Source organism: Brachybacterium nesterenkovii (assembly GCF_900163655.1).
Taxonomy (GTDB): Bacteria; Actinomycetota; Actinomycetes; order Actinomycetales; family Dermabacteraceae; genus Brachybacterium; species Brachybacterium nesterenkovii.
Map to the genome: position 1 here is coordinate 1 of NZ_FWFG01000052.1, position 43,140 is coordinate 43,140.

A 43,140-nucleotide genomic window follows, 5' to 3' on the forward strand; every position below is an offset into this window, starting at 1 on the left:
CTTCCTCTTTGTCGTCTTCGTCGGCTGTGTATGTTGTGCATAAGAGACAGGGCGAGGCAGGAGCGGGGAGGGCGCGCGGATCGAAGGCACGGTCCTGGTCGGCGTGCTCGGGTGCGGCGGGCACGGGTGCGGCGGTCTCTGCTGCGGCGGGCACGGGTGCGGCAGGCTCGGGTGCGGCGGGCTCTGCTGCGGTGATCTGGCCGGCGGGACGGGGCGCCGCGGCGCCAGCGGACCGGGCGAGCGGCACGCGGGCGCTCACGCGGAAGCCGCCCGCCGGCAGCGGACCGGCCAGGAGCGTCCCGCCAAGCAGCCCGATGCGCTCGCGCATGCCGGTGAGCCCGTGCCCCTGCCCGTCGGAGGAGGGGTCGATGCCCTGGCCGTCGTCGAGGATCTCCACCAGGATCCCGGCGTCGTCGCGCTGCACGCGCACGGCGGCGCTCGCATGCTCGCCCGCGTGCTTGAGCACATTGGTCAGCGCTTCCTGGACCAGGCGGAACAGCGAGAGCCCGGTCGCCTGCGGGAGGCCGCCGAGGTCCCCGGTGACGTGGGCATCGACGCGCAGGCCCGTCGCCCGGACGCGGTCGAGCAGCTCGGGCAGGGCGGTGAGGTCGGGCTGGGGGCCGAAGCTGGACTCCTCGTCGTGGCGCAGGACGCCCAGCAGGGAGCGCATGTCCGCGAGCGCGCTGCGGCCCGTCGTGCCGATCGTCTCGAGGACGGCCACGGCCTTGGCCGGGTCCTGGGAGGCGATGAAGCGGCCGCCGTCGGCCTGGGCGATGATCACCGACAGGGAGTGCGCGACGACGTCGTGCATCTCGCGGGCGATGCGCGCCCGCTCGTCGGCGACGGCGAGGGCGGCGCGCTGCTCGCGCTCGTGCTCGGCCTGCTCCGCGCGCTCGCGGGCCAGGCGCACCTGGTCGATGCGGGCGTGCTGGTACTTCCCGATCGCCCACGTGCCCATCACGACCATGACCCCGACGAAGAAGGTCACGCTGCCGGACGTCACGAACGCGGCGATCCGGCTCGGGACGTCCCCGACGCCGGTCTGCGCCAGAGCGCCGACCGCGAGGGCCTGCAGGAGGGCCCCGAACAGTGCGGCGCCGAGGGCTGTGCGGGCGACGGCGACCCTGGCGTGGGCCACGGTGCAGTACAGCGCGTAGAAGATCATCGCGTCGCCGAGGATGACCTGCTGACCGACGGCGAAGTGGAGCACGGCCAGGATGCCGACGATGAGTGCGCACAGCCCCGGGCGGACGCGTCCGAGGGAACCGGCGGCGATCATCGGGAGCGAGAAGAACCACCACGGCTCGAAGGTCCACGTGAGCAGCCCGGGGACGAGGAGGAAGAACGTCGCGGCGCCGAAGATGACCGTGTCGACGACGCCCGGATGCTCGAGGACCCAGCGGAAGGGGTCGAACCGCGGGCGCGGGGGAGCGGGGGCGGCGGTCGACATACGACGAGGGTACGGCGAGCGGAGGGGCAGGGGGATCAGCCCCGGGCGGACGGACAGGCCGACCGGGTCCGTCGCGGGTCGCGGGCGACCTGATGCGCTCAGGGCGTGGGCTCAGGGCGTGGGCTCACGTCGTGGACTCATGACGTGCGCCCGGACATCGGCTCGGCCGGACGCGAGCTCACGACGAGCGTTCAGCTCCGTGCCGTCAGGGCGCGCGCTCAGGCGGTGACGGGGATCGCGGGGCCGATCGGTGCGATGAGCTCGGGCCCCTGCTGGCGCACATCGCCGACAGCGGGATCGACCGGACGCATCTCCAGCAGCGTCGGGTCCAGCAGGTGATCGTCGTCGAGGATCCAGGCCTGGGCGGCTGCGGCATCGTCCATGTCGGTCGACAGCCAGGCGTCGACGTGCTCGCGGTCGAGCATCACCGGGGCGCGGTCATGGAGATCGGCGAGCGTGCCGGTGGCCTCGCGCGTGATGATCGTGGCTGTGAGCAGCCAGCGCCCGTCCTCGCTCGTGCCGGGGAGCGGGACGGACGGGGGAACGCGGCTGGCATCAGTGCCGTCGAGGCGCCACCAGGACACGAGCGCGGCCATGAGCAGCGGCGCCCCATCGCGCCGGGCGACGAGGAACGGCTGCTTTGAGCGCCTGCCGCGGCTGTCGCGCCGCCACTCGTAGTACCCGTCCATCGGCACGATCGCGCGGTATCGCCCCAGGCTCCCGCGGAACGACGGCTTCTCCCGCAGGGTCTCGCGCCGGGCGTTGAAGGTGCGCGCGGAGAAGGAGAGGTCCTTCGCGAACGGCGGCAGCAGGCCCCAGCGTGCGGTGCGCGCCGCACGCAGCACCTCCCCGGAGTCGCGGTCGAGGGACTCGGTGACCACGACGATCGGCGCGGTGGGCGGCACGTTGAAGCGCGCCCGCATGTGCGGATCGGTCAGGTCGACGGCGCCGAGGTCGTCGAGCAGCGGGTCGATCTCCTGGTAGAACGCGAAGCGTCCGCACATGCCGGTCACCGGCCCTCTCTGCACGAGCGCGGCCCGCCCCGGCGGGGGCGGACCGCGCAGCATCTCATGCGATCTGTCGTCGGGCGATCACTCGACGGGGTCGGCGGGGCCGCGCGAGCGCATCGGATGGGAGCCGCCGCTCTCGCGGTCGGCGGCACCGGTGAGGCGCCCGTCGTCGCTCACGTAGGCGTCGCGGTCGCGGTGGAGGTTCTCGAGGCGGATGTCGCGGCCCTCGTCGACCACGTCCTCGTACTTCTTCTCCTTCTTCTCCGCGCCGTGGGCGCCGCGCAGCGGGAGGTTCAGCGAGGCCTCGGCGGGACGGCCGGCGGCGAGCTCCTTGGCGCGCTCGAACTCGGCGTCGACCTCAGCACCCAGGATCAGCACGATGTTCAGGACCCACAGGGCGAACAGCACGGCCATGATGCCGCCGATCGCGCCGTAGCTCGAGTAGCCGGCGACGGTCGACATGTAGATCGACAGGGCCACGGCCGCGAGGATCGTGCCCAGGATCGCGACGACGGCGCCGGGGGAGAGCAGGCGGAAGGGGCGCTTGATGTTCGGGGTGGCCCAGTAGAGGAGGGCGACGATGAGGATCGCGATCACGAGGATCACGGGCCACTTGACCCAGGCCCAGACCTGCAGGAAGGCGCCGGAGAGGAAGTCGAGCACGCCGGTGGCGCCCACGGACTGCGCGAGCGGTCCGACGACGGAGTCGACCAGGGTGCGGTTCAGCAGCAGCGAGACCATGATCAGCAGCAGGCCGATGATCGAGGCCGCGGTCACGGCGAGCATTCCGAGGTTGAAGCGGATCGGGCCGCGGCCCTCGGGCACCTCGTAGATGACGTTGGAGACGCGCGCGAAGGCCTTGACGTACGCCGAGGCCGACCACAGCGCGGTCGCGATGCCGATGATCAGGGCGATGGTCCCGCCGGTGGCCGAGCCCATGAGGCTCTCGACGGTCGAGCTCACGGCCGAGTCGATGCCCTGCGCGCCCTGCCCGATGCCGGAGCTCGTGATCGCTTCCGTCAGCAGCTGGGCGATCTGATCCTTCATGTCCGACAGCAGCAGCGTGGCCAGGGAGAACAGGGCCAGCAGCGTGGGAGCGATCGACAGCACCATGAAGTAGGTGAGCATGGCGGCCTGGTCGGTGCCGGCGTCGCGGCCGAACTCCGTCAGGACGCGCTTGGCCAGGTACTTCCAGCCGGTCCCGCCGATGGAGGCGGTGTCCTTCTCGGTCGCGTCGTCCACGGTGGTGCGGGCCATCGATGCCTCCTGGAGCGGGGAGCGGGGAAGAGGGGAGGTGCGGTCCCGATTGTGGCACGACGTCCGGATCGGATCGTGAACGGCGGCGACGGGACCGACCGTGCGGTCAGAGCAGGCGGGCCCTGGTCCCCGCAGGCGAGCGCCCGGCCGAGGCTGTCGACCGGGCGCTCGCGTGCTCAGCGCGTGCTGAGGGTGCGGAGGGCGCTGAGGGTCAGGAGGGGCGCACGTCCTCGGCGGCGGACTTCGCGGAGTCCGTCACCTCGTCCTTGCGCTCCATGCCCTCGGACCTGACCGTCTCGGCGCTCTCGGCGGCCGACTGCTTCACGGTCTCCACGGCCTCCTGCGCAGGCTCCTTGAGCGCGGCGGCGACGGACCGCGCCTGATCCTTGGCCGCGTCGAGGGCCGGCTGCGCCGTCTCCTCGAGACGGGCAGCGACCTGCTTCTCCCTGCTCGTCGCCGGCAGCAGCGAGGAGGCCAGGAGCCCGGCCCCGAGGGCGATGAGCCCGGCGGCCAGCGGGTTGCCCTGCGTCGAGCGCGAGACGCGGCGCGGCATGTCCTGGGCGGTGCCGACGGCGCTCAGGGCCTTGTCCTGGAGGGTGCCTGCGGCATCCTGCACCGTCCCCTTGGCGTCGGCCGCGGCCTCCCGGCCCGACGTGCGGAGGTCCTGGGCAGTGCCCGCCGCGCGGGTCTGCGCGTCGTCGGCCGTGCCCATCACGCGCTCGCGGACGGTGCTCGCGGCATCGCCCACGCGGTCGCGGACCTTCTGCTTCTGGCGCTCGACGTTCTTGGCGGGGGAGACCTTGTCGGCGACGGCGTCGACGTCCTCGGACAGGTTCAGGCGCGTGCGCTCGATCTCGGCGCGGATCTCTTCGGGATTCTGGGTCATCGTGCTTCCTTCGACGGGGTGACGGCTTCGGGGATGCGCTGGATGGAGTCGACCGTGCGCGGGGCGCCGTCGACCTCCTCCAGGTTCTTCTTGCCGAGCAGGGCCAGGACGCCCGCGATGATCGCCCACACGACGGCGACGATTACGCCGGACCAGGCGTAGCCGACGGCGGTGCCGCCGATGCCGGCCCACAGGGCGATGGACAGGAACAGCAGGACGAAGTGCCCGGCGATGCCGGCGCCGCCGAGCATCCCGGCGCCGGTCCCGGCCTTCTTCGCGCTCTGGGCGAGCTCGGCCTTGGCGAGGTCGACCTCCTGGTGGATCAGCGTCGAGAGGTTCTCGAACAGCTGGCCCATGAGGGTGCCGAGCGATGCGGTCTCGGCACGCTGCTCCGCCTCGGTGGGCGGGGGAGTGGAGGATCCGTGGGCGTGGGTCACCGCTGCGCCCCCTGGGTGTGCGCGGTGCCGGTGGTCGTGGTGCCCTGAGAACTCGAGGTTCCCTGTACAGTCGGGGCGCCCTGGCCGGTCGGCATCGGCGGCGCCGGCGGGACGGGCGGCAGACCCGGGGTGGTGCCGGTGTGGCTGACGCCCGGGGCGCCGGCGGACGGAGCTCCCGCGGCGGACGGGGCGGCCGGGCGCGCGGGCGCCTGTGCGGCGTCCGTGGAGGGGCCGTCGTCCGAGGAGCCCAGGCTGGTGCGGTTCTCGGCGGTCGAGCGCGTGAGGCGCCCGGCGACCAGGCCGATGCCGGCGGCCAGCCCCAGGAAGGCGAGGGGGCGGCGACGGGCGAAGGACTTCACATCCTCGAGGAGGTCCGCGGGCTCCTTGTCCTCGAACCAGTCGGCGACGGCGCCGGCACGGGCGGTGGCCTGTCCGGCGAGCTCGGTGGCCAGTCCCGGCTCGACCTGCTCGCCGCGGGAGAGGCGCTCGAGGTCGTCGCTCAGGGAGCGCAGGGCAGCGCTGAAGCGGGACACCTGCTCCGACGCCTGGGTGCCGAGCGTGCCGCGGGCCTCGCGGACGAGGCTGAGCCCCTGCTCGACGGCATCGTCCTTCACGCTGAGCGCCTCGTCCTTGGCGGTGCCCGCGACGGATGCGGCGGCGGACTGCGCGTCGCCCGCGACGTCCTGGGCCGCGGACTTCGCGCGGTCGGTGGTGCTGGAGTCGGTCATGATGCTCCTTCGTCGGTCGGTGGTGGTCGGTCGCCTCGGAGCCGTGCGCGGCGGGGATGGTGCCGCGTCGACAGCGGAGTGCCACAGGAGTGCCACAGCGGAGTGCCTCCGCGGGTCCGCCGCGCCCCTCGGGACGACCGATGCTCGCGGCAGACAGTAGGCACCGCCGCCGAGGAGCGGCAGGGGATCGGGAGGGTGCTTGACAGCCCGGATCCGACGTGACGTGCTTCATGTCCGCAGGTCATCGGGCAGCTTCGAGCCAGGTCAGCGCTGTGTCGCCAGCTGTGCCGCCCGAACGGTCGGTCGTCCCCACCACCGTTGTCCACAAACCGGTTCAGCCCTGATGCGTCGATTTCCTGATCCGCCTAGAGTGTCGGCAACCGGGGACGAGCCCGGGCCCGGGAGATGAGGGGGACGCGCGTGGACGCTCTGTCCGTCATCGAGGCCGAGTCCCGGGAGCTGATCCGGCGACGCGGTCTCGATACGCGCGCCGAGCAGCTCGACGGGCTCGTCCGCGAGGTGATCGAGGACTACGACCGGCGCGCGGCCACCGGTGCCGTGCCGATGCTGCGTGACCCCGACTCCGCCGTCGCGACGATCGCCGCCCGCATCGGCGGCTTCGGGCCCCTCCAAGTGTTCCTCGATGATCCGGAGATCGAGGAGATCTGGGTCAACTCGCCGAGCGAGATCTTCACCGCGCGCAACGGCCGCAGCGAGCTGACACCGCTCGTCCTCGACAACGCGCAGGTCCGCAGCATCGTCGAGCGGATGCTCGTCTCCTCCGGGCGGCGCCTGGACCTCTCGAGCCCCTTCGTCGACGCGCTGCTGCCCGACGGCAGCCGTCTGCACGTGGTCATCCCGAGCGTCACCCGGCGCCACTGGTCGGTGAACATCCGCAAGTTCGTCGCCCGGGCGCACTCGATGGGGGACCTGGCGGCGCTGGGGTCGCTGCCCGCCGGGGCCGCCGCCTTCCTCGAGGCCGCCGTGGCGTCGGGGCTCAACGTGATCGTCAGCGGCAGCACCGGGGCGGGCAAGACGACCGCCCTGAACTGCCTCGCGAGCGCGATCGGCCCCCGGGAAAGGATCGTGACCATCGAAGAGGTCTTCGAGCTCGACCTGCGTCACCGCGACGTGGTCGGGATGCAGACCCGCCAGGCGAACCTCGAGGGCACCGGCGAGATCACCATGCGACGACTGGTCCGCGAGTCGCTGCGGATGCGGCCCAGCCGGATCATCGTCGGCGAGGTCCGCGAGGCCGAGTCCCTCGACATGCTGATCGCGCTGAACTCCGGCCTGCCGGGCATGGCGAGCCTGCACGCGAACTCGGCGCGGGACGCCGTGGTCAAGCTGTGCACGCTGCCGCTGCTCGCGGGGGAGAACGTCTCGGCGGCCTTCGTCGTGCCGACGGTGGCCTCGTGCATCGACCTCGTCGTGCACCTGGACATCCTGCCCGGCGGGGCGCGCCGTGTCCGCGAGATCGTGGCGCTCCCCGGCAGGGTCGAGGAGGGCGTCGTCGAGATCGCCGATCTCTTCCATCTCGAGGGCGAGCGCCTGGTCCGCGGCGACGGCTTCCCGCCGCACCCGGAGCGCTTCGCCCGCGCCGGCTGCGATCTGACGCGTCTGCTCGGGCGGGCGGCATGAGGGCGGGGGCGCTGCTGGGGCTCGTGCTCGGCATCGGGCTGCTGGCGATCTGGGTCTCGATGTGGGAGGTGGACGGGGCCCCGAGGCGTCGGGTCTCCTCGAGCGGCCCGATCCTGCGGATCCGTGATGATCTCGTCCAGGTGGGCCTGGGCTCCGTCCCCGCGGGGGCGGTGCCGGTGGTCTGCGCAGGGGTCGGACTGCTGACTGCGCTGCTGGTCCAGTCCGTCTCGGGCGCGTCGGTCGTCGCGCTCGCCCTCGGCGGGATCCTCGCCGTGCTCCCTCTGGCGGCTCTGCGGGCGGCCGCGCATCGTCGTCGGGTCGAGCTGCGGGAGGTCTGGCCGGAGACGGTCGACCACATCGCCTCGGCGGTCCGAGCCGGGCTCTCCCTGCCCGAGGCGCTGGTCCAGGTCGGCCAGCGCGGTCCGGAGGCGCTGCGCGCGCCCTTCGTCGAGTTCGCCCGCGACTACCAGGCCAGCGGGGATTTCGGGTCCGGCCTCGACCGCCTCAAGGCGCGTCTCGCCGATCCCGTGGGGGACCGCATTGTCGAGGCCCTCCGCATCACCCGTGACGTCGGCGGGACCGACCTGGGGCTGCTGCTGCGCACCCTGTCGGCATTCCTGCGGGAGGACGCGCGCACGCGCTCCGAGCTCGAGGCGCGCCAGTCGTGGACGGTCAACGCCTCGCGCCTGGCTCTTGCGGCGCCGTGGATCGTGCTGGCGCTCATGTCGACCCGGCCGCAGGCGGCACAGGCCTACGACTCGCCGACCGGTCTGGCCGTGATCCTCGGCGGCGCGGTCGTGTCCGTGATCGCCTATCGGGTGATGTTGCGCATCGCCCGCCTCCCGCAGGACGAGCGGGTGCTGCGATGACCCTCGAGCACCCCCTCCTGATCGGCGCCGCCCTGGGACTCGTCCTGGGACTGGGGCTCGCCATGCTGCTGCTCGACAACCCGTGGACGCGCCGCCCCGATCTCGCCGCGCGCGTCGACCCCTACCTGCGGCGCGGCCAGACCAGCCGCCTGCTCGGCGTCCCCGCCCCGGAGGACGGGGCGCGATCCCGAGCGCGTGCGCTCGCTCGCGTGCTCGCCGGACCGCTGGCGGACAGGACCGTCGGCCTCCTCGAGCGCCTGACCGGCGGGCACGCCCAGCTGGAGCGACGGCTGCGCCTGGCCGGGCGGCGGGCCGGCGTCGAGGCGTTCCGCGTCGAGCAGGTGGTCTGGGGGATCGGCGGCGGGGCCGTCGGACTGCTCTCCGCGCTCGGCGCCGTGGCCCTGCGCGGCGCCTCGCCGCTGGTGGGCCTGGCCATGGTCGTCCTCGGGGTGCTGGGCGGCGTGCTCGCCCGGGACTGGGTCCTCACGCAGATGATCGCGCGCCGTGCCGCGCGGATGGCGCGGGAGTTCCCGACGGTCGCGGACCTCCTGGCTCTGGCGGTCGCCGCCGGGGAGGGCCCCGTCGCGGCGATGGAGCGCGTCGCGCGCACGAGCAGCGGAGCGCTGCCTGCGGAGTTCGCCGCGACGGTCGCCGAGATCCGTGCGGGCGCGACGGTCGACCAGGCACTCATTTCCCTCGGCGACCGGACGCCGCTGGACGCCCTGGGCAGGTTCGGCGAGGGCATGGCCGTCGCGATCGAGCGCGGCACCCCGCTCGCCGACGTGCTCCGCGCCCAGGCGCAGGACGCCCGTGAGGCGTCCAGGAGAGACCTCATGGAGATCGCCGGGCGCAGGGAGATCCTGATGATGATGCCCGTGGTGTTCCTCGTGCTGCCCCTGGTCATCGTCTTCGCGGCCTTCCCCGGCCTCGCCGTGCTGGAGATCTCGCTGTGAGGCCCGGGAGCCGACCGTGTTCGCACGATGCTGCGGGAGCTTGTCGGTGCGCCTGCCGACGCGCCATGTGCACGCGCCTCTTCCCGTCTTCCCCCTGCCACCTGTCAACCCCTCGGATCCCCGTCCCCCATCCACCAGGAGACCCGTCATGACCGTCCACCGCACCACGCTGCACCGCATCCCAGCGCCCGCCGCCCGCCGTCCGCTCCCCGTCGCGGGACGCCATCTGCGTCCCGCCGACCCGCTGCGCTCCCGCTTCGCATCCGACCGCGGCGATGTGCCCGGCTGGGTGATGATCACGCTGATGACCGCGGCGATCGTGGTGGCTCTCTGGGCCGTCGCGTCGGATCAGATCGTCGCCGTGTTCGAGAACGCGATGGCGCCCTTCCTCCAGGGACTCTGATGCGGATCCCGCGCCGACTGCGCTCCGAGAGGGGCTCGGCGGTCGTGGAGTTCCCGCTGATCGCGGCGCTGATCGTCCTCATCGGCCTGGCCACGATCCAGGCGGCGATCATCGTCCACGTGCGCAACACCCTCGTGGACGCCGCCGTGCAGGGCGCCCACCATGCGGCGCTGCTGGGCAACGACACCGATGACGGAGCCGACCGGGCCGCCCTCCTCGTGCGCGAGCGCTTCGGCGACGCCTATGAGGTCCGCACGGACGCCGTCCAGGACGCGTCCGGCCGGATCACGGTCCGCGTCGTCGCCACCATGCCTCTCGTGGGCCTGCTGGGGCCATCCGGAACCCTCGAGGTCGATGGGCATGCGGTCTCCGAGGAGGCGCTGTGAGAGCGCGGGCTGTGAGTGCGCGCGCTGTGAGTGAGCGGGAGGTGCGGGCGCACGCTGTGCGGGCGCGGAGCGAGAGCGGAGGCCCCGCGAGCGGCGACAGCGCGGGGGCGAGTCCGCCCCGTGCGAGAAGCGTGCTCCCGATGGCCCGCCTGCGGGATGAGCGCGGCAACGCGATCGTCGAGTTCGTCGCGCTCGCCGTGATCCTGCTGATCCCCTGCCTGTACCTCGTGCTGTCCCTCGGGAGCGTCCAGGGCGCCGTGTTCGCGGCGGACGTCATCGCGCGGGACGCCGCACGGATCCATGCGACCGAGCCCGACCCCGCCCGGGCCGACGCCCGGGCGCGGCAGATGACCGCGGACGTGCTGGCCGATCACCGCATCGACGCTGATCCCGACGCCGTCGTCACCATCCGCTGCAGCCATGACCCGTGCGCCGCCCCGGGTGAGGACGTGCGCGCCGAGGTCCGTCTTCCCGTTCCGATCCCCGGCCTCGGGCCGATGCTCGGCGGTGACGGCCCCGTGCGCGTCGGGGCCAGCCATATGGCGCGCGTCGACCAGTACCGCGACGTGAGCGCAGGCGCCGCAGCAGGGGAGGGGCGATGACACGACGAGGGGGAGTCACCCCTGCGCGACCTGCCCATGCCGTGCACGGGGCGCGGAGCACTGGCGCCCGCGCGCGCCTCCGCGATGACACGGGGACGATGACGATCCTCACGACCGGGATCCTCGTGGTGATCCTCATGGTGATCGGCGTCGGGGTCGCGATCACCGGCGTGCACCTCGAGCGCAACGAGCTGCAGGCGATGGCCGACGGCTCCGCGCTCGCCGCCTCGCAGGCCTTCGACGAGGCCCAGCTGTACGCCCCGGGAGCCTCCGCGGCCACGACCCCCGCCGTCACCCGCGACCGGGCCCGTCGCGCCGCGGCCGACTACCTCCAGGCGTACCCCTCGGGTTCCACGCGCCTGCGGGACGCGCGGATCGACCGGCTCGACGTCGCCGAGGACGGCACCGTCACCGTGGTGCTCGTCGCCCGCGTCGACCCGCCGCTCGTGGACTGGTTCACCCGTCGTACCGGCACGGCCGTCACGATCCGCGCCTCCGGGGACGCGCGCTCGCGGTGACATCCGGCGCGGCGCGGAGCGCCGCGTCGCCGCTTCTGGAGCCGGATGCGCCTCGAGCGATCGCCACCGCGGGAACGGATGCGGTCCTCGCACTGAGCGCCGTGCGCACGCCCTCCCGTAGACTCCCCTCCCGTGGCTGCCATCGACTTCTCCGAAGAGATCCCTCACCTCCGCGCGACCCTTACGTCGATCGAGAAGGTGACGGACCTCGACGCCCTGCATGCGAAGATCGCCGATCTCGAGAAGCAGGCCAGCGCCCCGGACCTGTGGGACGACGTCGACAACGCCCAGAAGGTGTCATCGGCCCTGTCCCACGCGCAGGCGGAGCTGCGCCGCGTCGACGAGCTCGGCTCGCGCATCGACGATCTCGAGGTGATGGTCGAGCTCGCCGCCGAGGAGGACGACGCCGAGACCCTCGAGGAGGCCGAGAAGGAGTTCGCCTCCATCCGCAAGGCCCTCGACGAGCTCGAGGTCCGCACGCTGCTGTCGGGCGAGTACGACGAGCGCAATGCGGTCGTCACGATCCGCGCGGGCGCCGGCGGCGTCGACGCCGCGGACTTCGCCGAGATGCTGCTGCGCATGTACATGCGCTGGGCCGAGCGCCACGGCTACCCGACCAAGGTCATGGACACCGCGTACGCCGAGGAGGCGGGCCTCAAGGCGGTCACCTTCGAGGTCTCCGCGCCCTACGCCTACGGCACGCTGAGCGTCGAGGGCGGCACCCACCGCCTGGTGCGCATCAGCCCCTTCGACAACCAGGGCCGGCGTCAGACGTCGTTCGCGGCCGTCGAGGTGATCCCGCTCATCGAGTCCACGGACTCCATCGAGATCCCCGAGAACGAGCTCAAGATCGACGTGTTCCGCTCCTCGGGCCCCGGCGGCCAGAGCGTCAACACGACCGACTCGGCCGTCCGCATGACCCACATCCCCACCGGCACCGTCGTGTCGATGCAGGACGAGAAGTCGCAGATCCAGAACCGCGCCGCGGCGCTGCGCGTCATGCAGTCGCGCCTGCTGCTGCTCAAGCGCGCCGAGGAGGCCGCCGAGCGCAAGGAGCTCGCGGGCGACGTCAAGGCCAGCTGGGGAGACCAGATGCGCTCCTACGTGCTCAACCCGTACCAGATGGTCAAGGACCTGCGCACGGAGTACACCGAGGGCAATCCGTCGTCGGTGTTCGACGGCGAGATCGACGGCTTCATCGAGGCGGGCATCCGCTGGCGCGTGGGACAGCAGCGCGAGGCCGCCGCCGAGGCCCAGGCGAACAGCTGACCGCGAACAGCTGGCCGCGCACGCCTTGACCGCGAGCAGCGGCGGTGCAACGGTGACTGCGAGCAGCTGAGGCTCAGCGGCTGGCAGGACACGGTCACCGCGCACGGCTGACCGCGAGCAGTCGACTGCGGTGCCAGCCCGTCGGCAGCGCCGACGATCCGGGTGCCGCAGTATCGCGGGAACAGGCACCGCGCGGCTTGACCAAGGCTTGACCGGACGCGCCCGGACTCCTCCCTCACGGCCCCGCGCTCGCATGCCACTCTGGGACCGCACCATCCCGCCCGACCGGTCAGGACCTCCGTGATCCGATTCGACGACGTCACCAAGACGTACCAGCGAGGCACCCGACCCGCGCTCCTCGACCTCGACCTCGAGATCGAGCGCGGGGATTTCGTGTTCCTCGTCGGCCCGTCGGGATCGGGGAAGTCGACCCTCATGCGGCTCGTGCTCAAGGAGACGAGCCCGACCTCGGGCCGCGTCTATGTCGCGGGCAAGGACCTCTCCCGCATCCCCTCGTGGAAGGTCCCCGTGCACCGCCGGGAGATCGGCATGGTGTTCCAGGACTTCCGGCTGCTGCCCAGCAAGACGGCCTACCAGAACATCGAGTTCGCCCTCGCCGTGATCGGGACCCCGCGCCGCCAGGTGCGCCGGCTGGTCCCGGAGATGCTCGAGATGGTGGGACTGGCCGACAAGGGACGCCGGCTCCCGCATGAGCTGTCGGGCGGCGAGCAGCAGCGTGTCGCGATCGCGCGCGCCTACGTCAATCGGCCCTCGATCCTCCTGGCGGACGAGCCCACGGGCAACCTCGACCCGGGCACGGCGCAGGGGATCCTCGAGCTGCTCGCCGAGATCAACGCGCAGGGGACCACCGTGCTCATGGCCACCCACGACCAGCGCGCGGTCGATCGCATGGCGCGCCGCGTGATCGAGCTGGCCGACGGCCGCGTGGTCCGCGACGAGGCGCGCGGCACCTACATCGCGACCGGCGCGATCCCCGTCGTGGAGTCCTCGGCGTCGGACAGCCCCGCCGAGGCGGCATCGGCGACGGAGGGCGCGGCGGGCATCACGACGGAGCTCTCGACAGGGGCCATCTCGAAGCCCTCGGGGGTCCCCGCCCCGAGCGTGCCGCAGGACGCGATCGGAACAGCGGAGACGCGCGCGGACGCGGACCGCCATGATGACGCGGAGGCGCTGGACCCCGCTAGCGCGTGGGCGCGGATCACCGCGTCCGGCTCGAGCGCGGCGACGCCCCAGGATGTCGAGGACGAGACGCTGCTGGACGAGGACTCCGATCCCGCCGGCGGCTTCGACGCGGCGTTCGGGATGACGTACGAGGAGTTCCTGGCGGCCCAGACCGCGGATCAGCCCGGCGCGGATCAGCCTGGCGCGGATCAGCCTGGCGCGGATCAGCCCGGCGCGGACCAACCCGGCGCGGATCAGCCTGGTGCGGATCAGCCCGGCGCGGATCAGCCTGGTGCTGCGCCGTCGGACGTGGAGCACCCGGATGCCGCGGGATCGCGGGCCGAGGCGGGGGCGGCAGAGCTCGGCGATGACGCGCCTGCGGCCGCTGCGCCCGGCGCGGGGCGGAGCGCGCTCCCCGACGTCCCCGAAGAGCGTGCGCGATGAGGGCCCGGTACATCCTGGCGGAGATCGTCCAGGGGCTGTGGCGCAACATCACGATGGTCATCTCCGTCGTGATCGTCACGGCCGTCTCGCTCACGTTCGTGGGCGCCGGGATGCTCATGCAGAAGGAGATCATCGAGCTCAAGCGCACCCTGGTGCAGGAGTCGCAGGTGACGATCTTCCTGTGCTCGCCGCACTCCACGGCCGCGTCCTGCGCCGGCGGAGCCGCGACCGACGCCCAGATCCAGGAGACGCGGGAGGCGCTCAAGAGCAGGACCCTGAGCCCCTACATCGACACCGTCTCCGAGCGCGATCAGGCCGAGGCACTCGCGATCTACCAGGAGCAGTTCGCCGACCAGTCCTTCGCCGCGGACCTGACGGCCGAGGACATGCCGGTGTCCTTCCACATCACCCTGAAGGACGCGGAGCGGTCGGACGCCGTGGTCCAGTTCTTCGAGGGGCGCGACGGCGTGGACGAGGTCAAGGACCTGCTCAGCGTGTACGCCCCGGTGATCGACGTCCTGAACCAGTCCACGGTGTTCGCGGCGGGCCTGGCCCTGCTCATGCTCGTGGCCGCGGTGCTGCTCGTGTTCACGACCATCCGCATGTCGGTCGCCAACCGACGCCGCGAGATCGCGATCATGCGCCTCGTGGGCGCCTCGAACCTGTTCATCCGCGTCCCCTTCCTCATGGAGGGGGCGGTCGCCGCCGTCATCGGAGCGCTCGCCGCCACCGGCATGCTGTGGATCGGCCTGCGCTACCTCGTCGAGGACTGGCTCGCCGGGGAGCTCGGCACCCAGATCGTCCAGGTCGGCGTCGCGGACCTGTGGTGGGTGGGTCCTGCGCTGGTGGCCCTCGGCGCCGTCCTCGCGATCGGCGCCTCGATCGTCTCCCTCCACCGCCACCTGAGGATCTGAGCAATGCTGCCCGTTCTGACGCTCCCCGCCGGCGCCACCCTGCGTCGCCGTGCGCTCCTGGCCGTGCTCGCGCTGCTGCTGGCGATGGCCTCGTGCCTGCTGACCGCGCCGACCCCCGCCGCGCACGCGGACGACAAGGACGACAAGATCCAGCGCAAGCAGGAGGTCGATCGCCAGCTCGACGACATCCGCGGCGACCTGTACGACGTGAACCAGGACCTCGGCGACACGTACCTCGCGCTCGCGCAAACCGAGCTGGAGATCCCGGGCGCGCAGCAGGACCTCGAGGACGCCCAGCGCGAAGCCGACGACGCCCGCAGGGCCGATGAGGACATGGGGCGCCGCCTGACCGATGCGCAGACCGAGCTCGACCGCCTCGAGGGCGAGGTCCAGACCGGTCAGGACGAGGTCGACCGCTCCGATGAGGACATGAAGCGCCTCTCGCTCGCCGCCTACAAGGGTGACGGGATCCCGAGCGCCGCATCCGTCTACCTCGGCTCGGCCGACCCGCAGGACGCCGTGGACCGGTCGATGAACTACACGCTGACGCTCGAGACCCAGGGGACCGCGCTGCAGGGCCTGCGGACCGACCAGGCGCTCACGACCAACTCCGCCGACCGCATCGGCGCGGTGCGACAGGAGGTCGCGGACCTCAAGGCGCAGGCGGAGGAGACGCTCCAGGCGAAGATCGACGCGGAGGGACGCGCGCAGCAGGCCAAGGACGACCTCGACGCCCTCTACCAGCAGCAGACGCAGCAGAAGGCCGATCTGGAGGCGAAGAAGACCCAGTACGAGGGCCAGGAGACCGACCTGTCGACCGATAGCGACGGACTGGATCAGGACATCGACGAGCTGACGCGCCAGGAGCAGGAGGCGGCGGCCCGGGGGAAGCCGGAGACGACCGTTCCCGACAACGGCGGGGCTCCCGGGGTGAGCGCCCGCGGGTTCATGCGGCCCGTCGGGGGGACGATGAACTCGACGTTCGGCTGGCGCTTCCACCCCGTGTACCACAAGCGGATGCAGCACAAGGGGGACGACTTCCCGGTCGCCTGCGGGACCCCGGTCCGCGCCGCCCAGGACGGGAAGGTGATCGCGACGACCTCGAACGGGCGCGCCGGGAACAAGCTGATCATCAGCCACGGTGTGCTCGACGGGAAGGTCATCACGACCTCGTACCACCACCTGTCGTCGTTCAAGGTCAGCGTGGGCCAGACCGTGCATCGGGGCGACATCGTGGCGGCGTCGGGGACCACGGGCGCGTCGACGGGGTGCCACCTGCACTTCGAGGTCCACGAGAACGGGACCGCGGTCGACCCGAAGCTGTACGTCTGAGGCGCTGCCGTCGCGGGGCGGGCGCTCCGTCGCGCTCGCGGGTGCCGTCGCGGGGCGGGCGCTCCGTCGCGCTCGCGGGTGCCGGCCGGGGCGGGGGGCGTCGACCGGCGGGAGGCAGGGCTGGTCAGGCAGGCGAGGCCGAGCGCGAGCACGTCATGTCCATGCGGTGCATCCATGAGCACCTGGCTGATCGATCGGTGCGCCGGGCGCGAAATGCGGTCGCCGCCGTCGGCCTCGCACCGTAGAGTGGAGCGTCCGCGCGGATGCGCCGCACGGGCACGGGAGACGAGCACGCCGACCAGGAGAGGAGACGCGATGTCCGCCGCGAACAAGGGCGCGAAGAAGGCCAAGCAGGCCGAGGGCGACGGCCCGGCCAAGAAGCTCATCGCGTCCAACAAGAAGGCGCGCCACGACTACCACATCGACGACACCTATGAGGCGGGCATCGTCCTGACCGGCACCGAGGTGAAGTCCCTGCGGGACCGCGGCGCCTCGCTGGTCGACGGGTACTGCTATCTCGAGGGCGGTGAGATGTGGATGGAGGCGGTCCACATCGCCCCCTATGTCAAGGGCACCTGGACCAACCACGCCGCCCGCCGCAAGCGCAAGCTGCTGCTGCACAAGGCGGAGATCGCCAAGCTCGCCGGGAAGACCCGCGAGAAGGGCTACACGCTGGTGCCGCTCGAGATGTACTTCCTGGGCTCGCACGCGAAGGTCGTCGTCGCGCTCGCTCGCGGCAAGAAGGAGTACGACAAGCGCCAGACCCTGCGGGAGCAGCAGGACATGCGCGAGGCCCAGCGGGCCATGCGCCGGCGCGAGCTGGTCTGACGCAGGCGGCACTGACGCGGACTGCACTGACGCGAGCAGGGGCTGCTGGAACCGTGTCGTTGTCGTTGTCGTTGTCGCTGATGCAGGTGCCGTCGCCGCATGGGTTATTCGTGGGTCACTGACACAGGTGCGGACACACCCTTCGTCACTCGTGCCTCACTGACGCAGGCGCTCCGTCACGACGCGGAGGAGGGCGAGCTCGACCGCAGATCCGGTGGGATCGATCCTGCCGGGCCACCGTCGCCGTTCGGCGTCCGGATCGGGGCCTGTTCTCGATGGTGGCGTCGAAGCCGGGAGCTGAGACGAACGGCCGACGGCGCCCGCTCCCGGTCCCGGCTGCCGTGGCGTCGAGAGCGCCCCGGAGGAAGCGCCCGGTGGCGTCTGCGCCCCATTGCCTTCTGCCTCTATCGCCGTGCGTGTCGCCGTCTCGGTCAGATCGTGGTCGACCGGATCGTGGTCGGACGGATCGTGCTCAACCCGGCGGCGTCGGCGCAGGACCGCGGGATCGGCAGGCGGCGGGGCCACCGTCGCGGTCCGTCCGGTCCGGCTCGTCCACTGCACGGCATGCGCGCCGTCACCGTCGGCCACGACTCGGACGTCGGCGAACAGACGCTCCTTGGCGTTGCAACCCGCGCACAGGCCCTGGCCGTTGTCGAGAGTCGTGCACCCGCCCTCGGAGACCGCGCGGATGTGGTCGGTCTGGCGCACCGGGGCGTCGCAGTAGGGAGCGGCGCACACGTCCCCGTCCCGCCAGCGCGCGAAGCGCGCGAGCGCCTTCGGGAACGCCCGTCCGACCGACTCGACGGCCACCAGCTCTCCGCTGGTCGGGTGCGTGTACAGCCGCCGCAGCACCGCCCGCAGGGCCGGGCCGTCGGCGCCGAGCACCTCGCCCTGGCCGTCGACGGGCTCGTGCAGCCAGCGGGCGAGCTCGCAGTGGATCAGGCGGGGCGGGACCGTGCCGTAGCCCTCGAGCACAGCGGCATCCCCGTGGTCGGGAGCGAACAGCGAGCGCTCGGTGATGATCACGCCGATGTCGAGCGTCACGGGGTCCAGGCCCGGGCCGCGGCCGATCACGGCATCGGCCAGGACGTCGGCCATGATCGCCTGGTGCCCGCGCTGATCGCCCTGCGCGCGCAGACGCTCGGCCTCGAGGGACAGCCGCTTGCGCATCAGGGACGCGTCGATCGCGGGCAGAACGGCCGTGACCGCCGCCATACCGTGCGCACGCGGTGTCATCGTGACTGTCCGATCCCGTCGGGCGCGGTCGTGCCGGGTGCTGGCCCCGGCGGGATCCATGGCGTGCACGAGCGCGCCGACCTCCCGCTCGAGGCGTCTGCATCCGGCGTGCTCGAGGTCGGGGAGACGCTCGGCGAGCAGCGCATCGACCTGCCCTCGTTGCTCGTCCGACGGAATCGGCCCCACCGAGCGGCCCACCGCGTGCGCCTGCTCGGGGGAGAGCGCGCCCGCGGCCAGGGCGGTGAGCGTGCGGGGCATCGCGTGGACGAGGCGGCGCGAGGACGCGACCAGGCCGGCGGCGCGGGCGGGGGAGAGGCGGGACGCCATGGAGACCTCACGCTGGGCGCTGCGTGAGGAGGTCGCATCGTCGTCCGCCGGGTGCTCCGCGCGGACGGCGCGCTCGATGGCCTCCTGGGCGCGCGCCTCGACGGCCGCCGCCGCGCAGTGCAGGCGGCGCATGGTCTCCAGGATCTCCGCGAGGTCGGCGGCGTCGAGCTCGCCGGTGCGGAAGCCGTCGTCGCCCTGGGTGCCGATCCGGGCGAGCTCGCCGATCGCCGCCTCGAGGTCGAGCGCGGGAGACCCGTCGGAGTCGGTGATGCGCACGGTTCGATCCTCATCGACGTGCAGACGGGCTGCGGTGCGCGAACGATCGCCGGAGCCGGTGCCGTGCACCCGTCCGGTCGCTCGTCCATCCCATCGCGTCGTCATGCTCCGATCCTCCCGCAGGGGTGCGACGAACGAAGGACTCGCGTCCCGCGCATCGTGAGATTCATGGTCCACCTGCGGCGATACGGATGCGTATGCTCCGATGGGAGCTCTCGTGCTGGATGCCGGACAGTGACGACGGAGAGACGGAGCGAAGGACCGGCCAGGGCCGGAGCTGGGTGCCAGGACCGGCGTGGAGGCCGGATGAAGGACCGGCCCTAGCGGGAGCGGGATACCGCTAAGGGAGCGGGACGTGCGACTTCGCCCACGGCGGACGGAAATCCCCTTGGGCACGCGGCCGGGGCCGCGGTAGACTCGTCGGCACGTGGACGGGCTCCGGCCCGCCGGCGGCTCGATCGGGCGGTTCGCGAGAACCGGACGGGAGGGTCGTCGGAGAACGCTGTTTGACAACAGAACATCGAGTGCGATGACGGCCCTTCGCGGTCGTCCGGCGCGGCATTTCGGTGCGGCGCCACCACATAGTGCAGTTCTGTTCCTCCACGCTCGGGGCCGATCGGTTTCGACGGTAGTTGTCCAGCGAGGGGAAGCGGGCCGAGGATCCCAGGTCATCTCGTCAACGCTCCTGGGAAACCAATAAGTGCCGAAACCAAGCGCACTGACTTCGCTCTCGCCGCCTGATAGCCGCGACAGCAGTCTGGAACCCCGGGTTCGCTCCTGACCCGGATCGTTCCATCAGCTAAGGAGCCACTGCTGCCCTCCCTCGTCATCGGGGAGGGATGAACACCTCAGAGTGACTGAGTCCGTCGACGAACGTGTCCGTGCGAGCGTCGGGACTGAGAAAACGCCTTCACGGACTGCGCCCGGAGAAGCCCTCGCTCCGCACTATCGGACGCGGGTTCGATTCCCGCCGGCTCCACGACGCATTCTCGAATGCGCGCACTCGATCGACGAAGGCCCCCTGATCTGCGCAGACGCGCTGGGCAGGGGGCCTTCGTCGTCGTTCTGAGCACTTCTTGAGCACCTCCCGGTCCAGATCCCTGCCCTGGCGGCCCAGCTCCGCCCGACCCGCGCGAGAACGCCGAAGCGATTGGCAGCTCCTGCCCCGGCGGCCTCCGCTTCGCTTCGGCGGGAAGGCCCGCCGTGCCCTGGCGGGAAGGCCCCGCCGTGCGCCGTTCAGCGGTGCCCTTCTCGCCCCGGCAGACAGGGTCTGTCACACCCCCGCGGAGTACGGGCAATGATCGGACGACGACAACGCTGGGCGGCGCGACAGCCGACCCCGACCCGAGTGCCGGAGGGCTGCATGACATACGACGATGCCCGGCTCGCAGCCATCTACGACATCGATAACCCCGACGGCCCGGATCACGACTTCTTCCGCAGCCTCGCGGACGAGACGGCGGCGACGCGGATCGTCGATCTCGGCTGCGGGACCGGGATCCTCACAGTCACCTTGACCCGCGACGACCGCCAGGTGACGGGCATCGATCCGGCAGGCGCCATGCTCGATCTCGCATCGAGGCGCCCCGGTGGGGACGAGGTCCGGTGGATCCGCGGAACGTCCGAGAGCATCGCTCAGGGCAGTGCAGATCTCGTTCTGATGACCGGAAACGTCGCCATGCACATCCTGGGGGACGCGTGGTACGAGACGCTGGACGACATCGCCGCGGGCCTGCGCTCGGGAGGGGTCCTCGCCTTCGAGAGCCGGAATCCCGAGGCCAAAGCGTGGGAGCAGTGGGGCGCCGGCGAGAGTGATCGCCAAACTCCCGTCGGTGCGCTGCGTGAATCCGTGGACGTCGACGCGCCGGATGAGCATGGTGTCGTGGTGATGCACTGCCACAACGAGTTCCTCGACGAGAGCTGCATCCTCGATATCGACCAGTCACTGCAGTTTCGAAGCCGTGCTGAGATCGTCGAGGATCTGGGCCGTGCAGGTCTTCAGGTCGATGGTGTCTATCGGAACTGGGACCGCGATGTCTTCACAGGCGGCTCTGGTCAGCCGCTGATGGTCTTCGTGGCACGTCGCCCGTGAGTTCCAGCGGCAGGTCTGCGGCCGACCACGTCCACCGGTCGTTCGACGACGTCATGACCGACGACACCTGATCACAGCGGGGCTCTGTCCGACGATCGCAGCCGGGCGCACCGCAGCCGGGCTCTCCCCCAGGGGGCCGAGGTGCCGGTGCCATCCGACAGTGCGCCGAGGCGGGTTACGCTCTCGGCGTTGCAGCGAGTCAGGCGACTGCCTCGAAGGACAGACGCAGGCCGAGCGCCTCGCTCACCTTCAACACCGTCGTCCAGGTCGGGTTGCCCTGGTCGGACAGGGCCTTGTACAGACCATCGCGGCTCATGCCGACGCGGCGGGCGAGCTCGCTCATATTTCCCGAGCGTGCGATGACGCCGAGAGCTCGGGGCACGGCTGTCGGATCGTCGTGGGATTCCTCGAGAGCGATCCGCAGGTAGCCGGCGACATCATCGATGTCGCCGAGGTAATTCGCAGCATCGAAGCGTGCGTAAGTCTCAGTCATTCTGTTCCTCCCCTTCCTTCCATTCGGCTGCCAGTGCGCGTGCTCGAGCGATGTCGTCCGTCTGGCTGGACTTGTCTCCGCCGCATAGCAGCAGCACCAACCGGTCGCCACGGCGTGCCAGGTAGATCCGATATCCGGGGCCGAAGGCGAGCCGCAGTTCGAAGATGTCGCTGCCCACGCACTTCATGTCGCCGATGTTTCCGGCTGCGAGCCGATCGAGGCGGGCCAGGATTCGCAGTCTGGCTTGCGTGTCCTTGAGCTTGCGCAGCCAACGGTCGAAGTCCTGCGTGGTGAGCACCTCGATCATGTGTCGATTCTAGTCGACACACGATCGGTGGGAGCAATATCCCGGGAAGAAGTCGACTCATGCGTCGTGCCCCGCCGCGCGCCGATCAGCAGCGCGCGTCCCGCCCGTCCGACGAGGTCTGCCTCACCTCGACCCGGTTCGTCGGGACGTGCCATCGGCCACAGCGCGTCCGTGTCTGCGCAGGCAGCGGCCCTGTGCGATGCAGATGACGGCCGATCGGCGGTGATCGGCGAGTCCTCCCCGATTAGCGTGGCGGCGTGACCTCACATGACGCGATCACCGTTCCCCCCGTCGCTCCGCCCCGGGCCGATCGGGCCATCGGTGCTGACGAGGTGGAGCGCCTGCGATCCCTGCTGGTGCCGGAGCCGGGCGTCGATCTGAGCCCCGTCGCGTGGGCCCCCGCGCCGCTCCCGCTCGGCGAGGGCTGGGACAACACGATCTGGGATGTCGGCTCGATGCCCGACGGCACCCCGCTGGCCCTGCGCGTCGCGCGCCGCGAGGTGGCCGTCGAGCTGCTCGACCACGAGGTGCTGGTGCTGCGCCACCTGGCCGCGTCAGCGCAGACGCTGCCGATGCGCCTGCAGTCCGTGCTGGCCACCGCCGACGCCGCGGTGATGGTTACCTGGGCTTTCGGGCACTCCGCCGCGGACGGCACCGACGACGAGCGGAGCGGCTGCGCCGAGGTCCTCGCGCGCATGCTCGCCCGGATGCACGCACCAGCGCAGGCGGGCCTGGCCCGCAACCCGGTCCGCGGATGCCCGCTCGCCGATCGCGATGCGGCGCTGCGTGCGGATCTGCTCGTCGCCGAGATCGATGACGAGGCCGCCGAGCGCGCGCTCGCCGTCTGGGACCAGGGCCTCGCGGCTCCCGTCTGGGACGGTCCCGAGCTGCTGCTGCACGGTGACCCGCACCCGGCCAACGTGATCGTCGCCGACGACGCCGGGGCGCCCTGGCTCATCGACTTCGGCGACACCACGCCCGGCGACCCCGCGAGCGATCTCGGGGCCCTCGCCCTGTTTCGCCCCGATGCGCTGGATCCCTCCGGTGCGGTCCTCGCCGCGTATCGCGCGGACGCCGCGTGGGACGGGGCCGCCGACGACGGGACCTGGGACGCCCTCATCGCTCGCGCCCGCGCCTGGTCCGTGCGCATGGCGGTCTCGCTGCTGACCGCCTACGGCCGCGGCGAGGGCCTGGGCCGCTGCGCGGCGGAGGTCCTGCGCCGCCTCTGAGCGCCCCGATCGCGGGGCGTCACGCAGGGTCCGCGCGGATCCGGATGTGGAGGGTGCGAGCGCCCTGAGCACCCCGATCGCGAGGACGTCAGACCGTGAGCGGGATGTCGACCGACGACGGATCATCGGTGGCGCCCGGGAACGGCGTGACCTGCAGGCTCGGTGCGCCGCCCTTCGTCATGAGCCGGAAGGAGCCGACCGCGTCCCGGGGGATGCCGTGCTCCTGCTCGGCGAGGCCCAGCGCGGTGTCGAGCGTCGAGCCCGACACCCGCTCCAGGGAGACGGGTCCCTCCGAGAGGGAGGAGGACTGCTCGCACAGGCCGTGCTCGAGGATCTCGTGCGGCGCGCCCGGTGCGCTGTCGCGACGCGTGCTGCGGACGACGCACGCGGAGCCGTCCGGCCGCGTCTGCGGGGCGGAGAGCAGGGTCGCCGAGATGCCCTCGCCGTCGGCGGCCGCGGTGAACTCGATCTCCGTGGCCTCCGCGCCGTGGATCGCGCGCGCTTCGGACAGCACCGTGTCGATCGCGGCGACGTCCCAGGTCTCGAGCCGCGGCACCTCGTCGCCGTCGATGAAGGCCTGCTCGAACGAGGGGTCGAAGGGCCCGCAGCCCGCGCTCTGGAGGATCGCACCGCCGATGGTCGCGGTCGAGCGGCCCACCGCGCCGTCCGGGCAGTCCAACGCATCCATCCGCGACTGGAGCGCGGCGGCATCGAGATCCTGGTCCGCGGCGTCGCCGTGGACGGCCCACGACAGCGGCTCGGGGAGGTCCTGGACGACGACGTCGCGCCGGCCCTCGCGGGAGGCGACCACGGGCCCATCGGCGGTCACGAGCGTCAGGGCCACGAGGTTGCGGTCGACGGCGATGGCCCCGACGCTCTCGTGCGGCACCTCGGCGAGGATCCCCTCCACGGTCGCGGCGAGGTCGGGCTTCGTCCCGAGCCCGAGCCCGAGCCCGGGCATGCAGCCGGTCAGCGGGAGCGCGAGGGCGATGGCGGCGCCGCATGCCGCGGCGCGCAGGAGCACAGGGGACCGGAGCGAGTCCGGATCGGGCGTCATGCGGCGATCATCCCACCGCCGCACCACCGCGCCACCACACCGCCGCAGCTGCGCGTCAGGCATTGTCGCCGACAGCCTCCCGCGCCGCGACGAACGCCGCCACCGCGGCCTCGATGTCCTCCGTCGAGTGCGCCGCCGACAGCTGCACGCGGATCCGGGCCTTCCCCTGGGGGACGACGGGGTAGCTGAACGCCGTGACGTACACGCCCTGCTCGAGCATCGCATCGGCCATGCGCCCGGCCAGGGCGGCGTCGCCGAGCATGACGGGCACGATCGCGTGCTCGCCCTCCAGCAGCTCGAAGCCCTCCTCCGTCATGCGGCGGCGGAACAGCTCCGCATTGGCGAAGAGCGTCGAGCGCAGCTCGCCCGAGTCGGAGACGAGCTCGAGGGCCGTCAGCGTGGCCGCGACGATCGACGGCGCGAGCGAGTTGGAGAACAGGTACGGGCGCGCCTTCTGGCGCAGCATGTCCACGATCTCCCGGCGCCCGGACACGTAGCCGCCGCTGGCCCCGCCCAGCGCCTTGCCGAAGGTGCCGGTGTAGATGTCGACCCGGTCGGACACGCCGAAGTGCTCGGGCGTCCCGGCACCGGTCGCGCCCATGAAGCCGACCGCGTGGGAGTCGTCGACCAGCACCAGCGCGCCGTACTCGTCGGCCAGATCGCAGATGCCGGGCAGGGGAGCGAGGTAGCCGTCCATCGAGAACACGCCGTCGGTGACGATGATCGTGCGGCGCGCGCCCCTGCCGTCGTTGAGCTCGCGCGTCGCCTCGAGCTGGGCGCGGAGGTCCTCGAGGTCGGCGTTGGCGTAGCGGAACCGCGCCGCCTTGGACAGGCGGATGCCGTCGATGAGGGAGGCGTGGTTCAGGGCGTCGGAGATGATCGCGTCCTCGCGCCCGAACAGCGACTCGAACACGCCGCCGTTGGCGTCGAAGCAGGAGGAGAACAGGATCGTGGCCTCGGTGCCGAGGAAGCGGGAGAGGGCGGACTCCAGCTGCAGGTGCAGGTCCTGGGTGCCGCAGATGAAGCGGACCGAGGCCATGCCGAAGCCGCGCTCGTCCAGCGCCTGCTTGGCGGTCGCGATGATCCGCTCGTCATCGGCCAGGCCCAGGTAGTTGTTGGCGCAGAAGTTCAGCACCTCGGAACCGGGGCGACCCGCGACGGCGGCCTCGATGCGGGAGGACTGCGGCGTCGAGATGGTGCGCTCGCGCTTGTAGGTGCCGGCCTGCTCGATCTGCGTGAGCTCGGCGGCGAGCTGGTCCTTGATGTCGGTGTACACGGGGCCTCCTGGGGGCGGGGTCGGGCATGCGGGCGGGGTCGGGCAGGCGGGCGCGGTCGGGCGATGCTAGCGGGGTCGGGTGGGGCCAGAATCGTCGGGTCGGGGAACGGCTGGTGTCGGACAGGTGCTCGCCGCTGCGAGCGAGTCGGGTCTGCACGATAGGCGGCGATCGGTCGGGCCCGTCGCTGTGCTCAGTCGAAGCGGGTCCAGTCCAGCAGGACCTTGCCGCCGCTGCCGGAGCGGGCGATCTCGTAGGCTCGCTGCCACTGCGTCGCGGGCAGCACGTCGGTGACGGTCGCGAGGATCCGGTCGCGCAGCGCGGGGCTGGTTTGCGTCATGGCGCTCATCGCGAACCACGTCTCGTACATCTCGCGCCCGTAGATGCCCTGCAGGGTGATCATGCGGGTGATGACGGCGGTCCAGTCGATCTCGAAGCTCCGCGGCGGCAGACCCAGCAGGGCGATGCGCCCGCCGTGGTTCATGTTCTCGATCATCTCCTGCAGCGCGCTGGCCTGGCCGGAGATCTCCAGGCCGATGTCGAAGCCCTCGGTCATGCCCAGCTCGGCCTGGGCGTCGCGCACGCGCGAGGCGGACACGTCGATCGCGAGGTCGACGCCGGCGGCCCGGGCCATCGCGAGGCGGTGCTCGGCCACGTCCGTGATCGCCACGTGCCGCGCCCCGGCGAAGCGCGCGACCGCGGCGCACATGAGGCCGATGGGGCCGGCCCCCGTGATGAGCACGTCCTCGCCCAGCACCGGGAACTTCAGCGTCGTGTGGACGGCGTTGCCGAAGGGGTCGAAGAGGGCGCCGAGCTCGGGGGAGATCACGGCCTCGCCGCCGTCGTGCTCGTGGACCCACACGTTGAAGTGCGGGACGACCACCTCCTCGGCGAAGGCGCCGTCGCGCTGCACGCCGACGGAGCGCACGCGCTTGCACATCTGGCGTCGCCCGGCGCGGCAGTTGCGGCAGGTCCCGCAGACCACATGGCCCTCGCCGGAGACGTGATCGCCCACGCGGACGTCGTCGACCGCAGAGCCGACCTCCGTCACCTCCCCGTAGAACTCGTGCCCCGGCGTGAAGGGCACCGTGTCGCACATGGCCTGCGCGGAGGCGTCCCACGCGAGGATGTGCAGGTCGGTGCCGCAGATCCCGGCGCGCAGCACCCGGATCCGCACGTCCTGGGGCCCGCACTCGGGCTCGGGCAGCTCGACCATCTCCAGTCCCGGTCCGGCCGTCGTCTTGCGCAGCGCGCGCATGATCCACCTCTCCTGATCGGCGAGTCGTCTCGGTGTCGATGCATGTCCACGATGCGGACACAAATCGATCCTAGGGGGCACGGCGACGTGTCGGGGCGCGATCAGCACGACTCCGAGGCGCGATCCGGCCAGACCCCGCGGACCAGCCCGTGCGGTCCCGCGCGCGCAGGGCGGAGTGCGGCCGAGGCCGTGCACCGGGGGAGCGGTCGACACCGCGCCTATCGGGACCGTCACAGCCGGGCGCGTCCCCGTGTGCGCCGAGCGCGAATCGAGAGGCGTCGAGAGTCGACGGCGACCTACAGTGGAGCACCATGAGCCGTCGTCAGGAGTCCGCGCCCCGCAGCCCGGAGAAGCAGGACCCCGCGACCGCCTCCGCGCCCCTGACGATCACCTATCCCGCGGACCTCCCCGTCTCCCAGCGCCGCGACGACATCATGGCGGCGATCCTCGACAACCAGGTGGTCGTCGTCGCGGGCGCCACCGGCTCGGGCAAGACCACGCAGCTGCCCAAGATGCTCCTCGAGCTCGGGTACGGCCGCCCCGGTCGCCTCATCGGCCATACGCAGCCGCGCCGCATCGCCGCGCGCTCGGTGGCCCAGCGCATCGCGAGCGAGCTCGGCGAGCGCCTGGGGGAGGGAACCGTCGGCTATCAGGTCCGCTTCACCAAGGAGACCAGCCGCGGCACCCGCCTGAAGCTCATGACCGACGGCATCCTGCTGGCGGAGATCCAGCGCGATCGCCTGCTGCGCCGCTACGACGCGATCATCATCGACGAGGCCCACGAGCGCTCCCTGAACATCGACGTGATCCTCGGCTACCTCAAGCGGATCCTGCCCGAGCGGCCCGACCTCAAGGTCATCATCACCTCGGCGACCATCGACCCGGAGCGCTTCGCCGCGCACTTCGCCTCCCGTGCCGCGGACGGCAGCGAGGAGCCCGCCCCGATCATCGAGGTCTCGGGACGCACCTACGACGTGGAGATCCGCTACCGGCCCCTCGTCCTCGAGCCCGGCCTCGACGCAGACGCCGACGAGGACGACGAGCTCGAGGATATCCATTCCGTCGAGCGCGACCTCACCCAGGCGATTATCGACGCCGTCGACGAGCTCGCCGCCGAGCCGGTCCCGAGCGCCCCCGGCGCCCGCGGCGACATCCTCGTGTTCCTGCCCGGGGAGCGGGAGATCCGCGAGATCTCCGATGCGCTGAGCGCGCACCTGTCGCGCGGCCGCGGGGCCGTGCGACCCACGGAGGTGCTGCCCCTGTTCGGCCGGCTGTCCGCCGCCGATCAGCAGCGGATCTTCTCTCCGCCAGCCCAGGGGAGCGCTCGCCGCATCGTCCTGGCCACGAACGTCGCCGAGACCTCCCTGACCGTGCCCGGCGTCTCCTACGTCATCGACTCCGGGCTCGCGCGCATCTCCCGCTACTCCCAGCGCACCCGGGTCCAGCGCCTCCCCATCGAGCCGATCTCCCAGGCCAGCGCGAACCAGCGCTCCGGCCGCTCCGGCCGCACCCATCCGGGCATCGCGATCCGCCTGTTCTCGCAGGAGGACTTCGCGTCGCGCCCGGAGTTCACCGAGCCGGAGATCCTGCGCACGTCGCTCGCCTCCGTCGTCCTGCAGATGACGGCCCTGGGGCTGGGGGACGTCGAGTCCTTCCCCTTCGTGGAGCCGCCTGCGACCCGCGCGATCACCGACGGCGTGCGCCTGCTCGAGGAGCTGCGCGCGATCGAGGCCGATCGCTCCGCGCCCGGCGGACGCCGCCTGACCGACATCGGGCGCCGCCTCGCGCGCTTTCCACTGGACCCGCGGATGGCGCGCATGCTCATCGAGGCCGACCGCCTGGGCGCGCTGCGCGAGGTGCTCGTGATCGTCGCGGGCCTGTCGATCCAGGACCCGCGCGAGCGGCCGCTCGGCCAGGAGCAGGCGGCCAAGGAGAAGCACCGCCGCTTCGACGACGAGACCAGCGATTTCCTCGCCTACCTGAATCTGTGGAACCACCTGCGCGAGCGCCGCCGGGAGCTCTCCGGCTCCGCCTTCCGCAAGGAGGTGCGCGCGGAGTTCCTGCACTACCTGCGCATCCGCGAGTGGGAGGACCTCCACCAGCAGCTGCGGGAGATGGCCAAGGACGCCGACCTCCACGCGAACGACACCCCCGCCGGGCCCGCGGCGATCCACCAGGCGCTGCTGGCGGGGTTGCTGAGCCACGTCGGCCTCTACGACGACCGCTCCCGCGAGTACTCCGGGGCTCGCGGCGCCCGCTTCACCCTGTGGCCCGGGTCCGCGCTCGCCAAGAAGCGCCCCGACTACGTGATGGTCGCCGAGCTCGTCGAGACCTCCCGCCTGTGGGGCCGCACCGCCGCCCGGATCGACCCCGCCTGGGTCGAGGAGGTCGGCGCCCACGTCCTGAAGCACACCTACTCCGAGCCGTTCTGGTCCTCCAAGCGGGCGAGCGCGATGGCGCACGAGAAGGTCACGCTGTACGGGGTGCCGATCGTCGCCGACCGCACCACCGGCTACGGCCGCATCGACCCCGTCGCCAGCCGCGAGATCTTCATCCAGAAGGCCCTCATCGAGGGGGACTGGCGCACCCGCCACCACTTCTTCCGCGACAACACCGCGCTCATCGAGGAGCTCTCCGAGCTCGAGGCCAAGTCCCGTCGGCGCGACCTGCTCGTCGGCGACGAGGCGCTGTTCCGCTTCTACGACGAGCGGATCCCCGCGAAGGTCGTCTCCGGGCGCCACTTCGACGCCTGGTGGAAGATCCAGCGCCACGAGACCCCGGACCTGCTCACGCTCACCGAGGCCGACCTGCTGTCCGAGGAGGCCGCCGACGCCGACCTCCAGGCGCGCTTCGCCCGCGACTTCCCCGACACCTGGGTCCAGGGCGACCTGGTGCTCCCGCTGACCTACGCCTTCGCGCCCGGCGACGCCCGCGCCGCGGCGCAGTCGCCGCAGCGCCGCCGGGACGGCGGGGACCGCCAGCAGGGACAGTATGGCGGCCGGGGGAACGGCGGCCGGGGGAAGAACGATGCGACGCAGCGCGAGCAGGTGCTCGACGGCGTCACGGCGACGATCCCGCTGGCGATCCTCAACCGCGTCCAGCCGCGCGGCTTCGACTGGCTCGTGCCCGGGCTGCGCGAGGAGCTCGTGACCGAGCTGATCCGCTCCCTGCCCAAGCCGATCCGCCGCCACCTGGTGCCCGCGCCCGAGCGCGCGAAGGCCGTCGCGGCCACCCTCCACGACGACGACCCGGACGCCGGCGAGCCCTTCGTCGAGGCCGTCGCCGATGAGCTCGTGGCCCTGCCCGAGGTGCCCCAGGACCTCCCGCTGTACGGGGAGGAGTTCGACCTCTCCAAGCTCCCGCCGCACCTGCGCATGCACTTCCGCATCGTCGACTCGACCGGGAAGCAGATCGGGCAGGGCGATGACCTCGAGCAGCTGAAGGCCCGCCTGCGCCGTCGCGTCGAGACCGCCGTCTCCTCCCAGGGGGATGACCTCGCCCGGCGCGACGTGCCCGGCTTCCCGGCCGAGGGCGTCCCGACAGTCCACGAGTCCCGCGCCCACGGCCTGAAGGTCACCGGGTACCCGGCGCTCGTCGCGTGCCGCGGCGCCGACGGGGCGCTGCAGCGCGTGGACCTGCAGGTGCTGCCCAGCGCCGAGGAGGCGCGAGCGGCCCACCGCGAGGGCGTCATCGCCCTGCTGGACCGGGACCTCGGGGCGGACCTGTCCTCCGTGCTCAACGCCCTGCCCAACCCGACGAAGCTGGCTGTGGCCGCATCCCCCTACGGCACGAGCCGGGCGATGCTCGCCGACGCCTCCCGCGCCGCGACCGAGCACCTGGTGGGCGATGCCGAGGTGCGCACCCGCGCCGCGTACGACGCCCTGCTCGAGCGCCTCCGCTCCGAGCACCGCGACCTCGCCGCGGGCGCCGTGCGCGAGGCCGCGGGCGCGCTCGCGATCAGCGCCCGCCTCCACAAGGCCGTCTCGAAGGTCTCCTCCCTCGCGGTGCTGGGCCAGCTCACGCAGATCCGCGACCACGCCGCTTCGCTCGTGGGCGAGCGGTTCATCTCCCGCGCCGGCCTCGACCACCTCGGGGACCTCGAGCGGTACCTGCGGGCCGACGAGATCCGTCTCGACAAGCTCCAGGACAACCCGACCCGCGACGCGCAGCTGGCCTGGCAGGTGGCCGACATCGAGCAGCTGTGGGAGCGCACCGCGGCGCAGATGACCGCGGAGCGGCGCACACGGCCCGACGCCCGGGCGATCCCGTGGCTCATCGAGGAGTACCGGGTGAGCCTGTTCGCGCAGACGCTCGGGACCACGCAGACCGTCTCCGACAAGCGCCTGCGCAAGGCCATCGCCGAGCTCTGACGCAGAGCCCGTGCACTGCGCGGCAGGGGCGCCGTGCGGCACGTGCACTGCCCGGGGCCGAGTCGCCGGGGACGATCTATGCGGCCGTGCGGCCGTGCGGCCGTGCGGCCATGCGGCCATGCGGCCGTGCGGCCCGTGCGCGGCACAGGGACGAGGGGAGCACAGGCGCCTCACAGTGCGGGCACACCGGAGCATGGCGAATCCCACGACAGGGTTCACGGCACGACGGGGACCTGCGTAGCGTCGCCACCTCCGTCGGACCTCGACCGCCGCGAGCATCCGAGCTCACGGCCCCGATCCGAGGGACGCGTCCTGCGCGACAGCACGTCGACCACCTGTCGGCCGTGCCCGTCGCACAGCGGGATGCGGCCTGGAAGGACCTGTCATGCCCCTGTCCACGTCCCGTCGACCCCGCCAGCACCCGACCGCCGCGTCGAGCCCGCTCGCTCCGTCCGCGACCGGCCGCCGCTCCCTGCTTCTCGGCGCCCTGCCCGCCGCGCTCGCCGTCGTCGCCGCCCCGGCGTTCACGGCCTCGGCCCGGGCCGATGAGCCCACCGCGTTCCCCGCGGAGTTCGTGACCGCCCGCGAGGACCGCTCCGGCTGGGACGCCGCGCACCCCACCGACACCCAGCGCGAGAACGCGCGCCTGATCATCGCCGTCGCCAAGGCCCACGACGTGCCCGCGCACGGCGCGCAGATCGCCCTCGCGACCGCGATCGTCGAGTCCTGGCTGTACAACCGCGACACCGTCACCGACGGCACCAGCGGCGGGCTGTTCCAGCAGCAGACGAGCTGGGGCTGGGGGAGCGCCGATCAGGTCCGCGACAAGGTGCTCGCGACCCGCGCCTTCTTCGGCGTGGCCGAGCACACCGCCAACCCCGGCCTGCTCGACGTCCCCGGCTGGCGCGACATGCCGATCGGGCAGGCCGCGCAGGCGGTCCAGGCCTCCGCCTACCCCGACCGGTACGCGGAGCAGGCCGAGGCCGCGCGGTCGCTGTGGGACGGGCTCGCCGGAGGGGTCGGGCCGTACGCGGGCTGATTCCGCGCGTCGCTCCCCGGCCACCGACGACCTGATCACGGCGCGGAGGTCATGCGAGGATCACATGAGCGCGGTGCGCACCGCCCGCGCGGAAGGGGCCGAGACCATGTGCACCACCGTCCGCAGGCACGGCGTCCTGCCGAGCTCCCTGTGCGCGGTCCTCCCGCTGCTGCTCCTGACAGGATGCGGCGGCACCGAGCCGCTCGCCGCCGAGTCCGCCGTCGCGCACTATGACGCGGTGGCCGCCGACCTGGTCGAGGCCCTCGAGAGCCAGGGGCTCGACGTGGACCTCGCCCCCGCCACCCGCCTGGTCGCCGAGCGCGACGGACGGTGCGCCTACGACGCGGGGACGTGGATTCCCGCTCGGAGCGTCGAGGACGCCCTGCGCAGCGAGGATGGGTGGGGGCCATGGATCGCCGCAGCGGAACCGGTGCTCGCCGAGCACGGGTTCGAGACCGTCGACGCCCCCGAGCATGCCGAGGGCATGCTGCGGATCCGCACGACCGACCGTCATGGTGCAGAGCTCACGCTCGACATGACAGGACAGCTCCGCATCTGGGACGCGGAGGTCGACGCGGCGCCCTGCGATCAGGCCGCGCTCGGGCTCTGACGCCCGTGGGCGCAGCGGGACGGTGCCCCGCATGGTCTGCCGGGCACCGGACGACGGGTCAGTCCGGGTCGGCCCCGCGGAGCCGGTAGGCGAGGACCAGTCCGCCGGGAGCGCCGCGCTCGGATGCCCGGACGGACTCGACGACGAGGTCGCCCTGGTCCAGCTGGATCTCATCGCCGGCCCGCACGGTCAGCGCTTCGACCTGCGACCCGCCGGACGGCCCGTCTCCGATCAGCAGATCCGCGAAGGGCCCCTGCTCGTCGGCCAGGGTCGCGCGCGGCACGATGCTCAGACCTTCCAGGACGACCTGACCGCCCTGGCGCAGCAGGAAGGGTGCGGTCTCCTCGAGCGGCGCCCCGTCCGGGGCCTCGACTGCTTCGTCCACAGCTCTCCTCCTACGGCTTCTCGCCGACACCGGTCATGAAGATCGACGTGTAGAACCCCGGGTCGCCCGGCTTCACCCGCACCGTGTACTGGGACGAGGCATGCGGGCCGTGGGGGTTGGTCAGGATGATCTCACCGGTCTTCTCGTCATAGCCGGAGACCTGGTAGACGTGCGCGTTGACCAGCTGCCCGCCGTCGCCGAGCGGCTTGATCGGGTCGGTCATGACCGTCACCGGACGGCCGGCGTCGATCGCCGTCTTGTACTGGTCGAACGAGGGCTGGGTCACGGTGTCGGTCTCGGCGGCGGGCCTGCCGGTGATCATCTCCAGGCCCTTGGCGGGCGTGTCCGCGCTCACGCCCGACGGGGAGCCGCCGCATTCGTTGATCATCGCCTGCTCGTAGATCGACATGAAGCCGATCCCGGCATCGTGGTAGCCGCCGTTCCGCGCCGCGGACTTCGCACCCTGGTTCGCGATCTGATCGGGCGACACCGACACGTCCTTCCACGCGCCGTCGACGAACAGCCTCACGGTCCAGCCCGCCGAGCCCGGCGGCTGCCCCTGGGGCTTGATGTTGTCCGCCAGCTGCTTCGGATCCGTCTTCTGCGCCGCCATGAGGGCGGCCAGGAACCAGCAGTCGCCGAGCTGGCCCTGCTGCATCTGCGCATTCCTGATGGAGTCCACGTCCAGGGGCACGTCCTCGGGCTTCCATTGCGGGTGGGTGCTCTGCCAGGAGCCGCCCATGGATTCCGTGGTGACCTTGTCGCGCCACAGGTCGGAGACCTGTTCGACGCCGTTGATGATGTCCGACCAGCCGAAGGAGCCGCCCACCAGGCCGTCGTACCGGCTGGCATCGAGGGAGCCATCGGGGTCCGAGGCGCTGTCCTGCTGGGCGGCCTGGAGCCCGAGGAACTCCGCGGTGCTCCCCAGGTCGCCCGCGACGTCCTCGAGCCCGGTGCGGACCCCCTGCCAGCGGTCGCGGAACGCGTCGGCGTCCGGCCCCGTCCACTCGACCGCGCCGACCAGGCCGGAGAGGCGCTTCGCGAGCTCCGCGATCCGCTGCTCGTCGCTGCGGCAGCGTCGGCCGTGCTCGATGACCGCGTCCGTGTCGGCTCCCCAGAACGCCATGATGCTCCCTTGCTCATCGGGCCTCCGCCCGACGGGATCGTCGCGCCAGGGGCTGGGATCACGGTAGAGGCGGCCCTGCTCGCACGCCATGGGCACGACTCCCCATGCCGCGGCCGACGGGATCGGGACCCCGGTCCCGGCTAGCATGTGGGCCATGTCTCCTGCGCCTTCGGTCAGCCACTCCATCACCGTCCGCCTCGAGTTCGAGGCCCGCTCCGCAGCGGTCAGCTCGATCACCACGACGATCGAGCAGCGCGGGGGCGAGGTCACGGCGCTCGACGTGTCCGCCTCGGGGCCCGAGCGGATGCGTGCCGACGTCACGATCCTCACCGGCGGCAACGAGCACGCGATGGAGATCGTCGAGGCCCTCCGCGGCATCGAGGGCGTGGACCTGGGCAAGGTCTCCGACCGCACCTTCCTCGCGCACCTGGGCGGCAAGCTCACCGTCGAGTCGAAGATGCCGATCCGCCACCGCGACGACCTCTCGATGGTCTACACCCCGGGTGTCGCGCGTGTCGTGAAGGCGATCGCCGAGAACCCCGACGACGCCCGGCGCCTGACCATCAAGCGCAACACCGTCGCGGTCGTCTCCGACGGCTCCGCGATCCTGGGCCTGGGCGATCTCGGGCCCCTGGCCGCGATGCCGGTCATGGAGGGCAAGGCCGCGCTGTTCAAGCGCTTCGCCGGCATCGACGCCTTCCCGATCTGCCTCGACGCCCACTCGGTCGACGACATCGTCGCCCACGTCAAGGCTATCGCCCCCGTCTTCGCGGGCATCAACCTCGAGGACATCTCCGCGCCGCGATGCTTCGAGATCGAGGACCGCCTGCGGCGCGAGCTCGACATCCCCGTCTTCCACGACGACCAGCACGGCACCGCGATCGTCGTCGTCGCCGCGCTGCGCAACGCCCTGCGCGTGGTCGGCAAGGACATCGCGAGCGTGCGGATCGTGCTGTCGGGCGCGGGCGCCGCGGGCACGGCGATCCTGCGCCTGCTGCGCGCCGCCGGGGCCCGCGACATCGTCGTCACCGACATCCACGGGATCGTCCACGAGGGGCGCCGGGAGCTCGACGGCCGCCTGCCGTGGATCGCCGAGGTCACGAATCCGCGGGAGATCACCGGCACGCTGCGCGATGCGGTCGCGGGCGCCGACGTGTTCATCGGCGTCTCCGCGGGCAACATTCTGCGCGGCGAGGACGTCGCGACGATGGCGCAGGATCCGATCGTCTTCGCGATGGCGAACCCGACGCCGGAGATCGACCCGGCCGAGGCCGCCGAGCACGCCGCCGTGGTCGCGACCGGCCGCAGCGACTTCGCCAACCAGATCAACAACGTGCTCGCCTTCCCCGGCGTGTTCCGCGGCCTGCTGGACGCCCATGCCAGCAACGTCGACGACCGGATGCTGCTCGCGGCGGCTGAGGCCCTCGCCGCCGTCGTCACCGATGAGGAGCTCAACCCCACCTACATCGTGCCCTCGGTGTTCAACGAGAAGGTGACGACGGCCGTCGCCTCAGCGGTGGAGCAGGTCGCGCGCGAGGAGGCCGGGACGGTCGACACGATCACCGGCGCGATGCGAGCCGTCTACGCCGACGAGATCGTCATGCCGCGCGACTGATGCTCCGCTGCGGGGACGGGCGCGAGCCCGGTCCCCGCAGACGTCTCTCGAGCGCCCAGAGCCCCACGCCGACGGCGATGCCGACAGCGTCGGCCGCCACGTCGGCGACCGAGACGCTGCGGCCCGCGAGCAGGGCCCCCTGCACCAGCTCGATCACGACCGCGTGCACCAGGCACCCGAGCACCACCCAGCCGATCGGGAAGCGCCGCGGGCGCCCGGAGGGGCTGAGCGCGGCAGGCGGTGCGAGGACGCGGCCGAGCCCCCAGACGGTCAGCGCGAACACCCCGGCGTGGAATGCCTTGTCCGTCCCGGGGACGTCGACGCCGCCCGGTGCGGCGGGGACCTCGGGCAGGTAGAAGCCGATGTTCAGCACCGCGGCGAGGAGCAGCAGGGCGGTCCTCACGGCGACCTCGGGCACCCGGGAGGCGACGGTGCGGAGCCGTCCGCTCATGCCGGGAACGCCCGGGCGGCGAGGGCGCGGCGCGCGGCCATCACGGAGAAGCGGTCGCGATGCGGGTGGACGCGATTGGTGAGCAGGACGGCGACGGTCCCGTCGCGCAGATCCACGAGGACCGTGGTGCCGGTGAACCCGGAATGCCCGATCACGGGAGCGTCGGCCGCGGTGGTGGGGAGGTCCTGGCCGATGCGGGTCCCCAGCCCCTGGCGCCACGGCTCGCCGGTGGTGATGCCGAGGGGCATGAGCTGATCGGTCGCGAGCTCGCGTCGCAGGGCGGCCGGGATCGCGGGGCCGGGGGCACCGTCCGCGCGGACGGTGCCGGTCGGCGAGGTGCCCGACAGGAGCGTGCCGAGGGCGAGGACGTCCGCGACGGGCGCGAAGAGGCCCGCGTTGCCCGAGCCCGCCGTCGGGTCCGGGGCGGCGCCGTCGTCCCGACGCATCAGGCCCCAGGCGGCCTCGTCGTGGACCTCGCCCTGGACCAGGCCGCGCGGAGGGTCGGTCTGCACCTCGGTGGCCGCGGCGCGCTCGCGATCGGCGGGGGAGAGGTGCCAGGCGGTCCGGTGCATCCGGGCCGGGTCGAACACGCGGGTGCGCGCGAGCTCCGGGAGCGGGGCGCCGCCGAGGTGCTCGAGGAGCAGGCCGAGCAGGATGAAGCCGGTGCACGAGTACGCGTGGGCCGTCCCGGGCGCGGTGACGAGCTGGGCCCGGCGGACGGCATCGCGACGGGCGGCAGGACCGCCGGGGACTCGGTGCAGCGGCAGCGTCGAGGGGAGCCCGGCGGTGTGGGTGAGCAGGTGCCGGGGTGTGATCGCCGGGTGGGGGACGGGATCGCCGAGGACCTCGCGCACGGGGGCGTCGAGGTCGAGCAGGCTGTCGCCCGCCCGCGTGAGCGCGGTGAGCGTCGTGACGACCTTGGTCACCGAGGCGAGGTCGAAGAGTGTGCCGGCGTCCACCGGGAGCGGCGCGCGGTCGCCGGCGACGGCGATGCCCGGCAGGTCCCGGAGATCGGGGAGGAACGTCGTGCCCGCGGCGGCGATCGCATCGGGCCGGCCCGGACGGCGGATCGCGGCGACGGCCGCGCTCGCACCCTCCGGGGCGCCGTCGCGGGCGCCCGCGACGAGGGAATCGGCGAGGCGCCGCAGGACGACGGTGTCGTCCGAGTCATCCATATCGCCTGGGGCCGCGGCCGCGGGAACGGTTCCGGGGTGATGCGCGTCCATCGGTCCAGTATGGCGGGGTGCCCTGATCGATATGCCCTGATCGATATGCCCTCATCGATATGCCCTCATCGATATGCCCTGATCGATGGCCGTCCGCCCCGGGACCGGCATGCCGGCGCCAGTCATGCACTCCCTCCGCTCTCGGACGGCCGAAGCGGAGTGGACGCACGACACCTGCGCGAGGTGTCGTGCACTCCCCCCCCGCTATGGCGGCGGGATTCCGGACCTCTCGCATGACTCGACGAGGAGCATCGGCCCGCTAGGCTCGGGGCCGACCGTCTCCTCCGCGGAAGGAACCCCATGACCGCCGCACTGCCGCGCAGCCCGCGTGCGTCCTCGACGTCCGATCCCGGCCGCATGGACCCCTACTCCGATCAGCCCGGCGCCGCGCCCGGCTCGACCGCGGTGCTCGACCGCGAGACGAAGGAGCGCGAGGAGGTCGCCGATCCCGGGGATCATGACCGCTTCGCCCACTACGTGCGCAAGGACCGCATCACCAAGGCGACGCTCGAGGGCACGCCCGTCATCGCGCTGTGCGGCAAGGTCTGGGTGCCGGGGCGCGATCCGAGCAAGTACCCGGTGTGCCCCGAGTGCAAGGAGATCTACGAGGGCCTGCGCGACCCCCAGGACGGCGAGGGCTCCGGCGGGAAGGGCGACGGCTCCGACGGCGGCGGCCGCGGCGGCTTCCGCGGCTTCTTCGGCGGGCGCCGCTGACGCTGTTCACGCGCTGGGGGCGCCGCTGACGCTGTTCTCACATTCGTGAGGCCGTGCCCCGATGCCGGTTCGTCGGGGCACGGCGCTAGGGTTGTCGGCGCTCATGAATCCACTGCCCCCGCACCCCGCCCACGACCCGCAGCGGCCCTCGGAGGCCGCCGCGCAGTCGCTCCCTCCCGCCTACCCCGAGCGCGCCGCGTGGGGCACCGCCCCCAAGCTGCGAGCCTGGCAGGCCGAGGCCCTCGAGCTGTACCGCGAGCGCCAGCCCCGCGACTTCCTCGCGGTCGCGACCCCGGGCGCCGGCAAGACGACCTTCGCCCTCCAGGTCGCCGCGCGCCTGCTCGCGAGCGGCACGGTGCGCCGCGTGACGGTCGTCGCCCCCACCGAGCACCTGAAGGCGCAGTGGGCCGACTCCGCCTCGCGCGTGGGCATCGCGCTGGACCCGAACTTCTCCAACGCCCAGGGCAGCCACGGCGCCCATTACCAGGGTGTGGCGCTGACGTATGCGCAGGTGGGCGCGAATCCGGGATTGCACCGGGCGCGCACCGAGGCCGACCGCACCCTCGTGATCCTCGACGAGATCCACCACGCGGGCGACTCGCTCACCTGGGGCGACGGCGTGCGCGACGCCTTCGACGTGGCGACCCGGCGCCTGGCCCTGACCGGCACGCCCTTCCGCTCGGACTCCTCGCAGATCCCCTTCGTCACCTACGAGGAGGACGGCGAGGGCTTCCTGCGCTCGAAGGCGGACTACACCTACGACTACCGCGAGGCCCTGCGCGACCACGTCGTGCGCCCCGTGCTGTTCATGACCTACTCGGGCCGCATGCACTGGCGCACCAAGACCGGCGACGAGGTCTCCGCGCAGCTCGGCGCGGGGGAGACCAAGGACATCACCCAGTCGGCCTGGCGCACCGCGCTCGACCCGCAGGGCGAGTGGATGCAGGCGGTGCTCGCCGCCGCCGACCGCCGCCTCACCGAGGTGCGGCGCCACGTGCCCGACGCCGGCGGCCTCGTCATCGCCACCGACCAGACGACCGCTCGGGCCTACGCCCGCACGCTCGAGAGCATCTGCCGGCAGAGGACCACGGTCGTGCTGTCCGACGACGCCGGGGCGGGCCGGCGCATCGAGGAGTTCTCCGCCTCGACCGACCGCTGGATGGTGGCCGTCCGCATGGTGTCCGAGGGCGTGGACGTGCCCCGACTGTCCGTCGGCGTCTACGCGACCTCCACCGCCACGCCGATGTTCTTCGCCCAGGCCGTCGGGCGCTTCGTCCGCTCGCGCACCCGCGGCGAGACCGCGAGTGTGTTCCTGCCCTCGGTCCCGATCCTCATGGCCCACGCCGCCGCGATGGAGGCCGAGCGCGACCACGTGCTCGACGTGCGCCCGGACACCGGCGACGAGGTCACCGGACTCGACGAGTCGCTGCTGGAGCAGGCCAACCGCGAGGAGAAGGCCAGCGACCAGATGGAGCTGTCCTTCGAGGCGCTCGGCTCCGAGGCGTCGTTCGACCGCGTCCTGTTCGACGGCGGGGAGTACGGCGCGGGCGGCGTGGTCGGCAGCGAGGACGAGCAGGAGTTCCTGGGCATCCCCGGCCTGCTCGACGCGGACCAGATGACCACGCTGCTGAAGTCCCGCCAGGCCGATCAGCAGGCGCGGCGCGCGGGTGCCGGCGAGCGTCCGGCCCCCGTCGTAGACCACCGCATGCTCATGGACAAGCGCAAGGAGCTGTCCTCGCTCGTGGCGGCGTGGTCGAAGAAGTCGGGCACCCCGCACGGGCAGGTGCACTCGGCGCTGCGCAGCCGCTGCGGCGGCCCCGCGGTGCCGCAGGCGAGCGCCGAGCAGATCCAGGCGCGCATCGACACCGTCCGCGGCTGGTTCGTGGGGCGTCGCTGAGCCTCGTTCGTCGGACCGGGTTCGTAGACTCGGGGGAACCCGCCGCCGGCGGGGACGATGACCGCCGGACGGCGGCCGGGGACGACGGGGACGAGGACTTCGAGGAGGTGCGCGCCATGCAGGGCTTCACCCAGCGGCCCGCGCGCGGGGGCGTCCGGGTCTCGACGACGGGCGAGGGCCGCCGGCTCGACACCGGCACCGCGCTGCTCGAGGGCCCCGTGCAGGACGGCCCGTGGTCGGCCGTGGTCTGGAACGACCCGGTGAACCTCATGAGCTATGTCGTCCACGTGCTGCGCACCCTGTTCGGCTACTCGCACCCGACGGCCCATCGCCTCATGCTGCAGGTCCACGAGGAGGGGCGCGCCACCGTCTCCCGCGGCAGCCGCGAGGAGATGGAGTCCGACGTCCAGCGCCTCCACGCCTGGGGGCTGCGGGCCACGATCGAGCGGATCGAGGAGGATTCCTGATGGCGTACGAGTTCGTGCGGCGCGCCGACGACATGGTGATGTGCCGCCTCGACCCGCAGGAGAAGGCGATCATCGCCCAGGTCGCCCAGGAGGTCTCCGACCTGATCCGGGCCGATCTCGGCATGGGGGAGGAGCCGGAGGCGGTCCGCGAGGCCGCCGGCTCGGACGATCCGCTCGCCCGGCTCGAGGCCGAGTTCGCCGTCGACTCCCCGCGCGAGCCACGCGACAGCGCCGTCCGTCGCCTGTTCCCGGCCGCCTCCGAGGAGGACCCGGCGCTCGCCGAGGAGTTCCGGCGCCTGGGCCAGGGGGATCTCGCCTCCGGGAAGCTGAGCGCGCTCGGCGTCGTGCAGCGCTCGATCGACCGGGTGGGGCCGACCGCCGCGGAGATCGTGCTGGACGAGGAGGCGGCGACGGCCTGGCTGACCGGCCTCAACGACATGCGCCTGGTGCTCGCGGACCGCCTGTCCCTGCGCGAGGACGAGGACCTCGACACCCTGCGGATGCTCCAGCAGATCGCCGAGGACGCCGGTATCGACGGCGACGACCTCGAGCGCGCGGCCGGCGGGACCCCCGAGGGGGCGGATGCGTCCGGGGGGGACGACGGGCCGACCGCGGCGGGTCCCGATCTGGTGCTCGCCGTCTACGACCTGCTGACCTGGCTGCAGGAGTCGCTCGTGCGCGTCGTCGCGCGCTGAGGGGCGTGTGATCCCCCTTGCATCGACCCCCTGCCTCTGGGGAATCCGCGCCGCCACTCCTTAGCCTGGTCCGGATGAACAACGCTCCCATCGGCATCTTCGACTCCGGCGTCGGAGGCCTCACGGTCGCGCGCGCGATCCTCGACCAGCTGCCCCAGGAGCAGCTGGTCTACATCGGCGACACGGCGCACACGCCCTACGGACCCCGCCCCATCGCGGAGGTCCGCGCCCTCGCGCTCGAGATCATGGACGCCCTCGTGGCCCGCGGGGTCAAGATGCTCGTGATCGCCTGCAACACCGCCTCCGCCGCGGTCCTGCGCGACGCGAGGGAGCGCTACGACGTGCCCGTCATCGAGGTCATCCAGCCGGCTGCCCGGCGTGCCGTGACCGCCACCCGCAACCGCCGCATCGGCGTCATCGCGACCGCCGCGACCGTCGGCTCGCGCGCCTACGAGGACGCGTTCGCGGCCGCCCCCGACCTGTCGATCACGACGGCGGCATGCCCCCGCTTCGTCGAGTTCGTCGAGCGCGGCGAGGTCACCGGCGACGAGGTCATCGCCGTCGCCGAGGAGTACCTCGCGCCCGTCAAGGCCGCGGGCGTCGACACGCTCGTGCTCGGCTGCACCCACTACCCGCTGCTGGCCGGCCCCATCTCCTACGTGATGGGACCCGACGTCACCCTCGTCGCATCCTCCGAGGAGACCGCGCTCGAGGTCTACCGGCAGCTGCGCTCGCGCGACGAGCTGCGCACCGACCCGACGCCGCCCCACCACGTGTTCTCCGAGACCGCGTCGCTGGACGGCGCCCCCTCCACGTTCGCCCGGCTGTCGCGGCGCTTCCTGGGCCCCGCGGTGTCCATGACCACCACGCTGCCGGTCCTCACGCCCGAGGCGATCGCCGCGATGGAGACCGGACCTGCGGGAGGCGATGGGCTGTGAGGCTGCGCGTCATCGGCTGCAACGGGAGCTTCGCGGGGACCGAGTCCGCGGCCTCCTCCTATCTCGTCGAGCACGATGACGCCTCCGGCCGCACCTGGCGCGTCCTGTTCGACCTCGGCAGCGGCGCCTTCGGCCCGCTCCAGAAGGCCATCGACCCCGCTCAGCTCGACGCCGTGGTCATCTCCCATCTGCACCCCGACCACTACCTCGACCTGACGGGCCTCGAGGTGTTCTGGGCGTACAACGAGCGCACCGACCTCCCGCAGCTGCCGCTGTACGGCCCGGCCGCGCTGCCCGCCCGCATCCGCGCGGTCATGGATCGTTCCGACGACGTCCCCGACGGCGTCACGGATGTGCCCTTCGGCTACCGCACGATCACCGACGGCGCTCGGCTGGAGATCGGCCCGCTGTCGATCACCGCGCGCGCCGTGGTCCATCCCGTCGAGAGCTACGGCTTCCGCATCGAGGCCGACGGCGAGGTGCTCGCCTACTCCGGCGACTCCGATGCGTGCGCCTCCCTCGAGGAGCTCGCCGCCGGGGCCGACCTGTTCCTGTGCGAGGCCGGGTACATCGAGGAACGGGACGACCGCTTCACGGGCGTGCACCTGACCGGGCGCCGCGCCGGCGAGGCCGCGATGCGCGCCGGCGTGCGCCGCGTCGTGCTCACGCATATCCCGTGCTGGACCGACCCGGCCGTGCCCGAGCGCGAGGCCCGCGAGGTCTGCGACCTCCCGCTGTGCGTGGCGCAGCCCTTCGACGTCTACGAGGTCGTCCCGCGCGACGGCGACGACGCCCCGTTCACCGCCTGACCCCGGAAGCTGTCTCTTATACACATCTCCGAGCCCACGAGACGCGTAGTAATGTCGTATGCCGTCTTCTGCTTGAAAAAAAAAAGGGGGGGGGGGGGGGGGGGGGGGGGGGGGGGGGGGGGGGGGGGGGGGGGGGGGGG

At 72.4% G+C, this 43,140-nt stretch carries 40 protein-coding genes and 1 other RNA gene; 25 read left to right on the forward strand and 16 right to left on the reverse strand.

Features of this window, described 5'->3' with window-relative positions; genetic code table 11:
* From FM110_RS05860 to FM110_RS05885, 6 genes are all read right to left on the reverse strand, one after another.
* A partial coding sequence (locus FM110_RS05860) for a sensor histidine kinase (RefSeq protein ID WP_087103549.1) occupies positions 1-1,450 on the reverse strand: 1,450 nt, incomplete at its 3' end.
* A gap of 218 nt (positions 1,451-1,668) precedes the next feature.
* Positions 1,669-2,454 (reverse strand): SOS response-associated peptidase, encoded by a 786-nt coding sequence (locus tag FM110_RS05865; RefSeq protein WP_087103617.1) that lies wholly within the window; start codon positions 2,452-2,454, stop codon positions 1,669-1,671.
* Between the two features lie 87 nt (positions 2,455-2,541).
* Positions 2,542-3,717: a YihY/virulence factor BrkB family protein gene (locus FM110_RS05870; protein WP_087103551.1), complete on the reverse strand. Its 1,176-nt coding sequence runs from the start codon at positions 3,715-3,717 to the stop codon at positions 2,542-2,544.
* Between the two features lie 211 nt (positions 3,718-3,928).
* On the reverse strand, positions 3,929-4,603 hold the full coding sequence (locus FM110_RS05875; protein ID WP_087103553.1) for a DUF3618 domain-containing protein: 675 nt from the start codon (positions 4,601-4,603) through the stop codon (positions 3,929-3,931).
* A complete protein-coding gene (locus FM110_RS05880) occupies positions 4,600-5,040 on the reverse strand; it encodes a phage holin family protein (protein WP_234991954.1) in 441 nt (146 codons plus the stop codon). The genes FM110_RS05875 and FM110_RS05880 overlap by 4 nt, the downstream gene beginning before the upstream one ends.
* Positions 5,037-5,768 (reverse strand): hypothetical protein, encoded by a 732-nt coding sequence (locus FM110_RS05885; protein ID WP_087103555.1) that lies wholly within the window; start codon positions 5,766-5,768, stop codon positions 5,037-5,039. The genes FM110_RS05880 and FM110_RS05885 overlap by 4 nt, the downstream gene beginning before the upstream one ends.
* A gap of 420 nt (positions 5,769-6,188) precedes the next feature.
* On the opposite strand from FM110_RS05885, the gene FM110_RS05890 reads away from it, so the two are divergent.
* The 12 genes from FM110_RS05890 (at position 6,189) to smpB (ending at position 17,109) form a co-directional block, all read left to right on the forward strand.
* A complete protein-coding gene (locus FM110_RS05890) occupies positions 6,189-7,409 on the forward strand; it encodes a CpaF family protein (RefSeq protein WP_087103557.1) in 1,221 nt (406 codons plus the stop codon).
* Positions 7,406-8,278, forward strand: a complete 873-nt coding sequence (locus FM110_RS05895; protein ID WP_087103558.1) for a type II secretion system F family protein — start codon at positions 7,406-7,408, stop codon at positions 8,276-8,278. The genes FM110_RS05890 and FM110_RS05895 overlap by 4 nt, the downstream gene beginning before the upstream one ends.
* Positions 8,275-9,231: a type II secretion system F family protein gene (locus FM110_RS05900; RefSeq protein WP_087103560.1), complete on the forward strand. Its 957-nt coding sequence runs from the start codon at positions 8,275-8,277 to the stop codon at positions 9,229-9,231. Before FM110_RS05895 ends, FM110_RS05900 begins: the two co-directional genes overlap by 4 nt.
* Before the next feature lie 148 nt (positions 9,232-9,379).
* Complete coding sequence (locus FM110_RS05905) at positions 9,380-9,634, forward strand: hypothetical protein (protein ID WP_087103562.1); 255 nt, start codon at positions 9,380-9,382, stop codon at positions 9,632-9,634.
* Positions 9,634-10,020 carry a TadE/TadG family type IV pilus assembly protein gene (locus tag FM110_RS05910; RefSeq protein ID WP_087103563.1) on the forward strand — a complete coding sequence of 129 codons (387 nt, stop codon included), beginning with the start codon at positions 9,634-9,636 and terminating at the stop codon, positions 10,018-10,020. The genes FM110_RS05905 and FM110_RS05910 overlap by 1 nt, the downstream gene beginning before the upstream one ends.
* Positions 10,021-10,160: 140 nt before the next feature.
* The gene (locus FM110_RS05915; protein ID WP_087103565.1) at positions 10,161-10,622 is read left to right on the forward strand and encodes a hypothetical protein; all 462 of its coding nucleotides are present in this window, start codon (positions 10,161-10,163) and stop codon (positions 10,620-10,622) included.
* A 98-nt stretch (positions 10,623-10,720) separates the two neighbouring features.
* On the forward strand, positions 10,721-11,140 hold the full coding sequence (locus FM110_RS05920) for a pilus assembly protein TadG-related protein (RefSeq protein ID WP_234991955.1): 420 nt from the start codon (positions 10,721-10,723) through the stop codon (positions 11,138-11,140).
* Between the two features lie 132 nt (positions 11,141-11,272).
* Positions 11,273-12,409 (forward strand): peptide chain release factor 2, encoded by a 1,137-nt coding sequence (gene prfB / locus FM110_RS05925; protein WP_087103569.1) that lies wholly within the window; start codon positions 11,273-11,275, stop codon positions 12,407-12,409.
* 300 nt (positions 12,410-12,709) lie between these two features.
* Positions 12,710-14,035, forward strand: coding sequence for a cell division ATP-binding protein FtsE (gene ftsE, locus FM110_RS14510; protein ID WP_234991956.1), 1,326 nt, complete (start codon positions 12,710-12,712; stop codon positions 14,033-14,035).
* Positions 14,032-14,949: a permease-like cell division protein FtsX gene (gene ftsX, locus FM110_RS05935; RefSeq protein ID WP_087103571.1), complete on the forward strand. Its 918-nt coding sequence runs from the start codon at positions 14,032-14,034 to the stop codon at positions 14,947-14,949. The genes ftsE and ftsX overlap by 4 nt, the downstream gene beginning before the upstream one ends.
* A 3-nt stretch (positions 14,950-14,952) precedes the next feature.
* Positions 14,953-16,281: a M23 family metallopeptidase gene (locus FM110_RS05940; RefSeq protein ID WP_087103573.1), complete on the forward strand. Its 1,329-nt coding sequence runs from the start codon at positions 14,953-14,955 to the stop codon at positions 16,279-16,281.
* A 315-nt stretch (positions 16,282-16,596) separates the two neighbouring features.
* On the forward strand, positions 16,597-17,109 hold the full coding sequence (smpB, locus tag FM110_RS05945) for an SsrA-binding protein SmpB (RefSeq protein WP_087103575.1): 513 nt from the start codon (positions 16,597-16,599) through the stop codon (positions 17,107-17,109).
* 156 nt (positions 17,110-17,265) lie between these two features.
* Here the strand turns inward: smpB and FM110_RS05950 are convergent, their stop codons facing one another.
* Positions 17,266-19,053 (reverse strand): HNH endonuclease, encoded by a 1,788-nt coding sequence (locus FM110_RS05950; RefSeq protein ID WP_087103577.1) that lies wholly within the window; start codon positions 19,051-19,053, stop codon positions 17,266-17,268.
* 503 nt (positions 19,054-19,556) lie between these two features.
* Here FM110_RS05950 and ssrA point away from each other — a divergent pair.
* Together ssrA and FM110_RS05960 are read left to right on the forward strand one after the other, a co-directional pair.
* Positions 19,557-19,930, forward strand: a transfer-messenger RNA (tmRNA) gene (ssrA, locus tag FM110_RS05955).
* 381 nt (positions 19,931-20,311) lie between these two features.
* The gene (locus FM110_RS05960) at positions 20,312-21,040 is read left to right on the forward strand and encodes a class I SAM-dependent methyltransferase (RefSeq protein ID WP_087103579.1); all 729 of its coding nucleotides are present in this window, start codon (positions 20,312-20,314) and stop codon (positions 21,038-21,040) included.
* 199 nt (positions 21,041-21,239) lie between these two features.
* Here FM110_RS05960 and FM110_RS05965 read toward each other — a convergent pair whose 3' ends face one another.
* Both FM110_RS05965 and FM110_RS05970 read right to left on the reverse strand, forming a co-directional pair.
* Positions 21,240-21,533 (reverse strand): addiction module antidote protein, encoded by a 294-nt coding sequence (locus FM110_RS05965; RefSeq protein WP_087103581.1) that lies wholly within the window; start codon positions 21,531-21,533, stop codon positions 21,240-21,242.
* The gene (locus FM110_RS05970) at positions 21,526-21,840 is read right to left on the reverse strand and encodes a type II toxin-antitoxin system RelE/ParE family toxin (RefSeq protein WP_087103583.1); all 315 of its coding nucleotides are present in this window, start codon (positions 21,838-21,840) and stop codon (positions 21,526-21,528) included. Before FM110_RS05970 ends, FM110_RS05965 begins: the two co-directional genes overlap by 8 nt.
* A 257-nt stretch (positions 21,841-22,097) precedes the next feature.
* On the opposite strand from FM110_RS05970, the gene FM110_RS05975 reads away from it, so the two are divergent.
* A complete protein-coding gene (locus FM110_RS05975; protein ID WP_087103585.1) occupies positions 22,098-23,069 on the forward strand; it encodes a phosphotransferase in 972 nt (323 codons plus the stop codon).
* An 88-nt stretch (positions 23,070-23,157) separates the two neighbouring features.
* On the opposite strand, the gene FM110_RS05980 is transcribed toward FM110_RS05975, so the two are convergent.
* From FM110_RS05980 to tdh, 3 genes are all read right to left on the reverse strand, one after another.
* On the reverse strand, positions 23,158-24,126 hold the full coding sequence (locus tag FM110_RS05980; RefSeq protein ID WP_087103587.1) for a hypothetical protein: 969 nt from the start codon (positions 24,124-24,126) through the stop codon (positions 23,158-23,160).
* Between the two features lie 55 nt (positions 24,127-24,181).
* Positions 24,182-25,402 (reverse strand): glycine C-acetyltransferase, encoded by a 1,221-nt coding sequence (locus FM110_RS05985; protein ID WP_087103588.1) that lies wholly within the window; start codon positions 25,400-25,402, stop codon positions 24,182-24,184.
* A gap of 191 nt (positions 25,403-25,593) precedes the next feature.
* Positions 25,594-26,658 carry an L-threonine 3-dehydrogenase gene (gene tdh, locus FM110_RS05990; RefSeq protein WP_087103590.1) on the reverse strand — a complete coding sequence of 355 codons (1,065 nt, stop codon included), beginning with the start codon at positions 26,656-26,658 and terminating at the stop codon, positions 25,594-25,596.
* Positions 26,659-26,969: 311 nt separating this feature from the next.
* Between tdh and hrpA the strand changes: the two genes are divergently transcribed.
* The 3 genes from hrpA to FM110_RS06005 all read left to right on the forward strand — a co-directional run bounded on the left by hrpA (position 26,970) and on the right by FM110_RS06005 (position 32,677).
* Complete coding sequence (hrpA, locus tag FM110_RS05995; protein ID WP_087103592.1) at positions 26,970-31,028, forward strand: ATP-dependent RNA helicase HrpA; 4,059 nt, start codon at positions 26,970-26,972, stop codon at positions 31,026-31,028.
* Between the two features lie 385 nt (positions 31,029-31,413).
* On the forward strand, positions 31,414-32,067 hold the full coding sequence (locus FM110_RS06000; protein ID WP_087103594.1) for a hypothetical protein: 654 nt from the start codon (positions 31,414-31,416) through the stop codon (positions 32,065-32,067).
* A gap of 64 nt (positions 32,068-32,131) precedes the next feature.
* Positions 32,132-32,677 (forward strand): hypothetical protein, encoded by a 546-nt coding sequence (locus FM110_RS06005; RefSeq protein ID WP_087103596.1) that lies wholly within the window; start codon positions 32,132-32,134, stop codon positions 32,675-32,677.
* Positions 32,678-32,735: 58 nt separating this feature from the next.
* On the opposite strand, the gene FM110_RS06010 is transcribed toward FM110_RS06005, so the two are convergent.
* Entirely contained in the window at positions 32,736-33,062 is a 327-nt protein-coding gene (locus FM110_RS06010) for a hypothetical protein (RefSeq protein WP_087103598.1), read from the reverse strand.
* A gap of 10 nt (positions 33,063-33,072) precedes the next feature.
* Positions 33,073-34,188 carry a C2 family cysteine protease gene (locus FM110_RS06015; RefSeq protein ID WP_087103600.1) on the reverse strand — a complete coding sequence of 372 codons (1,116 nt, stop codon included), beginning with the start codon at positions 34,186-34,188 and terminating at the stop codon, positions 33,073-33,075.
* Between the two features lie 154 nt (positions 34,189-34,342).
* Between FM110_RS06015 and FM110_RS06020 the strand changes: the two genes are divergently transcribed.
* Positions 34,343-35,803 carry an NAD-dependent malic enzyme gene (locus tag FM110_RS06020; RefSeq protein ID WP_087103601.1) on the forward strand — a complete coding sequence of 487 codons (1,461 nt, stop codon included), beginning with the start codon at positions 34,343-34,345 and terminating at the stop codon, positions 35,801-35,803.
* Here the strand turns inward: FM110_RS06020 and FM110_RS06025 are convergent.
* Positions 35,787-36,254, reverse strand: a complete 468-nt coding sequence (locus FM110_RS06025; protein ID WP_143276286.1) for a VanZ family protein — start codon at positions 36,252-36,254, stop codon at positions 35,787-35,789. The two genes, FM110_RS06020 and FM110_RS06025, sit on opposite strands and share 17 nt — an antisense overlap.
* Positions 36,251-37,429, reverse strand: coding sequence for a serine hydrolase domain-containing protein (locus FM110_RS06030; RefSeq protein WP_087103605.1), 1,179 nt, complete (start codon positions 37,427-37,429; stop codon positions 36,251-36,253). Before FM110_RS06030 ends, FM110_RS06025 begins: the two co-directional genes overlap by 4 nt.
* 351 nt (positions 37,430-37,780) lie before the next feature.
* Here FM110_RS06030 and FM110_RS06035 point away from each other — a divergent pair, with 351 nt between their 5' ends.
* The 6 genes from FM110_RS06035 (at position 37,781) to FM110_RS06060 (ending at position 43,000) form a co-directional block, all read left to right on the forward strand.
* Entirely contained in the window at positions 37,781-38,194 is a 414-nt protein-coding gene (locus FM110_RS06035) for a DUF3039 domain-containing protein (protein ID WP_087103607.1), read from the forward strand.
* Between the two features lie 103 nt (positions 38,195-38,297).
* Entirely contained in the window at positions 38,298-40,091 is a 1,794-nt protein-coding gene (locus tag FM110_RS06040) for a DEAD/DEAH box helicase (RefSeq protein WP_087103621.1), read from the forward strand.
* A 116-nt stretch (positions 40,092-40,207) separates the two neighbouring features.
* On the forward strand, positions 40,208-40,558 hold the full coding sequence (clpS, locus tag FM110_RS06045; RefSeq protein ID WP_087103609.1) for an ATP-dependent Clp protease adapter ClpS: 351 nt from the start codon (positions 40,208-40,210) through the stop codon (positions 40,556-40,558).
* On the forward strand, positions 40,558-41,253 hold the full coding sequence (locus FM110_RS06050; RefSeq protein WP_087103610.1) for a DUF2017 family protein: 696 nt from the start codon (positions 40,558-40,560) through the stop codon (positions 41,251-41,253). Before clpS ends, FM110_RS06050 begins: the two co-directional genes overlap by 1 nt.
* A gap of 74 nt (positions 41,254-41,327) precedes the next feature.
* Positions 41,328-42,191, forward strand: coding sequence for a glutamate racemase (gene murI, locus FM110_RS06055; protein WP_087103613.1), 864 nt, complete (start codon positions 41,328-41,330; stop codon positions 42,189-42,191).
* Positions 42,188-43,000 carry an MBL fold metallo-hydrolase gene (locus FM110_RS06060; protein ID WP_087103615.1) on the forward strand — a complete coding sequence of 271 codons (813 nt, stop codon included), beginning with the start codon at positions 42,188-42,190 and terminating at the stop codon, positions 42,998-43,000. The genes murI and FM110_RS06060 overlap by 4 nt, the downstream gene beginning before the upstream one ends.
* Positions 43,001-43,140 lie beyond the last annotated feature (140 nt).

What these genes read in the sequence shown, in the direction of transcription:
- FM110_RS06000 (WP_087103594.1), top strand. Translation starts at nt 31,414, where the DNA reads ATGCCCCTGTCCACGTCCCGTCGACCCCGCCAGCACCCGACCGCCGCG.
- FM110_RS05965 (WP_087103581.1), bottom strand. Translation starts at nt 21,533, where the DNA reads ATGACTGAGACTTACGCACGCTTCGATGCTGCGAATTACCTCGGCGAC.
- murI (WP_087103613.1), top strand. Translation starts at nt 41,328, where the DNA reads ATGAACAACGCTCCCATCGGCATCTTCGACTCCGGCGTCGGAGGCCTC.
- FM110_RS06020 (WP_087103601.1), top strand. Translation starts at nt 34,343, where the DNA reads ATGTCTCCTGCGCCTTCGGTCAGCCACTCCATCACCGTCCGCCTCGAG.
- FM110_RS06025 (WP_143276286.1), bottom strand. Translation starts at nt 36,254, where the DNA reads ATGAGCGGACGGCTCCGCACCGTCGCCTCCCGGGTGCCCGAGGTCGCC.
- smpB (WP_087103575.1), top strand. Translation starts at nt 16,597, where the DNA reads ATGTCCGCCGCGAACAAGGGCGCGAAGAAGGCCAAGCAGGCCGAGGGC.
- FM110_RS05900 (WP_087103560.1), top strand. Translation starts at nt 8,275, where the DNA reads ATGACCCTCGAGCACCCCCTCCTGATCGGCGCCGCCCTGGGACTCGTC.
- FM110_RS05980 (WP_087103587.1), bottom strand. Translation starts at nt 24,126, where the DNA reads ATGACGCCCGATCCGGACTCGCTCCGGTCCCCTGTGCTCCTGCGCGCC.
- FM110_RS06035 (WP_087103607.1), top strand. Translation starts at nt 37,781, where the DNA reads ATGACCGCCGCACTGCCGCGCAGCCCGCGTGCGTCCTCGACGTCCGAT.
- FM110_RS06040 (WP_087103621.1), top strand. Translation starts at nt 38,298, where the DNA reads ATGAATCCACTGCCCCCGCACCCCGCCCACGACCCGCAGCGGCCCTCG.
- hrpA (WP_087103592.1), top strand. Translation starts at nt 26,970, where the DNA reads ATGAGCCGTCGTCAGGAGTCCGCGCCCCGCAGCCCGGAGAAGCAGGAC.
- FM110_RS05875 (WP_087103553.1), bottom strand. Translation starts at nt 4,603, where the DNA reads ATGACCCAGAATCCCGAAGAGATCCGCGCCGAGATCGAGCGCACGCGC.
- FM110_RS05950 (WP_087103577.1), bottom strand. Translation starts at nt 19,053, where the DNA reads ATGACGACGCGATGGGATGGACGAGCGACCGGACGGGTGCACGGCACC.
- FM110_RS05970 (WP_087103583.1), bottom strand. Translation starts at nt 21,840, where the DNA reads ATGATCGAGGTGCTCACCACGCAGGACTTCGACCGTTGGCTGCGCAAG.
- FM110_RS05895 (WP_087103558.1), top strand. Translation starts at nt 7,406, where the DNA reads ATGAGGGCGGGGGCGCTGCTGGGGCTCGTGCTCGGCATCGGGCTGCTG.
- FM110_RS05920 (WP_234991955.1), top strand. Translation starts at nt 10,721, where the DNA reads ATGACGATCCTCACGACCGGGATCCTCGTGGTGATCCTCATGGTGATC.
- FM110_RS06050 (WP_087103610.1), top strand. Translation starts at nt 40,558, where the DNA reads ATGGCGTACGAGTTCGTGCGGCGCGCCGACGACATGGTGATGTGCCGC.
- FM110_RS06015 (WP_087103600.1), bottom strand. Translation starts at nt 34,188, where the DNA reads ATGGCGTTCTGGGGAGCCGACACGGACGCGGTCATCGAGCACGGCCGA.
- FM110_RS05865 (WP_087103617.1), bottom strand. Translation starts at nt 2,454, where the DNA reads ATGTGCGGACGCTTCGCGTTCTACCAGGAGATCGACCCGCTGCTCGAC.
- FM110_RS06030 (WP_087103605.1), bottom strand. Translation starts at nt 37,429, where the DNA reads ATGGATGACTCGGACGACACCGTCGTCCTGCGGCGCCTCGCCGATTCC.
- FM110_RS05915 (WP_087103565.1), top strand. Translation starts at nt 10,161, where the DNA reads ATGGCCCGCCTGCGGGATGAGCGCGGCAACGCGATCGTCGAGTTCGTC.
- tdh (WP_087103590.1), bottom strand. Translation starts at nt 26,658, where the DNA reads ATGCGCGCGCTGCGCAAGACGACGGCCGGACCGGGACTGGAGATGGTC.
- ftsX (WP_087103571.1), top strand. Translation starts at nt 14,032, where the DNA reads ATGAGGGCCCGGTACATCCTGGCGGAGATCGTCCAGGGGCTGTGGCGC.
- FM110_RS06005 (WP_087103596.1), top strand. Translation starts at nt 32,132, where the DNA reads ATGAGCGCGGTGCGCACCGCCCGCGCGGAAGGGGCCGAGACCATGTGC.
- clpS (WP_087103609.1), top strand. Translation starts at nt 40,208, where the DNA reads ATGCAGGGCTTCACCCAGCGGCCCGCGCGCGGGGGCGTCCGGGTCTCG.
- FM110_RS05940 (WP_087103573.1), top strand. Translation starts at nt 14,953, where the DNA reads ATGCTGCCCGTTCTGACGCTCCCCGCCGGCGCCACCCTGCGTCGCCGT.
- FM110_RS05870 (WP_087103551.1), bottom strand. Translation starts at nt 3,717, where the DNA reads ATGGCCCGCACCACCGTGGACGACGCGACCGAGAAGGACACCGCCTCC.
- FM110_RS05905 (WP_087103562.1), top strand. Translation starts at nt 9,380, where the DNA reads ATGACCGTCCACCGCACCACGCTGCACCGCATCCCAGCGCCCGCCGCC.
- FM110_RS05910 (WP_087103563.1), top strand. Translation starts at nt 9,634, where the DNA reads ATGCGGATCCCGCGCCGACTGCGCTCCGAGAGGGGCTCGGCGGTCGTG.
- FM110_RS05885 (WP_087103555.1), bottom strand. Translation starts at nt 5,768, where the DNA reads ATGACCGACTCCAGCACCACCGACCGCGCGAAGTCCGCGGCCCAGGAC.
- FM110_RS05960 (WP_087103579.1), top strand. Translation starts at nt 20,312, where the DNA reads ATGACATACGACGATGCCCGGCTCGCAGCCATCTACGACATCGATAAC.